We start from the raw sequence: 57,671 nt of genomic DNA, 5'->3' as shown, positions 1-57,671 counted from the left end.
GCTGCTGTCCATCGGCGTCATCCTGGCGGGCATCGCCATGGTGAACGCCCGGAGCGCCTGAACTCCAACCGGAGGCGGTGAGCGCGGCGCTGCACGCGTGGGCCAGGGCGCGGGCCTGCCGCACGCCGACCGCGACTTGGACTTCCTTTCATGACCGGCGGGGGCGTCTGCGCTGAAGTACGACGCAGCAACCGAGTTGCAGAGGCGCTAGGTGCAGGTCGGCTCAGGGCTCCTCTCGGATGCGCAGGCGCTTGATGTGGTGCAACCAGGACAGGCTGCGCTCCACCACCCAGCGGTGGCCGTCCCAGTTTCTGGCTCGACTCGACTCCTTTGCGCGCGATGCGCGGCTTGATGCGCCGCTCGCATCGCCTGCGGCGGATGACGGCGTAGTCGTAGCCCTTGTCACCATGTGCCTTCTTGGGGCACCTGCGCGGCCGGCAGCGGCGCCCGGTGTGTCCGGGAGGGATGGCATCAACGAAGGGGCGCGCGCTTCATGTCGTGCACGTTGGCGGTCGAGAAGAGCAAGACGAGTGGCAGCCCTTTTCGGTCTACGACGAGAGGGGGCTTGGAGCCCTTCTTCCCTTTGTCGGTGGGATTCTTGCCCGCTTCGGGCCCCCCTTTTTGAGCCCGGACACTGCCCGAGTCGAAAAAGGCACGGCTCCAGTCGATGCGGCCGCGCATGCCCAACTTGTTGAGCAGCTTCTGCTGCAGCTTGCGGAAGACACCCGCCTTCGCCCATCGGTTGTGCCTGAGCCAGCAGGTGACTCCACTCACGCCGAAGACTTCCGCCGGCAGGTCCTCCCTCGCAATGCCCGTCTTCAGCACGAAGAGGATGCCGCGCAGGGCCGCGCGGTCATCTACGTACCGGCGGCCTCCTTGGCGGTGGCGACAACGCGTCGACAACAGTGGCCCCATGCGCTGCCAGAGGGCCTCTGGCACGAACTCACGCTTCATGCGTCCAAGGTGCGCGTCACCAGAGCGACTGCACTCCGCGCCCCTCGCTGGTGGGGTATGGAGGCTGCGGGCGGCCAGTTCTAGCCGCTGCGTCCGCCAGGACAGTCCCGCCTGCTCGATGACGCGCATGGAGTCGTTCATCTTCTGTACGCGTGCCGCCTGTTCGAGCACTTGGAGGCGCAGTGCCCCCATGTAGCCGGTCTCGGGCTTGTAGTCCTTGCGCAACCGATGCAATTCCTCCTCATGCCACGCTCCTGGAATCGGGGCGCCGCGTCCGTGGGAACTCCAGAGCGTCGCGGCCCATGGCCTCGTAGAAGGCGGCGGTGGTGGTGGCGCGGGACCTTGCCTTCCAGGAGCCGTACATGGCCCCGGGTCGCCTCCAGCAGCTCGCGCTCCGCCCCGTCCGTTGAAGGCACTGGCAGCCGACGCGGCTCCTCTACCGCCACGAAGGCTTCCCTTGGGACGTGCGAGGCGGTGTTGGTGCGCTCACTGCTGAGCGCGTAACGACCTTCTGGACTCCGAAGACGAGGAAGAAGTCCGGCAGCCGGGGAAGAGGAGGCAGCGGATCCTCAATGCTCCAATCCGCCGGCTCCGCGAGCGTAAGCCCTCGGAGCGCGACGAGCCCCCGGGCCTTCGACGCGTCGATCCCGGCGTAGAATGGCTGCTTGAGGTCTGCCTCCTGTTTGAAGCCCCGGAAGCCCTCCGGACCCCGGTGGAAGGCCGCGCCTCCGGGGGCGTCAATCATCTGTGCCTGGATGTCGAGTCCGCACAGCCGCGCGTTGCCGACGATGGCGAGCTGCGGGACGCAGTCGTTCAGCGGCAGGGGTATGGGGAACTTCAATCCATGGAACCAAGACGGCTGCGGACCCTCCCACTTCTTCGGGACCGGCTTCGTCCGACAGCTCAGGACCAATGTAGATGAGATTGATTTGTTTATTGCGGAATCCGTGCGTGTCTGTTTTCCGTTTTTTGCGGCTCTATTGAGGCGGGTGAAGACGGGGTGGTTCTGACCTGGAGCCCCAATTCCCTCTTGGAGATGTGTGGGCTGACAGGCGCTGTGGCTTGGTGAGAGGAATGGGGGTTGACTGTTTTTGCGTCTCGCGTTGAGAATGTGAGTCGCTGAACAGTGGAGAGGGGGCAGGCATGGCTTGGCTTTGGCTGCGACAGACCCGGACGGGAGTCGCGCTGTTGAGTGGGCTGGTCGTACTGGTCAGTGGTTCTTCGGGTGCCCAGGAGGATGACTTCGAGAGGCTACTCCAGAAAGAAGCGAAGGCTGCCGCTGACGCAAGGGCGGAGGCGGACGTCGCGAAGGCGAAGCAGAAACTGGCCGAGCAGGAAACACAAGCGGCGTCGGGCGACAAGGCTGTGGCGGAAAATGCCAAGCTCCTGAAGAGCGGAATCACCGTGGGCATCAGCGCGGGACTTCAGTTCCCCATTGGTTCCACGAAGGGGACGAGCCTGCAGAACGCGGCGTTCGTAGCCATGCCGTATGTCGCATTCTTTCCTGGCTACTGGGGTGGAAGCGAGACGCTCCGGCAGTACTGCGTTTCCGAGTGGGGGGGAAGCAGCGAGACTGATGCTTCCGCCGCCGCGATGGAAATCGCTCGTCGCAAGGCTTCGAATAGATTCGACGCCTTCGTGAGCGCGATGAATGCGGGTGCCACGGATGCTCAAATCCTCGAGTGGGATTCCTCCGATGTGGATGAAGAACGGAAGCGGATTGTCGTCGCGGAGCGGAATTTTGAACTCGCCGCGAAGAACCAGGTGAGCGCCAACGACGAGGTCGCCAGGGTGTCGAAATCATCGGGCGCGGTCGAGCCTGACGGAAGAACGCGGCCATTCTCGGAGGGCCTCGTGAAGGCATTGGGGAAGGCTGATGCGGCCCAGCGGGATTTCGAGCGCTATCGCGCGGAATATGCTGAGGCCGCCGTCCGACAGGATGACGCTGACCGGGCGGATGTGAATGCGGCCATCGTGGCCCAGATCCGTATCTGGCTGAGAGACAGCACGCCTGCTTCTCAAGAAAGAGAAGCCAGTAAGAAGGACATCATTCGGTGGATCGCGGAGCAGGATTGGAAGTCGACGTTGCGAGGGAACTGCTGGAAGAAGAGGATTGGAGTGTTCCTGGGGAGGCCACTCAATCATGAGGTCCGCGTCAAGGTAGGAGGACTTGGAATTGAGAAGCGCGATTACGTCCCCCAGCTTGCGTTCGGTGGCACGTTCACTCCCAATGCCTATGTTTCGGTCCTTGTTGGCTTGACGGTGGGAAACGTGGAGGTGCAAGGCAGCGAGGGGACCCCGCGTGATCCGCGTACTGCCTGGGCGGGCAACGTGTCGGTGGGCGGCAACTTCGACCTCGCGGCGGCGCTCTTCAAGGGAGCACAATCCATCCCGTAGCGCTCTGGAAGGGTGGGTGGGCGCGCCCTCGGCCTTCGCGCCCATCTTCCCTCGCGCGGTTCAGCGCGCGGGGGGACGCAGCACCAGCACGGGACGGCGGCTCTGGGTGAGCACCTGGCGCGTCACCGAGCCGAGCAGGGCCTCCTTCAGGCCGCCGTGTCCGCGCGAGCCCATGCAGACGAGGTCCGCGTCCAGCCGCTCCGCGGCCTGGGTGAGCATGGCCGCCACCTCCCCCGCGACGAAGACCTCCGCCTTCACGCGCACCTGCCGGGGCTCCAGGCCCCGGGGCACGCGCTCCAGGAGCTGACGCTCGAAGTCGCGGTGCTCTTCCGGGGTGAGGGGCTCCTGCACCACCGTCACCAGATGCACCTCGGAGCCCGGCGGTGCCAGCGCGAAGGCCAGGGGGATGGCTTCGTCGGAGAGCGGGGACAGGTCCGTGGCCACCAGCAGCCGCCGCACCTGGGGCAGCGGGGCCTCACCTTGCGAGGCCGCGGGGCGCACCGGCACCGCGGCCACCGCCATGGGCGCGAGGCGCAGCGCGTGGTGCGCCACCGACGCGAGGTTGCCCAGGACCGTGTGGTGGTGCGTGCCCACCACGAGCACGTCCGCGTCCTGCTCCAGGGCCAGGTCCACCAGGTGGTCGGCCGCGCGGCCCACGCCCTGTCGCAGGAGCACCCGCACGGGCTGGCCCGCCCACGTGTCCACGAGCGCGGCCACCTCGCGCGACAGCGTCTCCTGGAGCAGGGGGCTCGCGTCGTCCATCGTGGCCGGCACGGGCAGCCCCAGCCGCTGGCACTGCTCGTAGACGTAGTAGACGTGGCCGGCCAGCAGCTCCAGGGGGCCGTACTCGCTCAACGCCCCCACCCACTGGCGGGCGGCCAGGGTGCCCCGCGAGCGGTCCACCCCGAGCATCACGCGCAGGGGCCGCTGGCCCGCGAGCCAGGCCTGGAACGGCGCCGCGTCCCGCACCCGGAGCAGCGGCATCGCGGTGGCCTGGGCGATGTGGTCCAGGCTGGCGCTGGCGCCGGGATGGGGCAGCTCCCCGCGCGGAGGGCCCACCACCAGCAGCTTCGCGTCGTGCTGGACGCAGTGGTCGGTCAGCGCCTGCTGGGAGGCGCCCTCCACCAGGGCCACCCGCACCCGCGCGCCCAGCGCCTCCAGGCGCAGCGCCTCTTCACGCAGCAGGGCCAGCAGGCCCTCGCGCACGGGTTCGGCCGCGACGATGAGCGGCGCCGGAGCGACCTGGTGCACGAGCCACAAGGTGCGCTCGCGGCGGGCGGCGAGCAGCGCGGCCACCGTCGCCGCCTGGCGGGCTCCCTCGGAAAAGTCGACTGCGCAGACGATGGTCATGGACGGACTCCAGACGAAGAGGAGCGCCTCACCTTGGCGCCGGGGCTGACGGGGCGGAGCGCGCCCCCGTTGCTCCCGTGACGTTTCACGATGCATGCCGGGCCCCTTCGTGGGCCGTGCCCGGGGAGGGCCGCGCAAGGACTGCGGCGGCCATGGGGCCGCCGCGCAAATCCTGCGCCGCGCGGGGCCTCCTCCAGGAGCCGCCTGGGCGGAGCAGGCCGTGGGGCCCCGTCCCCGGGCACCCTGCGATTGGCACGCCTCCTGAACCAGACGGGGAGAGGCCCCGTGCCGAATCTCCGGTGCGCGGAAGGAGGACCCGGATGGATGCCACGCACGCAGCGCAGCCGCGGGAGGTGCTCCAACGCTGGATGCGCCTGCTCGCGCTGCGGCACCAGCACCAGCACGTGTCGGTGCTCATCCATGCGGCCACCGAATCCGACCTGGTGGACCTCGACGTGGCGCGGGAGGCGGCGTGCCTGCTCGCGCGAATCGAGGCGCGCGAGCTGGAGGAGTTCCTCGCGCTGGAGCGGGCACTGGAGCGCGTCAGCCCCGCGGACGCGTCGTGCCGCGAGGCCTGTGGCGAGGGCCTGGGCCCCGCACCCCGGTGCGCCCCGGGTTGCACGGCGCGGGCACGGTGAGCCTCCCGGGAAGGCTCCAGGCGTGGGCACGCTTCGTGAAGTCACCCGGAGGACCCCATGAGCACCGACCCGATGAGCCTCCAGGCGCGGCAGATGCTGCGCTGTCGTTGCGATGCGCTGCGCGGCCAGGAGCTGTCCGCGCGGAGCGCCCCCTCCGGAAGCGGAGTGCGCTTCTCGCCGAAGGAGCGCTTGGAGCTGGCGGAGGTGGAGGCGGCGCTCGTGCGCATCGACGAGGACCGCTTCGGCGGGTGTGAGGATTGCGGAGGCGCCATCGGGCGCCAGCGCCTGCTCGCCGTCCCCGAAGCCCGCTATTGCCTGGGGTGCGCGGACCGGCGCCGAGGCCAGGAGTCCGGCCGTTGACGCCGCCCCCCCTCGAAGCGATCTTCCATGCAGGACCCATGACCAACGAACGCATCCTGGTGGTGGACGACGAGGTGAATGCACGGCGGGCCATCGCCACGCTCCTCAAGGAGGAGGGCTTCGACGTGCGGGAGGCCGCGGATGGCCAGGACGCCCTGGGGCTGCTCGCGGACTTCGCGCCCTCGGTGGTGCTCACCGACGTGCGCATGCCCCGCATGGACGGGCTCACGTTGATGCGGCGCGCGCGGGAGGGCGGCAGCGACGCGACCTTCGTGGTGATGACGGCGTTCGCTTCGGTGGAAGCGGCGGTGGAGGCGATGCGCGCGGGCGCGGAGAACTACCTCACCAAACCGCTGGACATCAACGCGGTGCTCGTCGTGCTGGGCAAGGCCCTGGAGACGCGCCGGCTCCGGCGTGAAGCCCACCAGCTGCGCGAGCGCGTGGCGGAGCGCTTCCGCGTGGGCAACATCATTGGCGACGCGCCCGAACTCCAGGGCGTCTACAGCCTCATCCACCAGGCGGCGCCCACGAAGGCCACCATCCTCATCCTGGGGGAGAGCGGCACGGGCAAGGAGCTGGTCGCCCAGGCGCTGCACAACCTGAGCCCGCGAAAGGAGCGCCCCTTCGTGAAGGTGCACTGCGCGGCGCTCAGCGAAGGGCTGCTGGAGAGCGAGCTGTTCGGCCACGAGCGGGGCGCCTTCACCGGCGCCATCGCTCGCAAGGAGGGCCGCTTCGAGCTGGCGGACGGCGGCACCCTGTTCCTGGACGAGATTGGCGAGGTCTCCCCGGCCGTGCAGGTGAAGCTGCTGCGCGTGCTGCAGAGCCGCGAGTTCGAACGCGTGGGCGGCACGCAGACGCTGAAGGTGGACGTGCGCATCGTGGCCGCCACCCACCGCGACCTCCAGGCGGAGGTGAAGGCGGGCCGCTTCCGCGAGGACCTCTACTACCGGCTCAACGTGGTGGCGGTGACGCTGCCCCCGCTGCGCCAGCGCAAGGGGGACATCCCCGCGCTGGTGAGCCACTTCCTGGAGCGCTGCAACGCGTCCTATGGCAAGGCGGTGAAGGGGCTGGCCCCCGGCACCCTCCAGGCGCTGATGAGCCACGACTGGCCGGGGAACATCCGCGAGCTGGAGAACGCGGTGGAGCGCGCGGTGGTGCTCGCCCAGGGCGAGGAGCTCACGGCGGACGACCTGCCGCCCGTGCTGCGGGGCCCCCGCCCCAGCGCCGAGTCCATGGAGCGGCTCATCCCCGGCGCCAGCCTGGCCGCCATCGAGCGCGAGGCCATCCTGCGCACCCTGGAGATGGTGCAGGGGTCCACCGCGCGCGCCGCGGAGGTCCTGGGCATCAGCGTGCGGAAGGTCCAATACAAGCTCAAGGCGTACGCCAGCGGCGGCACCGGCGAGGACCCCGCGGATGCCCCGTAGGTCGCACGCCGAGCACGCTGGAAGGGAGCCGCCATGGAGGCCGTGACGGAGAACGTCTTCGAGGAGCTTCAGCACTACGTCGACTTCCGCGACGAGGACGGGGCGGCGCTGCGCGCGCTGCACCCCATCGCGCAGGCGCACTTCGAGCGCATCTCGGACGTGTTCTACCGGCGCATCCTCGAACACCCGGAGGCGCGCAAGGCGCTGGAGGGGGGCGAGAGCCAGGTGGGCCACCTCAAGGTGACGCTCCAGGACTGGATGGGTTCGCTCCTGCTGGGGCCCTGGGACAGGGCGTACTTCGAGCGCCGCTGCCGCATCGGCCGGGTGCACGTGCGCATCAGCCTGCCGCAGCACTACATGTTCGGCGCCATGAACCTGCTGCGCCAGGCGCTGACGGACATCCTGGAGGAGTCGCTGCGCGGGCAGCCCGACGAGGCCGCCCGGCTGCGGCGCGCGCTGGGGAAGATCCTCGACCTGGAGCTGGCCATCATGCTCCACACCTACCGCGAGGACCTGCTCGCCCAGGCCGCGCGCGTCGAACGCCTCGCGACCTTCGGACAGTTGGTGGGCTCCATCGGCCATGAGCTGCGCAACCCCCTGGGCGTCATCGAAACGTCGCTCTTCATCCTCAAGGGGCGCCCCGCCGCGCAGGAGGACCCGCGCGTGGCCAAGCACCTGGAGCGCATTGGCGAACAGGTGGGCGTGGCGAACCACATCGTCACCAGCCTGCTGGACATGATCCGCGCCCGCCCGCTCACCCACGCGCCGGTGCGGCTTACGGAGGTCTGGGCCTCCGCGCTGGCGGCCGTCGCGCCCCCGGAGCACGTGCGCGTGAGCGCCCGGGGACTGGACGCGCTGCCCCCGTTGCAGGGCGACCCGGTGCAGCTGCTCCAGGTCTTCGTCAACCTGCTGGAGAACGCCGTGCAGGCCCTGGGCGGCGCCGCGGGCGAGGTGCGGCTGGAGGCGGGGCTTCAGGAATCCGGCGCGCGGGAGGCGTGGCTCGTGCTGGAGGACAGCGGCCCGGGCCTGGACCCGGCCATCCGGGCGCGCGTCTTCGAACCCCTGATGACCACCCGGGCGCGGGGCCTGGGGTTGGGGCTCGCGCTCGTGCGGCGCATCCTGGAGCGCCACGGGGGCGGCATCGAACATGCTCCGCGCGAGGAGGGGCTCGGCGGGGCGCGCTTCGTGCTGCGCCTGCCCCTGCCACCGGAGGCCCCCTGATGGGCCGCTTCCTCCTGGTGGACGACAACCGGGCCTTCGCGGAGAACCTGGCGGAGATCCTGGAGGACGCGGGCCACGTGGCCACGGTGGCGGTCTCCGGAGAGCAGGCCCTGGAGGCCGTGCGCGCGCGGCGCTACGACGTGCTGCTCACCGACATGCGCATGCCCGGGATGAGCGGCGCCGCGGTGGTGCACCACCTGCGGCGGGTGGACCCGGGGCTCGCGGCCATCGTCATCACGGCGCACCCGGGGGAGGCCGACCTGGCGTGGGCGCGCGACGAGGGCGTGCTCGCGGTGCTGCCCAAGCCCGTGCCCATGCCCGCGCTGGTGGAGCTGCTGTCGCGGGCGCGACGCGACGGGCTGGTGGTGCTGGTGGAGGACGACCCGCACCTGCTGGACAACCTCACGGAGGTGCTGCGCTCCCGGGGCTTCACGGCCGTGTCCGCGCGCTCGGTGCCGGAGGTGGCGCGGCTGGGGAACGTCAGCCCCTTCGCGGCGCTGGTGGACCTGCGCGTGCCGGGCGGCCCCGACGGTGAGGCGCTGCGCCGCGTGCGCGCGCTCTTCCCGGGGCTGACCACCTTCGTGCTCACCGCCCACCCGGACGTGCTGCCCGGGGACTTCGACGGCCGGCTGGTCCGCAAGCCCTTCGACACCGGCGCGCTGCTCGCCGCGCTGGAGCAGGTGCACGGGAGGCGCGGATGAAGCCGGCACGGACACCGGAGGCCCGGACCGCGCACCGCCCCCGCGTGCTGGTGGTGGACGACAACGCGGCCCTGCTGGACAACATGGCGGAGCTGCTCGGGGACGCAGGCTACGAGGTCGCGACCGCGACGAGCTGCGCGGGGGCCCTGGAGCGGGCCCGGGACGGCTTCGACGTGGCGCTGGTGGACGTGCGGCTGCCGGACGGGGAGGGGACTTCGCTCGCGCCCCGGCTCAAGGAGCGCGTCCCGGACGGCGAGGTGGTGCTGCTCACCGGCCTGGGCATGCTGGAGGCGGCGGTGGCCGCGGTGCACGCGGGCGCGTGCGCGTACCTGCTCAAGCCCTGCGCCACGCCGGAGCTGCTGCTCACCCTGGAGCAGGCGCTGCGGCAGGTGCGGCTGCACCGCGAGAAGCGGGAGCTGGCCCGTCGCGCGCAGGTGACGGAGAAGCTGGCGGCGGTGGGCACGCTGACGGCGGGCCTGAGCCATGAGATCCGCAACCCGCTCAACGCCGCCGCATTGCAGCTCACCGTGCTGGAGCGGCGGGTGCGCCGGCTGGAGGAGGGCGCCCAGGGGCCGCTGCTGGAGCCGCTGCTGCTCGTGCGGGATGAGATCCGCCGGTTGAACCACATCCTGGAGGACTTCCTCCAGTTCGCCCGTCCCCGGGAGTTCCAGTCGGACGCGGTGGAGGTGGCGCCCCTGCTCGAGCGGGTGCGCAGCCTGTTGTCGGGGCAGGCGGAGCAGCGGGGCGTGGCGCTGGAGGTGGAGCCCACGCGGGTGACGGCGGTGCGGGGGGATGAGGAGCGCTTGCGGCAGGTGCTGCTGAACCTGGCGCTCAACGCGCTGCAGGCGGCGCCCCCGGGAGGCCGGGTGCGCTTCAGCGCGAGCCCGCGAGGGGATGAGGTCGCGCTGTGCGTGGACGACAGCGGCCCGGGCATCCCCGCCGCCGTGCAGGCCCGCCTCTTCGAGCCCTTCTTCACCACCAAGGCGGGCGGAAGCGGGCTGGGGCTGTCCATCGTGCACGCCATCGTCACGCAGCATGGGGGCACCGTCACGGTGGAGGACGGCCCGCTGGGCGGCGCGCGCCTGACCGTCCAGCTCCCCGTGATGGTGGGCGAGGTCCCCTGGGAGGATGACGTGGCGGGCCCTCCGCGCCCAGGCGGGGCGTAGGCCCCCGGCGATGAAGTCTTATGCGTGCCACGAGGCCCGCGCATCCGCGCACGGCGCGGTGTTGGGAAATGGGGAGGCGCACGGTTAGCAACCGGGCGTGGTCATGGAGCGCCGAAGTGCGTCCCATACGCGGACGCCGAAAGGCAGCATCCCCATGTGGACCGAAACAGCAGCACCCGTAGCAGGACGCCCCCTGGTGCCCCTGTCGGTGGGGCGGGTCCGGTTCGACGTGTTCAAGAGCCTCTGGCTCTGGGCCATGCTGCTCCCCGGCCTCGTCTTCGGCCTCCCCGCCGTGACGCCCGCGCTGCTCGCGGCCTCGCTGGGGATGGCCTTCCTGACGCTGTGCCTGGGCCACTCGGTGGGGCTGCACCGGGGCGTCATCCACCGCGCCTATGAGGCAGGCCCGGTGGTGCGCGGGGCGCTGCTCTACCTCTTCGTGCTGACGGGCCTGGGCGGGCCGCTGTCGTGGGCGCGGCTGCACGCGGTGCGCGACTACTGGCAGAACCAGGAGGACTGCCCGCCGTACTTCGCCTACCGGCACCCGGTGTGGCGCGACTTCGTGTGGAACCTGCACCTGCGCTTCGAGCCGGCGGATGACCGCGCCCTCGCGCGGCTTCCTCCGGGCCTCCTGGAGGACCGGTGGCTGCGGTTCCTGGAGTGGACGTGGCCCCTGCACGTGCTCGCGCTGGCGGCGGTGACGTTCGCGGTGGGGGGGCCGGGCGCGGTGGCGGTCTTCATCTGTGCCCGGACCGCGGTGGGCATCCTGGGACACTGGTTCGTCGGCTACGCCGCGCATGTCTGGGGTGAGCAGCGGCACGTCATCCCGGGGAGCACGGAGAGCGGCACCAATGTCTGGCTTCTGGGCGTCCTGTCGTTTGGCGAAGGCTTCCACAACAACCACCACGCCTTCGCCAGCTCGGCGCGGATGGGGATGCGGGCGGAGGAGCTGGACCTGGGCTGGCTGAGCCTTCGCGGCCTGGAGGCCTGCGGGCTCGTCCACTCGCTCCAGGCCTGGGACCGCCCCCCCGTGAAGGACCGCCAGGCGCATCAGGCCACCCCGGGAGCCACCGGATAGGGCTCCCCGGGGGCCGGCCCGTGAAGCCCGCCCGCGTCAGCGCAGGACGGAGAGGCCTTCCTGGAGGTCCTTGTGCAGGGCCTCGCTCAGGATGAAGCGGCCTCCCTTGCCCACGAGGTGCGGCTTCAGGGTCTTCCCGTAGTCGCCCACCTGGGCATCCGCCTTGACCTCGCGCCAGGTCGCATCGTCCGTGATGAGGGTCTCCACCGCGAGCGTGCCGAACTCCAGCTCGTGGCCCTCCTCGATGAGGATCTTCGCGCTCAGCGTCCCGCCCACGTGCAGCGTGTCCTGGTCGAACGAGTTGGCGTACAGCACGTGCGCCACCTCCAGGTTGCCCGTGACGTGCACCTCCGAGCCGCACACCATGTCCCGGGCGCGCAGGTTTCCCAGGACGTAGAGCTTCGAGAAATCGTCCTCGTTCTCGAACGAGTCCGCCAGGCAGCCGGCGACCGCCATGTCCCCGTTCACGATGACGACCTCGTTGCTGTCGAGCTGGAAGTCGCCCGGCATCGAGAGGGGCCCCCGGTGCATCACGAACTGGAGGTGGTCGTCGTCCTCATCGAACGGGGTCGCGAGGATGTCGGCGAGCAGCTCGTTCGCGCGCTTGCAGTCGATGGGCTCAAAGTCGTTGGACATGGCGGGACTCTAGCGGAGAAGTCCCGCCTTACGGGGGCGATTCGCGGCGCGGCGCCTCAACCCGGTGGCGTTTGGAATCACCGGACTCCGCGAAGAACAAACATAGACGGTCTCAGCGCGTGAGAAGTCGCGAGCTGGACGAAAGACATCGCGTTGACGCATGCGATTGTCTATAGACGCGCGGACTCGTCGCTGAGGCTCACGAAGCCCCGACCCGGACTTATTCCCGGCCCGTCTGGAGGCTTCGTTGAAACGCTCGCACTCGCTCGTCTTCCCTACGTCCGTGCTCTACTGGTTCTTCGCGGGCCTCGCCCTGAGCTACGTGGTGCTGGCGATGCTGCTCGTCCCGGCGTCGGTGCACCTGCTGCCCCGGGACATGGTGGTCGGTCTGCTCCAGAGCCCCATGGGGTTCTTCATCCTGCTGTTTGGCCTGCCCTGCGGCATCTACTTCATTGGCTGGCGGGCCAGTGACCTTTTCGTCTGGCTGCGCGCGCCGCACTCCCTGTCGCTGGACGACGAGGGCCTGCGCGTGGGCGCCCTGCGGATTGCGTGGCGGAACGTGGAGTCGGTCCTGGAGGTCCAGAACCACGACCGGGTCGTGCTGCGCCACCGGGACGGCAGCTACAAGCTGCGGCTGAACCTGTGGAGCGACGCGGAGGCGCTGCACCAGGACGTGATGGAGCACGTGGTGCCGGAGCTGCTGGAGCGCGTGCGCGAGGAGGTCGCGGCGGGGCGGGCGGTGCGCTTCGGGCCGCTGACCCTGGAGGACGCGGGGCTTTCCCACAAGGGCCGGCTGATGCGCTGGGAGGAGATCGAGAGCCTCCGCTTCCAGGACGAGTTCGACCACGGCGTGTCCACCCGCCAGCTGGTCATCGTCGCGCACGGCAAGCCCCGGAAGATCGACGAGGCGAAGATTCCCAACGCGCCAGTGCTGCTGGCCTATCTGTCAGACCGCCTGGCCGGCTGACCTTCACCCCACACCGGGCATCACCTCATGGAAATCTACCGAAACCCCCAGTCGAAGAAGCAGGCTGAACAGCCGCACGCCGTCTACTACTCGCGCCTCAAGCTCATCGCGGGCGCGCTCCTCTGGTCGCTGGCGCTCGCCTTCTTCGGGGCCCTCACGTACCGCTCGCTGGGGGAGACGGGCGCGATGGCCTTCTTCGCTGTCATCACGGCGGGCGCGGGCTGGATGCTCATCACCTGCGTGCGGTGCCTCACCCGGCTGGACACGCCCGCGCTGTTCATCGGCCGGGATGGCATCCGCTTCGCGGACGGCGTGCTCATCGCCTGGGACGAGATGAAGGAGAACGTCTACGTCGACCAGAGCTACATGGGCATCCCCATCCTGAAGCTGGTGCAGGTGAAGACGACCCTGGCGAAGCCCAAGGTGAAGAAGCAGCGCGTCGCCGCGCTCGCCATGGACAGCGACGAATACCTGGCCCTGTGTGACAACTACAGCCAGGGCGTGATGCCGGTCACCACACGCTGAGCAGGGATTGGCGATGTCACCGGGCGGCGCGGGGCCTCACGTCGCGTCCAGCGGGAGCGCCACCGTGAAGGTGGCGCCTCCACCCTGCGTGGGGAGCAGGCGGATGCTCCCGGCGTGGGCCTCCGCGACGTGGCGGGCAATCCACAGGCCCAGCCCGAAGCCGCCGTGGTGGTTCACGGGAGCGGCGCGCTCGAAGCGCCCGAAGATGCGCTCCTGGTCCTCCGGCCCGATGCCCTCGCCGTGGTCCTGGACGGTGATGGTGGCGTGCTCCGCCGCCCGCTCCACGCTCACCACCACCGGCCTGCCCGCTCCGAACTTGAGGGCGTTGTCGAGCAGGCTGTCGATGAGCTGGTGCAGCCGCTCGCGATCGTAGTGGCCCACCACCGGCGCGGGGGCCTTCAAGGTCAGGGCGCAGCCCGCGCGGGCGGCCTTCTCCCGGGACTGCTCCACGACGGTGGCCGTCAGCTCCGCCAGGTCCACGTCCTGCTTCTCCAGCGCCAGTGGACCCGTGACGAACTCCGACACGTCCAGCAGCTGCTCCACCAGGCGCGTGAGGCGCTGGACCTGCTTCTGTGTCGTGCGGGCCTTGTCCCGCAGGACGGCCGGCGACGCCTGGTCGTGGGCTTCGCGGGTGAGGCCCTGGACGTTGAGGGACAGGGCGCTCACGGGCGTGCGCAGCTCGTGGCTGACGAGCCGGAGGAACTCGTCGCGCACGCGCACGGACTCGCGCAGCGACTCCTTCTCGAACTCGTCGCGCACCACCTTGCGGCGCACGCGGGCCATGTCCAACTGGGTGCGCACCCGCACCAGCAGCTCGCGCGAGGAGAAGGGCTTCACCAGGTAGTCATCCGCCCCGGTGCGCAGGCCCTCCACCGTGGCCTCGTCGCCCGCCCGCGCGGAGAGCAGGATGATGGGGATGGCGCGCGTGCGCTCATCGGCGCGCAGGGCGCGCACCAGGCCGAAGCCATCCATCCTCGGCATCATCACGTCGGAGAGGATGAGGTCCGGCGGCCGGACGCGGATCCGCTCCAGCGCCTCCAGCCCGTCCGTGGCGGTGTCGATGTCGGGGAAGCCCTGCCGCAGCAGCCCGGCGACGTAGGCGCGCAGGTCGGCGTTGTCGTCCACCAGCAGGATGCGGGACCGCGCCAGCTCCGGGGGCACCTCCAGCGCCGGGCCCCGTGACTCCAGGATGTCCGACGTGCCCATCCCCGCGGTCTCCGACGACCAGCGCCGGGCCTCCTCGACGAAGGGCTCGGCGCCGGTGGCGGCCACGCGGCGGGGGGCCTCCCGCTCGACGCGCTCCGCGGGCAGGTGGGCGAAGCCCTTCGGCAGCCGCACGGTGAAGGTGGTGCCCTCCCCGAGCGTGCTCGCCACCAAGACGGTGCCCCCGTGCAGCTTCACCAGCTCCTGCACCAGCGCGAGCCCGATGCCCGTCCCTTCGTGGCTGCGGCCCTGGGTGGCGCGGACGCGGTAGAAGCGCTCGAAGATGCGCGGCAGCTCCTCCCGTGGGATGCCCACCCCGGTGTCCTGGACGGTGAGGACCGCCTGCGTACCCTCCCACTGGAGCCGCACGCGGATCTCCCCCTGGTGGGTGTACTTCACCGCGTTGGACAGCAGGTTGAGGACAACCTTCTCCCACATCTCCGGATCGACGTAGAGGGGCTCGGGCAGGGGCGGGCAGTCCACCACCAGCCGGAGGCCCGCGCTCTCCACCGCGGACTGGAAGGCGCTCGCGAGGCTCGTGGTGAAGGCCGCCAGGTCCGTGGGCAGGTAGCGGGCCTGGGCGCGCCCCGCCTCCATGCGGGAGAAGTCGAGCAGGGTGTTGACCAGCTTGTAGAGCCGCAAGGCATTGCGGCGCACCAGGTCCAGCGGCTCTCCGTCCAGCGACTTCGTCGCCTTGGCCAGCGCGTCCTCGACGGGGCCGAGGATGAGCGTGAGCGGCGTCCTGAACTCGTGGCTCACGTTGCTGAAGAACGCGGTCTTCGCCTGGTCCAACTGCGCCAGCTCCTCCGCGCGCTGCTTCTCCTGCTCATAGGACCGCGCGCTGGTGATGCTGGCGGCCAGCTGCCGCGCCAGCAGCTGCAGGAAGCCGCGGTACTCGTCGTCCAGCGCCCGCAGGGGGCTCAGGCCCGCCACCAGCACGCCGGTGGTGTCGGCGTCCGCGCCCATGGGCACCGGCAGGACGAGGGCGCGCGTCGTGGGCTCCGGCCAGGGCCCGCCGGTGAGGGGCCCGAAGCGGCGGGCCAGGTCCTCCACCAGGGCCTCCTGCCGCGAACGCGCGACGCTGGCGAGCGGCCAGGCCCGCGCGTCGTCCAGGCGCGACTCCAGGGGCGCGGCGGGCACGCCCCGGGCGAGGCCCGCGCAGCTCACCAGGCGGGCCGTGTCATCCTTGACGACGTAGAGGAGCGCGAAGGGCAGGTCGTGGCCCGCGTTCGTGAGCACGTCCTCCAGCGAGCGGAAGATGGCCTCCACCTTCTTGTCGAGCGCCGTCCGGATGGACAGCTCCCGGAGGATGGCGAGCCGGCGGTCCCCCACCACCTGCCGCGTCGTCTCGCTCGCGATGGCGAAGAGGCCCGCGATCTCCCCCGACTCACCGATGGTCGGGTTGTAGGACCAGGTGAAGTAGGACTCCTCGCGCAGGCCGCCCGGCCGGCGCGCGAAGTTGACGTTCCCGTCCTGGATGAAGAGGGGCTCGCCCGTTTCGTGGACGCGCTTCATCAGGGGGCCCAGCTGGGCCCACTCCTCGGCGAGCGCTTCGTGCCCCCGGGCGCCCACCGTCCCCGGGTGCTTCGCGCCCAGGATGGGGCGGAACGGGTCGTTGTAGAGCATGCGCAGCTCCGGACCCCAGAAGAGGATGATGGGGTAGGGCGAGCGCAGCATGGTGCTGACGGAGGTGCGCAGCGACTGGGGCCAGCCTTCCAGCGGGCCCAGCGAGTTCGTGGACCAGTCGAAGGCGCGCATGAGGCCGCCCATCTCTCCGCCTCCCTGGATGAAGGACTCGTCCTGCCCCCGTCGCGACGGGGCCGGGGAGGGCTGGTGCCGCTCGGGCCACGCCGCGGGCGACACCGCCCGCCGCTCCGGTTCGGCAGGAAGGGAGAACCAGAAGGTGCTGCCCCGGCCCTCCTCGCTCTCCACCCAGATGCGCCCCCCGTGGCCCTCCACGATGCCCTTCGCGATGGAGAGGCCCAGGCCGTGGCCCTCCCGCTGCTTCTGGGCCGCGTGCCAGTAGCGGTCGAAGATATGGGATTGCACCCCTGGCGCGACGCCCGGGCCGGTGTCCGCCACGCCGAAGCGCACGTCCCGGCTCCCGGCCTGCGTCTCCACCCGCAGGCCCACGCTGCCGCCGTGCGGCGTGAACTTGATGGCGTTGGAGAGCAGGTTGCCGAGCGTCTGGAGGATGCGCTCCTTGTCGCACCGCAGGACGAGCCCCGGCGCCATGTCCACGGTGAAGCGCAGGCCCTTGTCGGCCGCCTGGGGCGCGAAGAGCTCCCGCGTCTCCCGGACGAGCTCCTCCACCGTCTGGGGGTGCACGTCGATGGAGAGCGTGCCCGCGTCGATGCTCGCCAGGTCGAGCAGGTCCGCGATGAGCAGGTTCATGCGGCCCACCGAGCGCCGGATGGCGTCGGTGTGCTTGCGCAGCCGCGTCTCCCGCTCGTCGTTGCCCAGGGCCCGCTGGAGCAGCTCCGCCGACGTGCCGATGGCGGTGAGCGGGGAGCGCAGGTCGTGGCTGACGACGGCGAGCGTCTCCTCGCGGGCGCGGGTGGCCCGCCGGGACGCCTCCAGCAGGCGGGCGGTCTCCTGCGCGTGCATGCGCTCCGCGCGCAGGGCCTCCTGCCGCAGCCGGGACACGGTGAGCTGCGCGTTGACGCGCGCGAGCAGCTCGTTGGAGGAGAAGGGCTTGACCAGGTACTCGTCCGCGCCGCTGCGCAGGCCCTCGATGGTGGCCTCCTCCCCCGCGCGGGCGGAGAGGAGCACCAGCGGGATGGTCCGGGTGCGCTCGTCCTGGCGCAGGGCCTGGATCAGCTCCATGCCGTTCATCCCGGGCATCATCACGTCGGAGAGGATGAGGTCGGGCGGGTTCGCCCGGGCCGCGGCGAGCGCCTGGAGGCCGTGGGTCGCCGTCTCCACGCTCCAGTGCGGCGCCAGCAGGCGCGTGAGGTAGTGGCGCATGTCGGCGTTGTCGTCCGCCACCAGGATGCGGGTCTTCGCCTGGACGGAGGCGGAGGGCGTCCAGGCGGGGGCCGGCGTCGCGGCGGGAGCCCCGGCCGTGTCCCACTGGGACAGCTCCGCGAGGAACGCCTCGGCCTCGCGGCTCGCGGCGACGTGCGTCCCGTCCCCGCCCGCGCGCCCTTCGGGCAGGTGCGCGCAGCCCGTGGGCAGGCTCACCGTGAAGGTGGCTCCCTCGCCGGGACGGCTTCGCACGCTCACGGTGCCGCCCTGGAGCTTCACCAGCTCCCGCACCAGGGCCAGCCCGATGCCCGTCCCTTCGTGGCTGCGGCCCCGGGCGCCCTCCACGCGGTGGAAGCGGTCGAAGATGCGGGGCAGCTCCGCCTCCGGGATGCCCACGCCGGTGTCCTGGACGCGGAGGTCCACGCGCGTGTCCTCCCACCGGAGCGCGACGCTTATCTCCCCCTCGAAGGTGAACTTGAAGGCGTTGGAGACGAGGTTGAGGACAACCTTCTCCCACATCGTCGGGTCGACGTGGACGGCCTCGGGCAGGGGCGGACAGTCCACCACCAGCCGGAGGCCCGCGGCCGTCATCGCCGAATCGAAGCTGCTGGCCAGGTCCCGGGTCAGCGCGGACAGGTCCGTGGGGGCGAAGGAGGCCTGGGTGCGGCCCGCTTCGATGCGGGCGAAGTCGAGCAGGGTGTTGACGAGCTTCTGGAGCCGCAGGCCGTTGCGGCGCACCAGCTCCTGACGCTCGCGCTGCGGCGGTGGCAGGGGCGCGGCGGCGTCCGCGAGCCCGTCCTCGATGGGCCCCAGCATGAGGGTGAGGGGCGTGCGGAACTCGTGGCTGACGTTGCTGAAGAAGGTCGTCTTCGCGCGGTCCAGCTCCGCCAGCGCCTCCGCGCGCTTTGTCTCCTCCTCGTACGCCCGGGCGCTGGCGAGCGAGGCGGCGAGGTTGCCGGTCACCAGCTCCAGGAACTCGCGGTACTTCGGATCGCGTCCGAGCAGGGGGGCGAGGCCCACCACGAAGAGCCCCGCGGGCTTCACGTCGCCCGGCCGGACCACCGGCATCACGAGCGCGGAGGTGGCAATGGGCAGGCCCTCGCGTGAGGGCAGGGCGCCGAAGCGCTCCTCCAGCCCGTCCACCTGCTCCGGACGGCCCGCGTCCACGACCGGGGTGAAGGGCCACGGGGCCGCGCCCAGCTCCACCCGGGGGGGCCAGGCCGGGCCGCTCGCGTCGGGGTGGGTGTGGGCCGCCAGGTGGGCGCCGCTCCCCTGCGCATCCAGCAGGTAGAGCGCGGCGAAGGGGATGTCCCAGGGGTCCTCCGACAGGGCCTCCAGCGCCCTGGCGCAGGCGTCCGCGACGCTCTGGGTGCCCGTCGTGCGGGCCGTCATCTTCTGCAGCAGGGTGATGCGGCGCGCGTTCAGGACCTGGGCCGTGGTCTCCAGGACGACGGTGAAGATGCCGCCCACGCCGCCGCTCTCGTCGCGGATGGGGCTGTAGGAGAAGGTGAAGTAGCTCTCCTCGGTGAAGCCGTGCCGGTCGACGAGCAGGAACTGGTCCTCCGACCAGGTCGCCTCGCCCCGGGCGAGCACCCCTTCGAGCATGGGGCCGATGATGTTCCAGATCTCCGGCCAGCACTCCTGGCCGCGCTGCCCCACCGAGCGCGGGTGCTTGTTGCCGAGGATGGACGCGTACGCGTCGTTGTAGAGCATCACCATGTCCGCGCCCCACCACACCAGGATGGGGGAGCGGCTGTTCAAGCAGGTGCTCACCGTCGTGCGCAGCGACTGGGGCCACGCGCTCACGGGCCCGAGCGCCGTCGCGGACCAGTCCTTCGCGCGCATGAGGGCGCCCATCTGCCCGCCGCCGCCGAGCACCTCCGCGGTGTCATCGCGTGACGCAGACGGGGAGGCGTCCACGCGGGAGCTTCCCTGAGGCGCGCGGGAGTCGGTGCCGTGGCTCATGTCCGGAGCGTTAACACACCTCCACCGGACGGGACCCGGGGAGGACGCGCGCAAGCCGTGCCCCCCTGCGGACCGCTGCTCCCCTGGCCCCTCTCCGTCCGCGCATGCTGACAAGTCAACGTTCGACGTGGCCGGAGGAACAATGCGGCGCGCGGTCCAAGCGAGCCTGGGCCTCCCCTGGCGAAGGACGTCCCCCGCTGAAGGGCGCGCCTCCCGGAAGGTGGCCTCTCGCACCGGAGGGAGGGGCGGCTGCCTCCGCAAAGGCCAGCGGTCCACAACCGCGGGCCGTGCCGTCCGGTCCTGGACCGCCCTGAAGGATGAACTGCCCCGGTCCCCCTGCCCGGGGCCCCTGGCCGTCACCAGTTCCCTGGGGCGTCACGGGTCCAGGGGCGGGGGGCATCACATGGCGGATGGGATGGACGATGGATTGCCGGCGGTTCCACCGGACCTGCCGTCCTCACGCCTGCCGGGCTTCCACCGCCTGGGCGTGGACGAGCGCTGGCGGGAGCTGGCCCGGCGCGGGGACGTCTCCGCCGAGGAGCTGCACGTGCTGCGGGCGCTCGGCGCGCCGTCGTTCGACGTCGTCAACCAGATGATCGAGAACGCGGTGGGGGTGTTCGCCCTGCCGCTGGGGCTGGGCCTGAACCTCACCGTCAACGGGCGCGACCACCTGGTGCCCATGGCGGTGGAGGAGCCGTCGGTGGTGGCCGCGGTGTCCTACGCGGCGAAGGTGGTGCGCCACGCGGGCGGCTTCAGCGCGGACGCGGACGCGTCGATGATGATCGCCCAGGTGCAGCTGACCCGCTACGGCTCGCCGGAGCTCGCGCGCGAACGGCTGCTGGCGAACCGGGAGCCGCTGCTGGCCCTGGCGAACAGCATCCACCCGGCGCTCCAGCGGCGGGGCGGCGGCGCGCGCGACGTGCAGGTGCGCGTCCTGCCCGCGCCGGAGGGACCGCAGGGCGAGCCGCTCTTTATTGTCCACCTGCTGGTGGACACCCAGGAGGCCATGGGCGCCAACCTGCTCAACACCATGGCGGAGGGGGTGGCGCCGTTCATCGAACAGCTCACCGGGGGCCGCGTCTTCGTGCGCATCCTGTCCAACCTGGCCGACCAGCGGCTGGCGCGCGCGTCGTGCCGCATCCCGCTGGCCGCGCTGGCGGACTTCGACCTGCCGGGCGAGGACATCGCCGAAGGCATCCTCCAGGCCAGCCGCTTCGCCGAAGCGGACCCCTACCGCGCGGCCACGCACAACAAGGGCGTGATGAATGGGATTGACGCGGTGGCCATCGCCACGGGGCAGGACTGGCGGGCCATCGAGGCGGGCGCGCACGCCTATGCGTGCCGCACGGGCCGCTACGGGCCGCTGTCGCGCTGGACGCTGGAGCAGGGGCACCTGGTGGGGCGCATCGAGCTGCCGCTGGCGCTGGGCATGGTGGGCGGGCCCATCAAGGTGCACCCCGGCGCGCAGCTGGGGCTCAAGCTGCTGCGCGTCTCCACCGTGCGCGAATTGGCCATGGTGTTCGCGTCGGTGGGGCTGGCGCAGAACTTCGCGGCGGTGCGCGCGCTGGGTTCGGTGGGCATCCAGAAGGGGCACATGGCGCTGCACGCGCGGTGCGTCGCGGTGACGGCGGGCGCGCGGGGCCTGGACGTGGAGAAGGTGGCGCGGCTCCTGGTGGAGCGCGGCAGCGTCAAGGTGGAGACCGCGCGGGAGATCCTCGCGTCCTGCCAGGAAGTCCCCGCGCCATGAGCGAACCGACCCGCGCCTCACCGTCCCTGTTCACCCGGCTGGCCCGGGGGGTGTACCGGCACTGGAGGCGGGTGCTGGTGGGCGGCGCGGTGCTCCTGGCGCTGGCCGTGTGGGGGCTGCTCCAGGGCGGCCACCTGACGACGGGCACCATCGAGGGCATCGAGTCCTCGCGGGCGGAGGCGCTGGCGCGGGGCGCCGCCGCGGGGTCGAACGACCAGACGCTGGCGGTCATCTTCCACCACGACGCCTGGACGGCGGACGACCCGCGCTTCTCCCAGGCGGTGGCGTCGGTGCTGGAGCGCGTGGCCCGGCTGCCGGAGGTCGAAGCGGTGGTGTCTCCCGTGGGAGCGCCGGAGGCCTTCCGGGCCCGCTTCGTGGCGGCGACGGGGCACGACCTGCTGGCGCTGGTGCGACTGAAGGGCGGTGAGCGTGAGGCGACGGCCGCGTTCCCCACCGTGCGCGCCGCGCTGGAGGACCCGCGCCTTGAGACGACGCTCACCGGCAAGGTGGCCTTCCTGCATGCGCTGAACACGCTGCTGGAGCACGACCTGCTCCGCGCGGAGCTGCTCTCCTTCCCGCTGGCGCTGCTGGTGTTGCTGTGGGTGTTCCGCACCGTGGTGGCGGCCATGCTGCCGCTGGTGGTGGGCGGGCTGGCGGTGCTCTGCGGCGTGGCGGGCGTGCTGCTGCTGTCGCGGTACACGAACATGGCCCAGTACACGCTCAACGTGGTGTCGCTCATCGGGCTGGGCGTGGCCATCGACTACTCGCTCTTCATCGTGAGCCGCTTCCGCTCCGAACTGGCGGACGGCCTGACGACGCAGCAGGCCCTGGAGCGCACCCTGGACACCGCGGGCCGCGCGGTGGCGTTCTCCGGGCTCGCCGTCACGGTGGGGCTGGGGGGGCTGCTCTTCTTTCGCGGCTCGTACCTGAGCGCCATGGGGCTGGGGGGCGCGCTGGTGGTGGCCTTCGCGGTGCTCTTCGCGCTCACCGTGCTGCCCGCGCTGCTCTCCTGGCTGGGGCCGAGGGTGAACAGGGGACGGCTGCCCTTCGCCCGCGTCGAGCGGCGCGGCGGCCTCTGGCACGCCCTGGCCACCTGGGTGATGCGGCATCCCTGGTGGGTGCTGCTGCCCACCCTGACGCTGCTGCTCGCCATGGGGCTGCCGTTCCGGCGGCTGGAGCTGGCGGCCACGGACATCACGGCGCTGCCGCGGGGCACCGAAGCGCGCCAGGGCGCCCAGACGCTGGCCCGGTTGTTCCCGCGCGAGGCCGCCACGCGGGTGCTGGTGGCGGTGGAGTTCCCCTCGGGCAATCCCCTCACGCCGGAGCGCGCGGGCGCCCTCTTTGATGCCAGCCGGAGGTTCGCCTCCCTGCCGGGCGTGGTGGGCGTGGAGAGCGCGGTGGACCTGGGGCCGGGCATGGACCGGGCCACCGTGCAGCGGATGGCGGGCGCGCCCCCCCAGGCCCTGCCGGCGGAGCTCCAGGCCGCGCGCGCCGCGTACCTCACCGGGAACGTGGCGGTGTTGCAGGTGCTGACGTCCTTCGCGCCCAGCAGCCGCGAGGCGCGGGAGCTGGTGCGGACGCTGCGCGAGGAGCGCTCCGTGGGGGACGGGCGCTTCGTGGTGGGCGGACAGACGGCCACGGACGTGGACGCGGCGGCCTTCGTGAAGCAGCACACGCCCGCGGCGGTGGGCTTCGTGATGGGGATGACGTGCGTGGTGCTCTTCGTGCTCCTGCGCTCCGTGCTGCTGCCGCTCAAGGCGCTCCTGATGAACCTGCTGTCGCTGGCGGGCTCGTTCGGGGCGCTGGTGTGGATCTTCCAGGAGGGGCACCTGCAAGGGCTGCTGCGCTTCGAGCCGGGGCCCATCGAACCGTCGCTGCCCATCCTGTTGTTCTGCGCCCTGTTCGGCCTGTCCATGGACTACGAGGTGCTGCTGCTCAGCCGCATCCGCGAGGAGTGGCTGCGCACGGGGGACAACACCCACGCGGTGGCCGAGGGGCTGGAGCGGACCGGCGGGCTCATCACCAGCGCGGCGGCCATCATGGTGGCGGTGTTCGCGGCCTTCTCGCTGGCGTCGGTGGTGGTGGTGAAGGCGATGGGGCTGGGCATGGCCATCGCGGTGGCGCTGGATGCCACGCTGGTCCGGGTGCTCATCGTGCCTTCGATGATGCGCCTGATGGGGGACCTGAACTGGTGGGGGCCGGGCCACTCCGGCCGCGCGCGGGCGCGGATGAAGCAGCGGGAGGTGGTGCCATGAGCTGGCGCGACGGCGCGTGGGTGGCGGCGGGGGCGGCGGGGCTGGGCCTGCTGGTCCACGGGCACCTGGCGTTGATGGCCGGCCTGCGGCGGCGCCCATCGCCGGCCCCGAAGCCGTTCGAGCCGCCGTCGGTGACGGTCATCCGCCCCATCCGGGGCCTGGACGTGGAGGCGCGGTGGAACGTGCGCGCGCTGCTCGACCTGGACTACCCCGGGGAGTGGGAGGCCCTCTTCGTCTTCGACAGCGAGGACGACCCGGCGTTCGCCCTCACGCGGGAGGAGCTGCGCACGCACCCGACGCGCGCGAAGCGGGTGGCGCTGCTCGTGGCGGGCGAGCCTCCGCCCGGCCTGACGGGCAAGATCAACGCCATGCGGCTGGGGGTGGCGCACGCCAGGTGCACGCTGCTGGCCTTCAACGATTCGGACACGCGGCCCGCGCCCGGGGGGCTCACGGCGCTGGTGGGGGCGCTGCTGGAGGATGCCCGGACGGGCGCCACGTTCGCGCCCGTCTACGCGGCGGCGGACGCGCCCCTGGCGGGGGACGTGGGCTACGGGCTGCTGGTGAACGCGTGGTACGGCGCGTCGGTGGCGCGCACGGCGCGAGCGGACGGCGCGCTGCCCTTCATCATGGGGCAGTTGATGGTCTTCCGCCGGGAGGCGCTCGCGGCCATCGGGGGCGTGGAGTCCGCCGCCGGCCAGTTCGTGGACGACATGTACCTGGGGCGCCGGCTGCACGAGGCCGGGTGGAAGAACCGCGTCATCCACGCGCCCCTGCGCATCGTCACGGGCCAACTGGGGCTGCGCGCGTTCCTGCGCATCTTCCGGCGGTGGATGCTCTTCTCGGAGTCCGGCCTGCCCTGGGACTTCAGGCGGCCCAACTGGGTGCGCGGGGTGGTGGGCTGGGTCGCGTGGGGGGGCCTGCTGGGGGCGGTGGCGCGGAGGGCCTGGGGCCGCGCGGCGGTGGCGGCGCTGCCCATTGGCTTCTCCGTGTGGAGCCAGCTCGCGCTCCAGCGGGCCTGCCACGGGCCGCGCGTCGCGCCCCGGCACCTCTGGGTTCCGGCCGTGCTGCCGCTGCTGGCGGCGGGGGTGGCGCTGTCCGCGCGGCTGTCGCGCCAGGTGGACTGGCGCGGCCGGGGCTACCGGTTGGATGCGAAGGCGCGCCTGGGGGAGGCCCAGCCGGCCCGGGCCAGCCTGTAGACGGGACGGCGGACGCGACGATGCAGCCAGCTCCCCATCTGCTCCATCGCGCTGGCCAGGGTGCCCCGCAGGGGCGGGCCCGCCGAGCGCAGCAGGGGCCCGGCGGAGCGCAGCCGGCGGCCCCGGCCCAGCGGCGAGAACATCGCGATGAAGGCGTGCCCGACGACGCGCAGGTACTCGCGCGCCATCACCCGCATGCGCGGCTCCTCGGAGGAGAGCAGGGCCATGGAGGCGCGCGCGCCGCGCGGGCTGTGCTCCCAGTAGTGCAGCAGGCCCATGCGCAGCGCCCGCATGCCTTCGTCCTGTCCGGCGAAGGCGCTGTAGAGCGCGGACGCGAGCGCGACGCGGGTGCGCTGCGCGGGCCGCCGCTCGTTCGCGTAGCGCTCGAGCGCCCGCGCGATGTGGCCCGGGTGGCGGTGCAGGGCCTCCTGGAGGGCGCGCGCGTCGTGGAAGCAGGACGCCATGCCGCTGGCGGTGAGCGGATGGCAGCACGCGGCGGCGTCGCCCACGAGCACGGCGCTCCCCGCCCAGACGGTCTCCGCCAGCCAGTCGTCATTGGAGGCCATGCGCGGCGCGGGGCGCTGCTCCAGCGCCTGTTGGACCTCCGCCCCCAGCCTCCGGGGCAGGGCGAGCAGCAGCTCCGGCCGCGCCTTCAGCGTCTGGGCGGTGCTGCCCAATGGAAGGTCCACCATCACCCGCGCCACGCCGGGCTGGATGGCATAGGCCAGCGCGTGCACGGGGCCGCCCACGAACTGGTGGCCATGTTCGGGGTGGGGCAGGCAGGCGCTGTCCACGGTGACGCCCAGCATGGTGGAGAGGCGCTGGTGGTGTTCGGCGATGCCCAGCATCCGCCGCACGGGCGACGCGCGTCCGTCCGCGGCCACGAGCAGGCGGGTGTGGACCGTGTGCTCGACGCCCTGGTAGCAGAAGCGCAGCCGGACGCCCCGCGCATCGTTGTGGTCCACGGCCGTCACGCGGGCCCGCGAGTACACGGTGACGTTGTGCCGCCGGCCCACCGACTCCAGGAGGGGGACGGTGAGGGTGGCGTGTTCGAGCGACAGCCCGGTGACACCCCGACCGTAGGGCAGGAGGAGGGTGCGGGCAGGGGCATGGAAGCGCACCGCGAAGCCGCGCACCGGCTGGGACACCCAGGCGTCCACGACGTCCCCGAAGCCCAGGGCGTGCAGGTCCCGCACCCCGGTGGGGTGGAGCAGCTCGCCCGCGAGCTGCTTGTGGCGGTCCACGCCCGCGTCCACCAGCAGCACGGCCAGCCCCAGTTCGGCGAGCGCCGCCGCCACCGCGCATCCCGCGGGCCCGCCACCGGCAATCACCACGTCGACTTCGTCCACGCTTGCCCCCCACCGGTCATGGAGCCATCCGTCTGTCATTGAGAGCTAGTCATTGAAGTGTCACGCCGCATACAGAGGAGGCGAGCATGGCTGTTTCAGGAGAGGCGTTCTGCCGTACGCAGCTGCCCCGGGTCTCCCGGACGTTCGCGTTGAACATCCCACTGCTGCCCGAGCCCCTGGACCTGGCCGTGACGGTGGCCTACCTGCTGTGCCGCATCGCGGACACGCTGGAGGACGAGGCCCCCGGGGCGCTCCAGCAGGGATTGCTGGACGAGCTGGCGGTCCTGGTGGAGCTGGGGCCGGACTGGGAGGCCCGCGCCCGCGCCTTCGCTCGCGGGGCGGAGCTTGCCCTGCGCGAGGAGGCCCCCGTCGCGGAGGCGGAGCTGCTGGCGGGGACGCCCACGGTGCTGGAGACCCTGGCCTCGCTCCCCTCCTGGGTCCATCCCCACGTCGCGCGGTGCGTGCGCACGATGACGGGCGGAATGAAATACATCCAACGGCGATACGGGGGCGGCGGCCGTGTCGAGGGCCTGCCCGACCTCCAGGCGACGTTCATGTATTGTTATTACGTCGCGGGGGTGGTGGGGGAGATGCTGACCGGCCTCTTCATCGCCTCCTCGCCGCGGGTCGCCGCGCGCCAGGACGCGCTCGCCCCACGGGCGCTTGCCTTTGGCCGCGCGTTGCAGCTCACCAACATCCTGAAGGACGTGCGCGAGGACCTGGACCGGGGCAGTTGCTGGCTGCCCAGGGACCGCATGGCGGCGCACGGGCTGGAGCCTGGGACGCTCGCGCTGCCGGGCCACCGCGCGCGGGCGGTCGCGCTGATGGGGGAGCTGGTGCGGGTGGCGCGAGGGGAGCTGGAGGTCGCGCTGGAATACGCCCTGGCGCTGCCAGCCGGAGAGCCGGGGCTGCGGCTGTTCTGTCTCTATCCGCTCTTCTTCGCGGTGGAGACGCTCAACACGCTGGAGGGCAACCCCGCGGTGTTCGACCCCGAGCCGGTGAAGATGGGCCGGGAGTCGGTGCTCCGGGTGATGCTGCTCACGCAGGAGCGCGTGGCGTCGGATGAGGCGCTGCGGGCGCTCTACGCGCAGTGTTCGCGCATGTCCTCCCCCGAGCCGGTGGAGGTGATGACGTGATGGCGCGGGCCCGCGACGTGCTCCGCCGGACGCAGGAGGTGGATGGCTCCTGGAAGGGCGACTACGGGGGGCCGCTCTTCCTGAGCCCCATGTACGTGGCCGGGCTGTATGTGATGGGGCGGGCCCCGGAGGCGCGCGTCCGGGACGGGATGCTCGCCCACCTGCGCGCCCACCAGAACGCGGACGGGGGCTGGGGGCTGGACGAGGAGTCGCCCAGCCTCGTCTTCACGACGGTGCTCAACTACGTGGCGCTGCGGCTGCTGGGCGTCGCCGCCCACGACGGGGACCTGCTCCGCGCGCGGGCGTGGTTCCTGCCCCGGGGGGGCGCCCTGGGCAGCGGCTCCTGGGGGAAGTTCATCCTCGCCCTGCTGGGGCTCTACGCCTACGACGGGCTTGCGCCCCTTCCTCCCGAAGCGTGGCTGTTGCCGCGAGCGCTGCCGTTCCATCCGTCGCGGCTGTGGTGCCATTGCCGCATGGTGTACCTGCCCATGGGCTGGCTCTACGGGCGCCGGGCCCGCGCGGCGGAGACGCCCCTGCTGGCCGAGCTGCGGCGCGAGCTGTATCCCATGCCCTACGCGGAGGTGGACTGGGAGGCCGCGCGCACCCGGGTGGCGCCCTCGGATGCCTACACGCCCCGGAGCGTGTGGCTGCGCGCCGTGAACCGCGTGCTCGGCCTCCACGAGCGGCTCCACTCGAAGCGGCTGCGCGCCCGCGCGCTGGACGAGTGCCTGGAGTTGATTCGCGGGGAGGACGAGGCCACGCATCACCTCTGCATCGGGCCCATCAACAAGGTGCTCAACGCCGTGGTGTGGCACCTGGCCCGGCCGGAGGGGCCGGAGGTGCGGGCGCACCTGGAGCGCCTGCCGGACTACCTCCAGCACTGCCCTGACGGGGTGAAGCTCAACGGCTACAACTCCTCCCAGCTCTGGGACACCGCCTTCGCGGTGCAGTCGCTGGTGGCCTCGGGGCAGGTGGACGGTGCTCGGGACACGCTGGCGCGCGCGGGCCGCTTCCTGGAGGCGGAGCAGGTGCTGGAGGACTCGCCGTGCGCCGCGCGCAACCACCGGCATCCGAGCCGGGGCGGGTGGCCCTTCAGCACGCGCGCCCATGGCTGGCCCATCAGCGACTGCACCGCGGAGGCCGTGAAGGCGTGTCTGTTGTTGGAGCCGCTCGGGCTCAACCGCGTCCCCCACGCGCGGCTGGCGCAGGCGGTGGGGTTCATCCTCTCGCTGCAGAACCGTGACGGCGGGTGGGCCACCTACGAAAGACAGCGGGGGCCGCGCTGGCTGGAGCGCTTCAATCCCTCGGACGTGTTCGCCGACATCATGGTGGACGCAAGCTTCGTGGAGTGCACGTCGGCCTGCGTGCAGGCGCTGCTGGCATGGAGCAGGGCCCATCCGGAGGCGCGGGTGGGGCGGCCCATCGCGCGGGGCCTGGACTTCCTGCGCCGCGCGCAGCGCGCGGACGGGAGCTGGGAGGGCTCCTGGGGCGTGTGCTTCAGCTATGGCACCTGGTTCGCGGTGACGGGGCTGGTGGCCGGTGGCATGAAGCCCGGAGACCCGGTGCTGCGCCGGGCCGCGGCGTTCCTCCAGGCCCACCAGCGCGAGGATGGCTCCTGGAGCGAGACCGTCCAGAGCTGTCGTGAACGCCGCTGGGTGGACGGCCCCACGGGGCACGCGGTGACGACGTCCTGGGCCTTGATGACGCTGGTCGCCACCGGAAACGGGGACTCGGTGGCGGCGCAGCGGGGCGGGGCCTGGCTCCGCGCGAGGCAGGGCGCGGATGGGCGGTGGCCCCCCGAGCCCATGGCGGGTGTGTTCAACCGCTCCTGCGCCATCCACTACGACGCCTACCTGCGAGTCTTCCCCCCGTGGGCGCTGTCCCTGGTGATGCACAGCGACTGCATCCGCGCCGCGGGGGTCGGGAGCTGAGGCTCCGTGCCCGGGGGCTGTAACCTTTCGCTGCCCTCCGTCGTGGTGCCCGTTGAGACCCTGGAGCTTCCCGGGCACGCGAATGGAGGACGGGCATGCAGGCGATGAAGGTGGCGGTGGTGGGCGGTGGACTGGGCGGCCTCACGGCCGCGGCGCTGCTGGCGCGCGGTGGCTGTGACGTGACGCTGTTCGAGCGCTCGAAGCACCTGGGCGGGCGGGCCCAGACGTCGGAGGTGGAGGGCTTCCGCTTCAACCTGGGCCCGCATGCGCTGTACCGGGCGGGCGCGGCCCTGCGCGTGCTGGGGCGGCTGGGGGTGAAGCCCCAGGGCGACATCCCGGCGCAGACCGGCGGTTATGCGCTGCGCGCGGGCCGGCTGCACACGCTGCCCCGGGGGCCGGTGTCGCTCATGACGACGGACGTGCTGTCCCTGGCGGGGAAGCTGGAGGTGGCGCGGCTGCTGGCGGGGCTTGGCCGCATCGACACGGACGTGCTGGGCTCCCTGTCCACGCGCGAGTGGCTGGACACCCGCCTCGCCCGGGAGGACAGCCGGGCGCTGCTCGCGGCCCTGGTGCGGGTGGCCACGTACTGCGCGGACCTCACGGCGCTCAGCGCGCAGGCGGCGGTGAGGCAGGTCCAGGCCGCGACCGCCGCCAACGTGCTGTACGTGGACGGCGGGTGGAGCACCCTGGTGGAGGCGGTGGCGCTCCAGGCCCGCGAGGCTGGAGCCCGGCTGGAGCTGTCCACGCGCGTGGCGGCCGTCGTCCTCCGGGAGGGAGGCGGCCGGGTGGAGGGCGTGCGGCTCGCGGACGGCACGGTGCGCGCCGTGGACGCGGTGGTGGTGGCGGGGGGCCCGGCGGAGGTGGCGGCGCTGGTGCCCGGGGACGCGGCGCTCGCGCGGGACGCACAGGAGGCGGTGCCGGTGAAGGCGGCGACGCTGGAGCTGGGGCTGTCGGGGCTGCCCAGGCCGGACGCCCTGTTCGCGCTCGGGGTGGACGGGCCATGGTACGCGTCGGTGCACTCGGCCTCCGCGAGGCTGGCGCCGGAGGGAGGCGCGATGATTCACGTGGCGAAGTACCTGGGCGGTTCGGACGCGGCGCCGAAGGAGGCGGAGCTGGAAGCGGTCATGGACGCGCTCCAGCCCGGCTGGCGCGCCCGGGTGGTGGCGCGGCGCTTCCGTCCCGCGCTCACCGTCAGCGAAGGCCTGCCCCTGGCGGCGAAGGGCGGCCTGGCGGGGCGCCCCACCGTGGAGGTGCCGCACCTGGGCGGGCTGTACCGGGTGGGGGACTGGGTGGGCGGGGAGGGGATGCTCGCGGACGCGGCCCTGGCGAGCGCCGAGGCGGTGGAGCGCGCCCTGCTGCAAGGCACGGTGGCGCCACGGCGCCGCGCGGTGGGGGCGTAGCGGGATGGACGCCCGGGCGCGAGCGGCGCTGGCGGAAGCAGCCCGCGAGCATGAGTCCTTCCTCTGGGGGCTCTGCTACCGGATGACGGGCGTGGCGGCGGACGCGGACGACCTGGTGCAGGAGGTCCATGCGCGCGCCCTCGCGAACCCGCCGGAGCGGCTGGACACGCTGCGCCCGTGGCTCACGCGGGTGGCGGTGAACCTGGCCAGGGACCTGCTGCGCCGCCGCCGCCGGGAGGGCTACGTGGGCCCCTGGTTGCCCTCGCCCTTGGAGACGGGGGACGAGGAAGCGCCGCCGTCGGTGGAGGCGAGGCTCCCGGGAGGCGGCTCGACGGAGGGACGCTACGAATTGCTGGAGAGCGTGTCCTTCGCCTTCCTGCTGGCGCTGGAGGCGCTGTCGCCCAGGCAGCGGGCGGTGCTGCTGTTGCGCGACGTCTTCGACTACTCGGTGCGCGAGGTGGCGGAGGCCCTGCGCATGAGCGAGGCGAACGTGAAGGTGGTGCACCACCGCGCGCGGGCGGCGATGGACGCGTACGACAAGGAGCGCTGCGTGCCCACGCGGGACCTGCGGGAGCGCTCACGGGCCGCGCTGGAGGGCTTCCTGGGCGCGCTGCTGACGGGGGACGTCGCGGCGGCGGAGTCGCTGCTGGCCTCGGACGTCCGGGCGCTGTCGGACGGTGGCGGCCAGATGCGGGCCGCGCTCGTGCCGGTGGTCGGCGCGCAGCGGGTGCTTCTCTTCTTCCGCCGGCTGCTGGAGCTGCGGGGCGCGCCCCTGGCGGTGGAGTCGCGGATGCTCAACGGGCTGCCCGCGGTGGTCGCGGTGTTCGACGCGGCGAAGGACCCGCTGCTCGCCGTGCGCACGGTCCTCCGCGTGGAGCTGGACGCGAGCGGGCGGATAAAAGAGCTGCACTCGGTGCTGGCGGACCGGAAGCTCGTGGGCGTGCGCATGCCCGTCCCTGGCTGAGCGCCCGAGCGTCGATTCCCTAGACCTTCTGGAATGCCCGTCCGTTGACGGGGGGCTGTGAATGCAGTCCCCCCGAAAAGGATGTCGAGCGATGCTGAAGACGCGGTTGTTCCCCGGCGTGTTGATGTGGAGTGGTCTGTCGTTGTTCGCCGCCTGCGCCCCCGAGCCCCGGCCCGTCGAGGTCATCTCCTCTCACAGGCCCGGAGACGTGGCGCTGCTCATCGAGCGGGAGGGGGGCGCGGGCCCCTACGTGGAGGGGACGCCGGAGCGCTTCCGCATCGTCGCCTCGGGAGAGGCCTTCAAGTCGGTGCGCTGGAGCACCGACGCCGGGGTCCTCGCGTCCGACGTGGATCAGGTCACCTGGACGCTGCCCCCGGCGGGAACGGCGTCCCTGTCCGTCTCCGTGGAGACGGAGTCCGGGAAGACGGCGCAGGGGGCCTTCCACTTCAGCGTGGTGGCCGCTCCGCTCGCCACCAGCGCGGTCATCGACCCGGGGCCGGACGTCACGGGCAGCGTCTGCGAGCTCGCGTTCGACGACGCGGGCAAGGGGCACGTCGTCTACACGAACGACACCCACAACACCCTCTGGTACGCGAGCTGGGACGGCACGACGTGGACGAGGGAGCAGATTGACGGTCCCGGCTTCAACACCGGGGGCATGTTCATCACGAAGCCCGTGCTGGCGCTCGACGCGGCGACGGGCACGCCGCATGTCGGCTATCTCAAGAGCACCGGTCCTCTCACGGCCGCCACGTTCCGCGTCGGCTATGCCGCGCGCGTCAATGGCGCCTGGATTCGCGAGGCGGTGGACGCCACGCCGGTGACCCGCCTGGGCCTCGCGCTCAACCCCGCGCAGGGACAGCAACCGACCCTCGTCACCGCCAACTCCGTCGGGACCCTCCGGATCGCGACCCGGACGGGAGCCAACACCTGGGGCAGCTTGTCGCTGGGTGTCCCCAATGCCTTCCTCACGGGAGACCCGGTCTTCGACGCGACCGGCGCGCTGTACGTCATGACGAACCAGGTGGGGACCACCGTCCCGTCCAACCACCTGCGGGTCATCCGCGGCTCGGCCGTGGACTCCTTCAAGGTGAGGGATACGGGCGCCGGCTTCACCAACACCTGGAACTCGCTCGTCTGGGGGCAGGGCCCGCACCTGCTCGTGATGGTCAGCGGCATCCTTGAAGGAGAGCGGGCCGCCATCGATGACGTCACGGTGGGCACGCCCCTGTCGGCCAGCACCGTGAGCTCCTCACCGGTCTCCTACAAGTACAATGCCTCCGACCTGGCCTACGGTGGGGGCAAGCCGGTCGCCGTCCTGCGCAACGGGACGGCGATGGAGCTCACCACGCCGGACGCGCAGGGGTTCTGGACGTATACCCAGCTGGGGACGGTGGATGACGCCACGCGCCCGAGCGTGGCCATCCGCCCCACGGATGGCGCGCCGCACGTCTGCTACCAGCGGGACGGCAAGGTGAGCTTCCAGTAGCCGTCCGCCGCGTTGGAGGTCTCAGGGGGCGCGCATGCTGAGCGTCCCCAGGTAGTCCGCCTTGCCCAGGCTGACGCCGTTGTGGCGCAGCAGCGCGTACACGTGGGTGGTGTGGAAGAAGAAGTTGGGGACCGCGTACTCCAGCAGGAAGTCCGCGCCGCTCATCACCTTGCCCTCCCAGCGGGGCTGGGTGATGACGCGCTCGGCGGCCCCTTCGAAGTCCCTGGCGGTGAAGCCGTCCAGGTAGGCAATCACCGACCGGACGCGGGCCACCAGCTGCTCCAGGGTCTGCTCCGTGTCGGGGTGGGTGGGGGCCTCCTTGCCGGTCAGCCGTGACGCCCCGAGCTTCGCGGAGTCACAGGCGATCTGCACCTGCCGGGAGAAGGGGAGCTGGTCGGGCGCCAGCCGCAACCCGAGGTAGACGTTCGGGTCGAAGGACTTCGCCTTGGCGTGGCTCGCGGCCGTCTCCAGCCACGCGTTGAGCTGCCCGAGCATCTTCTTCATCTGGGAAAAGGTCTGGAAGTACATGGCGCGCAACCTAACCGCCGGCCTTCCAGTCCACCACCTGAACTGCGGCATCCGGGCCCGGGAGGGTCCGGATGCCGCCCGTCACGCCCCCGTCACGCCTGACGTCAGAAGGTGATCGTCAGGTCATGCAGAACCGCCGAACACCCCGTCCGACTCCCCGCCTCGTCACCGCTCGTGTCGCCCACGCAGGTGAGGTTCTGCACGATGCGCGTGTTCGAGGTGAGCTGCGGGAAGAACCAGGCGTCCAGCGAGTGCCCCATGTCCGTGTATTCGAAGTGGAACTCCGGTCCATTCGCGGAGTACTGGCTGAACGGCCAGGGCGTCGGCGAGATGCTCACGATGGGGCTCGTGGTGGTGGCGATGTGGTAGAACTGATCACCGTGCACCTTGGTGGTCCCGCCCACCTCGTGACCCCAGATGCGCATGGCGACCCACAGCTCATTGCCGTTGCGCACCTCCATCTCGAAGTCGATGTCCATCTTCGGCCCGTTGCCGGCGAAGTCCTCGTCCCCGCCCGTCTTCGGCGGGACGTAGAAGCCCAGCGGGAAGTCGTTGATGGTGATGGTGCTCAGCCCCTGCTGGACGGTGCCTGGCGCTTCAGCGGGCGCCGTGGACGGCTCAAGGGTTTCGGGGCCGCAGCCTCCAAGCATCAGCGAGGCAGCCGGGACGGCGTAGGACACGAATCGACGCAGCATGGTGACTCCAGACAGCGAATGGGAAGCGTTGGACGGCCGGACCGCGCCTCCCGCGGTGCGTCCGCCACCCCGGTGGACCGGAGCGCCGTGAGGACTACCGGGATTGACAGACATGGACCATCGCCGTGCCGCCAGTGGCTCCATGCGTGTGACGAAGCGGCCCATTGCATCCGTGAACAGGACATTGACCGCAGGGCGGCGGCCGGGCCGTCAGGCATTGAAGAGAGGCTGGGGGACGATGGTCGTTCGAGAGGAGTTGTACGGGTCCGCGCCCATGCGCGTCATGGTGGTGGATGGTGAGCCGGAGAGCCGGCGGCTCGTGGGGGCGGTGCTGGACGCGGACGCCGAGCTGGTCGTCGCGGGCGTCCACGAAGGCGGGGGCCGGGCCGTGGAGGCCCTGCGGCGCGAGCCCGTGGACATCCTCTTCCTGGATGTGTCCCTGGAGGACCTGGATGGCTTCCAGGTGCTCCGCGAGGCAGGGAGCACGTGCGCGGGCGCCGTCGTCTTCATGACCGCCAGGCAGGAGCACGCGCTCCAGGCGTTCGAGGCGCGCGCGCTGGACTACGTCCTCAAGCCCCTGGTGCCGGAGCGCTTCGTCCAGGTGCTGGACCGGGCGAAGGAGCACGTGCGCCGGGGGCGCATCCAGCACCTGGTGCGGCAGCTCGCGGGCATGGTGGAGACGCTGCCCGGCCCCCACCGCGCCCCGCGCTACCTGGAGCGGCTGGTCATCCGGGAGGTGGGCCGGGTGACGTTGCTCTGCGTGGAGGACGTGGACTGGATGGCGGCGGAGGACAACTACGTCCAGGTGCACGCGGGCGCCCGGAGCTACCTGGTGCGCCAGCCCTTGAGGGACCTGGAGGCCCGGTTGGATCCGGAGCGGTTCGTCCGCATCCACCGCTCCACCCTCATCAACCTCCAGCGCGTGCAGGAGCTCCGCCCGCTGCTCCACGGGGAGTACCAGGTCATCCTGAGGGATCGCACCACGCTGAAGCTCAGCCGGGGCTACCGCGAGCGCCTGGACACGCTGCTGGCCCAGGGCTGACGGCTACCGCGTCCTCCCGGCGGGAGCCCGGGAGGACCAGGCCGGCGGGACGTGGGGGCCGGCGGCGGAGGCCTGGAGGCGGCAGCGCGCTTCGGCGGCCCGCGCCCGCACGGCGTCCTCCAGCTGGCCCGTGGCCACCATGAGGGCGGCGGCCCGGGCGTAGTGGTCCGCCGCCTGCTCCGGTGGCAGCACCTGTTCATCCGAGTGCGCGGACGCCAGCAGGTGCGGCAGTCCCCGCTCCACGCGCCCCGCTTCAATCCAGTGGTGGGCCAGGAGGATGGCGGGGGCCGCGTCCTCCTCCAGCGCCGTGGCGAGCCGGCCGTGCAGCGCCCGCTCCTCCCCGGGCACCATCCCGGCCCGCACGGCCTCCATCACCAGGTCGTGGCTGAAGCGCTCTCCCAACAAGATCTGCGCCGACTCCAGCTCCACGAGCGCTTCGTGCGCGGCCGCCGCCGTCACCTGGAGCACCCGGGGCACGAGCGACGTGCGGAAGAAGGCGCCCGCCAGCGCCGCCAGCCGGGCGCACTGGAGCGCCAGCGCGGACAGCCGCTCCAGCCGCAACTGGATGAGGGGCCCCACCCGGTCCGGAGGCGGCAGCCGCTGGGGCCAGTCCCGGAGCAGCGAGTCCGTCTCCAGCAGGTGCTTCAGGGTCTCCACCACGTACAGGGGATTGCCGCCCGTGTAGCGCGTCAGGTTGTCCGCGTGCGCCTCCGCGCCGGGCAGCCCCATGGCCGCCACCATGCGCTTCACCCCCTCGCCCGTCAGCGCCTCCAGCTCCACGACGCGCGCCAGCCCCGCCTCGAGCAGCCGCACCACGTGGGCCCGCGTCGGGGCGGGCAGCTCACCCCGGCGGTAGCAGTCGATGAAGCGAAGGGGCTGGGTGCCCCGGGAGGCGGCTTCGAACATCCGGGGGAGCGCGAAGAAGAAGGACTTGGTGCTGGCCGCGTCCCAGTACTGCACGTCGTCCGCGATGCTGATGTCGTCGTGCTCGTGGAGCAGGTAGAGCGCCACCGCGCCCGCGTCGTAGAAGCGCAGCATCCCGGTCTCGGAGTCCAACGGCGGCAGCAGCCGCGTCTCCCCCAGCTCCGGCAGGATGCGCGACAGCTCGGTGCGCACCCAGTCCGGCAGCTTCACGTCCGGCCAGCGCGCCAGCTGCGTGCGGAAGGCGCGCGCCTGCGAGGCGAACGGCACGTCGCTGTCTCCCTCCCGCCCCTCGACGCGGCCCCAGCGTCCCTTCGCGGTCGCGAACTCCTCCGCCAGCCGCGTCTTGCCGCTGCCGGGGGCGCCGGAGATGAACAGCATCTGGCCCGCCTCCCAGCCGTCCTCCAGCTGCCGCCACGCGGCCTCCCGGCCCACGAGCACCGGCGGGCGCAAGACGGACAGGGGCAGCGCCGTGCGCGGGCTCGCGGTGGGGCGGGGGCGCTGCGTGCCCTTCTCCACCTCCCGCACCAGCGCGAGCGTCTCCGGCAGGGGCGTGACGCCCAGCTCGCGTTCGAGCACGCCGCGCAGCTGTTCGAAGGCCGCGAGCGCCGCGCCCCGGTCTCCCTGCAGGTAGTGCAGGCGGATGAGGTGACGTCCCGCCTGCTCGGACTCGGGCTCCTGCCGCGCCCACGCCTGCGCGAGCCCCAGCGCGGCGCTCCAGTCCCCCCCGGACGTCAGGTGCTCGATTCGCGCCTCGCGCGCCTCACGCACCCAGCCCTCGACGCCCGCGCGGGCCCCGTCCAGCCAGCGCGCGAGCTCCGGGCAGTCATCGAAGTCGAAGCCGGCCAGCAGCGCGCCGCCTTCGGCCCCGACGGACTCCAGGGCCTGGGCATAGGCCCGGACCTCGGTGGTGGACTTCAGGCTGGCCACATCCACGTTCGACGGCGCCACCAATGCCAGCCGTTCGGTGTCGCCCTCCACCAGGGCCTCCCCACCGCTGGCGAGCCGCAGGCGGCGCAGCAGCTGCCGCATGTTGTTGCGCGCCGTGGTGGGAGGCGAATCCGGCCAGAGGAGGGACGCCAGGGAGTGCTTGGACGAAGGCCCCTGCAATCCCAGCCACGCCAGCAGCGCCGCGGCGCGCCGCTCCAACCTCACCCGCTGGCCTTCGGGGCCCCACAGCTGCGCCAGCCCCAGCACCTGCACCCGCCATTGCGTCCCAGCCACCCGCCACCCTCCACGATGTCGCGCCGTCATGCGGCCGTGTTGTGCCCCGGAGTCTACGAGGAGAATGTGCGGCCGATTTCCGCATACTGCGCCAGCCGTGTTTTTCCAGCGTGGGCGTCTGGCAATGGAGTGGCTGGAACTTCCGGGGCGTGGGGCTCCGCTCAGGCGGCCCCTGGCGTGGGCTCCCGGGGCTCGTGGACGCACACCCGCGTCCCGCCCGACAGCACCCGCGAGGGGGCGATCCCGAAGCTCTGCCGGAAGGCCTTGCTCAGGTGCGCGGAGTCCACGAACCCGGCCTCGTGTGCCGCCAGCGTGAGGCTCTCGCCCGCCGCGAACCGCCGGCTGACGTCGCGCAGGCGCTGCCAGGTCCGCAGCTGGCGCGGCGTGACGCCCAGCTCGGCCTGGAAGAGGTGCTGGAGCCGGGAAGGGGAGACCCCCGTGCGCGCGGCCAGCGTGTCGAGCCGCCAGGGCACCCGGGGCTGACGGGAGATCAACGCCGCGGCCTCCTCCACCCGGGCATCGCTTCCGTAGCGCCCAGGAGGCGGCCCCACCTGCCGCGCCACCCACGCCTCGAGTTCCTCCACCGGCAGCTCGCCCGCGAGGATGGCCCCCAGCGCCTCACGCCGCCGCCGGGGGGAGCCCAGCACGAGGACGTTCTCGAAGGAGGGCAGCTCCGCGTGCTCGCAGAGCTGCCGGTGGTCGGCCAGCCCTGGCGTCAGCAGGAGGACGCCCATCAGGGTCTCGCCGCAGTCCAGCTCGTGGAGGCAGCCGGGCGCGACGACGAGGTGCTCCACGGGCCGCCACGGCGCGCCAGCCCGGGCCTCCCGGAACCCGAACCGACCGTCGATTCCCACGAGCAGCGCCGAGCTCGTGTGAGCATGTGCCGCCACGCGTCCCAGCCGCGCGATGGTCAGCACCCGGTCCTCCCATAGGTCGATGCGCGCCTGGAACATCGTCCCAGCGTAGCCGGTTCGTACAAGCTCCGGGGGACGCGCGGCGGCCACACTCGCCCGCATGGACCTCGCACAGAAAATCGCCGTCTTCGCGGCCGGTGGCTTCTTCCTGGCCGGCCTGTCGTTCGGCGTCTGGAAGTACGCCCAGATTGCTCGCAGCCCCAAGGCCCAGGCATCCGCCTATGTCGACATCGCGCACCGGGCCGCGCTGATGTATGCCTTCGCCTGTCTGGTCGTCGAACGCTTCGTCCACCTCAGCGCGCTGGATGCGACCGTGGAGCTCGTCGCGGTCGTCGCGCAGGTGGGCTTCTTCGCGTTCGGGCTCTCGACCTACGTCATCCACGGCCTCCTGCGAGACACCGACAACCAGTTCGCGCGCCCCCACAAGCTCGGACGCGCCGAGCTTCCCCCGGCGTTGATGGTCGCCTCCATGGTCGCGCTCGTCGCGGGTGAGCTCGGTGGCTTCGCGGTGCTGTTCTGGGGCGCGCTCATCGCTTGAGCCAGGGCATGGGGGACGCCCGGGGCGCGCCCTGGCGCACCGGGTCATGGGGCAGGGGCCAGGGGCTTTCGTCATCGCCGGGTCATGGTTGGGTCATGTCCTGGCCGTGGTGCGCCGGCCCGAAGCAGATGGGCTAGCGTTCCCCGCATGTCATGGCACCGCACCTCCTCCCTCCTGCTGTTGTTGGGGTTCCTCGCCGCGGGCTGCAAGCGGGACTCGGACGCCCCTTCGTCCCGGCCCGCCGCGCCAACGGCGCCTCCCGCGCCCTTCGTCCAGGCGGGGCTGGTGGCGCCCGTCACCGCCGCGGGATTGCCGGACACGGGGGAGGTGGACCTCGCGGCGCTGCGCGACTCCGTGGCGGATCCACAAGTGCTCTCCGAACAGCAATTGATGGCGCTCTCGGATCCCCAGGGGCGCTCATCGGATCAACAGGAGCGGGCGGCCCTCCCCGCGTCCAGGGGAGGCACACCCGTGGCGGACGCCGATGAGGCTCCCGGCCTGGGGGAAGAGGAGGCCATGCCCCGGGACGTACCCTCGGACGTGCCGCGCCCCGAGCCGCACGAGCCCCTGGCACTTCAGGCGCCCCGGGCCGCGCGTCCCCAGGCGGCACCCGCTGAGTCCGAGGCGGACGGGTACGCGGAGGGTGCCGCCGGAGGCGTCGTCGGAGGCGTCGTCGGGGGCGTGGTGGGTGGCGTCCTCGGCGGTCAGCTCGCGGGCTCGTCCGGCGCGCCCCCGCCCCCTGCTCCTGCCGCCGGGCCCCCCGTGCTGGAGCAACGTCGGCGCGAGATCATCCAGATCATCAAGGGAGGCGGGGGCTCCGACTCCGACGACGTGGCCCCTGCGCCCGCGAAGAAGGTGGCTTCCACGCCGGACGCCCCCAAGCCGGTGCTCCCGCGCGTGGAGTCCGCCCCGCGCGCCGCCAAGGTGCTGGTGATGAGCGACGACGGTCGCTACCAGCCCCTCAAGGCCCGCGCCATCCGCGTCGTCACGTACATCCAGGGCTCCCGCGCGCGGACGGTGGTGGACCACCTCTTCGAGAACGACACGGGCCGCAACCTGGAGGGCACGTTCTACTACCCGCTGCCCGGTGGCGCGACGGTGGCGGGCTTCGCGCTGTACTCGGGGGCGGTGACGGTGGACACGCCGTCGCTCTTCCAGTCGTCGGACCTGCTGCCGCCGCTGGGCGACGACTCGACGGAGTCCGCGCAGCTCACCGCCTCCGCGCCGCCAGCGCCCCAGGGGGCGAAGCGCTCCTGGGGCGTCATCCAGGAGGCCCGCGTCGTCGAACAGAAGCGCGCCCGGGAAGTCTATGAGGACGTCGTGCGCCGCAACGTGGACCCCGCGCTGCTCGAATGGTCGGGCGCCTCCACCTTCAGCGCGCGCGTCTTCCCGCTGCCCCCGAAGTCCCTCAAGCGCGTCGTCATCGCGTATGAGCAGACGCTCCTCTTCGACGGACAGCGCCTGCGCTACACATGGCCGCTGCCCGTGGGAGCGGGCCCACAGCTGCGCGTCACCGCGCGCGTCCACGTGGACTCCCGGCAGGCGCCGGAGATCACGGTGCAGCCGGACGCTGGCGCCAGGGCCCGCAAGGTCGGCGGCTGGCAGGTCTACGACTTCCCGAAGCTCGCGGGTGACGGGGCGCTGGCGGTGGCCCTGAAGCCGCGCCACGAGGACGCGGACGTGCTGGTGGGCGGGGACGCCGCGGGGCTGCCAGGCCACGCCTTCCACGCGCGGGTGCGACTGCCGGCCCGGCTCACCTCCGGCGAGGAGGGCGCCCCCACGGGCCGCGCGGTGCTGGTGGTGGACACCTCGCTGTCCTCCGAGGACGGCAACGCCTGGGCCATCCAGGCGGCCACGCTGCGCGCGCTCCTGGAGAAGGACCCGACGTTGAAGGAGTACGCGGTGCTCCTCTTCGACGTGCGCCCCCGCTGGCTGCACGGGCCGGGCTTCCGCGCGAACGACGCGAAGCACCGGCAGGAGAGCTTCGCGGAGCTGGAGCGCGTCTTCCTGGAGGGCGCCTCGCACGTGGACGGCGCGCTGGAGGAGCTGGACCGGGCCGGGCGCGAGTGGCTCAAGCCCGCGGCGTCCGGCGAGCGGGTGACGGCCTTCCTGCTCTCCGACGGCAACATCACCTGGGGACAGAGCCGCGTGGACGCGCTCCTGTCCCGGCACCCGTGCGTGGAGTCGCTGCGCTGGGTGACGTACCGCTTCGGCGAGGCCGCGGTGAACACGGAGCTGTTCGACGCGCTGGCGCGCTCCAGCGGCGGGCGCGGGGTGAACGTCCTGTCGGCGGCGGAGGTGGAGTCCGCGGCGAAGGCGCACCGGGCGGCGTCGGTGGTGCTGTCGCGCGTGTCCGTGGTCGGCGCGGACGTGAAGGACCTGGTGGTGGCGGGTAGGCCGCGCCTCGTCTTCCCGGGGCAGGAGCTGCAGGTGGCGGGGCGGCTGCCGGGCAAGGGCGCTCCGGAGCTGGAGGTGGTGACCCAGGCCGGCAACGGGCCGGAGCGGACGCTGCGCATCCCCCTCCCGCTCGACGAGGACAGCGCCTTCGCGCCCCGGGCGTGGGCGGAGCTGTTCGTGTCGCGGCTGGTGTCGCTGGACGACGAACGGCTGGACCGGATGGTGGTGGCGCTCAGCCAGCACTACCGGCTGGCCAACGCGCGCGCGTCCATGCTCGTGCTGGAGTCCGAAGGTGACTACTCACGCTACGCCGTCCGCGACGAGCAGGTGGACCTGGGCAACCTGGAGGCGCTGCGCCGCCGGGAAGAGGACCAGCGCCGGGACAAGCTGCTGGGCATCGCGCTGGACGACGTGCCCGAAACGGGGCTCGCGGTGGTGGCGCGGCTGGCGGAGCAGAAGGCGGCGCTGAAGCCGCTGCTTCAGCGTCAGCCGCTGCGGGACGCGCCGTACGCGGGCGGTGACGCGCGGCTCCAGGCGGAGCTGGACTACCGCAAGGCGCGGCGGGAGAACCGGGACGACGTGATGATCTACGAGACGGTGGCCCGCAGGCGCGCCTTCTCGGGGGACACGTGGGGCGCGGTGCGGGCGCTGTCCTCGCCGGTGGAGCTGCGCTCGCAGGACGCGGAGGCGCTGCGCCTGGTGGGGTACGGCCTGCTGGCGCTGGGGCAGTACCCGGCGGCGGCGGAGCTCTTCGAGCACGTGCGGCTCAGCCGTCCCTTCGAGGCGCAGGCCTTCCTGGAGGAGGCGCTCGCGCTGGATGCGGCCGGACGCTATTCGGAGGCGGCCCGGAACTACGAAATCGTGCTGGCGCGCCGCTGGAAGCGGCACGGCGGCGAGGTCCGCACGGTGGCGGGCTTCCACTACGCGCGGATGCTGGCGGGCCTGGAGCGGCAGTCCCCGCTCAAGGGAGCGGCCTCCGCGCTGCGAGCGCGCCGCGCCGAGCTGCCCGGACCGGACGGGGTGGCGACGTTCGCGAACGCCCAGCCCATCGACTACCAGCTCACCACGCACTGGAACTCGGACAGCACGGACATCGACCTGTGGGTCATCGAGCCGAACGGGGAGAAGTGCTTCTACCGGCAGAAGGACACGAGGCTGGGCGGGAAGCTGTACTGGGACATCACCGACGGCCTGGGGCCGGAGCTGTACCACGCCCGCAAGGCGGCGCCGGGGCCGTACCACGTGGTGGTGCACTACTACGGCAACAACTCCGCCCGGTACACGGTGCCCACGGCGCTGCTGCTCGTGAGCGACCGGGGCGTCTTCACGGCGGACGACATGGCCCAGCGGCGCTTCCAGGTGCGCATCCTCCCCAAGAACGATGCGCGTCTGTTGCTGCGGCGCGAGGAGCTGGTGGCCATGGGCAAGGACGGCGTGTCGGCGCAGTCCGCGCACTGAGGGCGGCCTACGGCGGTGGCTGGCCGGGCCCATCCCTGCGTGGGGGCCCGGCGGCGCGTGCGTGTCATGGGCCCGCGCTGTCGGGCCTGGAGTCCGCGCCGCGAAGGTGAACCGTGGCGTCAACCGGGCCTGGCGCTCACAGCGCGTGGCGCTCAAGCCAACCACGAACGGCCTGCGCGATCTCCTCCGGCGCGTCTTCAGGCGCGTGGTGTCCCGCCCGGGCCAGTGGGATGATTTCGAGCGCCGGGAGCGTGCTGCGTGCCCACTCGATGATCCTGGGTGCGCTGAGCCCGGTGTCACCGAACGTCAGCAGGAGCGCCGGCTTCGCGGAGCGCGCGAGCCACGCGTCGTAGGCCTCGATCACCGCGGCGACGTCGGCGGGCTCGCTGTCGATGGGGATCTCCCGAGGCCACTGCAGCACCGGCCGGCGCGAGGCCGGGTCGGGGAAGGGGGCGTCATAGACGTCACGGTCGCTCGACGACAGGCCGCGCAGGACGCCGTTCGCGAGCGACCGCGCCAGGAACTCGTTCTTCTCAAGCACCAGCTCCTCGCCAGTCCCAGGCGTGCGCAGCGCGCGGAACAGCTGCTCGCCCTGTGGAGGCCAGTCGCTCCAGTGCATCGGCCGGAGGAACGTCTCGAACACGACCACGCCGCGCACGCGGTTAGGGTGTCGCCGCGCCCAGTCCAGGGCGAGGACACCTCCCCAGTCGTAGCCCACGAGCACGACGTCACGCAGGTCGAGCGCCGCGAACCACGCATCCAGGTACCGCGCGTGATCCGCGAAGCGATAGGGGATGTCGGGCTTGCCCGAGTGCCCCATGCCGATGAGGTCGGGCGCGAGGCACCGGCCGCGGTCGGCGAGCCGTGGAATCACGTTGCGCCAGACATGCGAGGACGTGGGGTTGCCGTGCAGGAACACGATGGGCGAGCCGGCTCCGGATTCACGGTACGCGATGAACGAGTCGAGGACCTGGAGGTGCTGCACCGTGGACATGGGAGTGCTCCGAGGAGGAAGGAGAGAGGGGGAGTGACACGCGATGAGCGCACCCGCGACGAGCCCGCCGAGCAACTTGTGCATGCCCGAATCATGGGTTCGACAAACCCTCCCTGGTAGTGATGATTGGTGAGGTCTAACCTCACGGGCCGTGAGCAATCCCATCACCTCCCTGGACCTCAACCTCCTCGCGATGCTCCACGCCGTGCTCACCGAGGGCAGCGTGGCGCGCGCGGCGAGCAGGCTCCACGTCACGCCGTCCGCGGTCAGCAACGGCCTGGCCCGCCTCCGCTCGGTGCTCGGGGATCCGCTCGTGACGCGCAAGGGTCGCGGCATCGTCCCCACGCCTCGCGCGCTCGCGCTCGCGCCCGCCATCGCGCGCGGCCTGCGTGAGCTGGAGCTCGCGATCCGCGAAGCCTCGTTCGAGCCGACAGGCTGCACGCGCGCCTTCACGCTCGCCGTCGCGGATGCGGGACAGCTCACCTGGGTGCCACGCATCGTCGCGCTGATGACCGAGGAGATGCCCAGGGCGCGCCTCTCGGTGGTTGGCATCGACTCGCTGGTCTCGCTCGGCGACCTGGCGTCGCCCCGGATCGACCTGCACATCGGTCTGGCCGGACGGGGTACGGGGCTGCACCTCCAGCCGTTGTTGGAGGAGCGCACCGTGCTCGTGGCCCGGGGAGGCCATCCCGCGCTGGGGGCACGCGTGTCCGCGCGGGTGCTCGGCACGCTCCGGCATGTCGGCGTGGAGATGGTGCCGGGCAAGGCCTTTCGTGATCTCGTCGGCGCTGCGTACGCGCGCGCGGGCATTCGCCGTGAGGTCGCGGTGACGGTGCCTTCGTTCACGGCCGCCGCGGCGGTCGTGGCATCAACGGATTTCGTCGCGACGCTGCCAGGGTCACTCGTCGCCGCCCAGGGCACACGCCTGGGGGTGCGCGCCGTCAACGCACCGTTCCCGGCACACAGCGTCAAGATCGCGCTGTGCTGGCATGAGCGCACCCATGCCGACCCCGCGGCCGGATACCTGCGCGGGCTTGTCCGGCGCGCGGTCCTGGGGGCGGCAGCGAGCTGATGGCCCTGGCCAGCGGGGGGCCGCAACCCCGGTCGTCACCGCGCTCCAACCCCCGCGTCAGGCCCGTCCATCCAGCCCGCGCTCGGCGAGGGCGGCGAGCTGCTCCGTGACGGTGCCCCACCCGTCGAAGAAGCCCAGCTCCTGGTGCTTGTTCCTGTCGGCGGGGTTCGTGTGCATCACGTGCGCGAGGTACTCCGTCCCCTGCGGATGCTCCCGCAGCGTGATGCTGGCGGTCATGAGGAGGAAGGGGGCCTCGGCGGGCCGCCATCCCCCCGTCAGGGCGTTGGTGAAGACGATCCGCTCCAGCGGGTCCACCGCGAGGAAGCACGCCGTCAGGTGCGGGACGAAGTCACCGCCGTCCTCGCTGAACCGGGTGGCGAAGGCGCCGCCGGGGCGGAGGTCCATCTCCACGACCTTGCAGCGGGCGGGGGCGGGCACCCACCATTGCTCGAAGCTCGCGGGGGTCGTCCAGGCCTTCCAGACCACCGCGCGGGGGGCCTTGATGATCCGTGAAATCGTCAGGTCGAGCTCTGGATTGGGCGAAACGCTCATCTGGGTTCTTCCTTGTCGTGGGCGGTGGTGACGAACTGCTCGAGCCTGTCGGTGCGGCCTTCCCAGAGCGCCCGCTGCGAGGACAGCCACCCTTCGACGGTGGCGAAGGGCTTCTTTTCAAGGGCACACGTCCGGACGCGGCCTTCCTTGTGCGTCCGGATCAATCCACTGCCTTCCAGCAGGTGGATGTGCTTCATGAAGGAGGGCAGCGCCATGTCGAAGGGCGCCGCCAGGTCGCTGATGCTCGCGGGGCCCAGGCCCAGCCGCGCCAGGACGGCGCGACGGGTGGGATCCGCGAGCGCCTGGAAGATGCCGCTCAGCTGCTCCTGATACTGTTCCTTCTGGCTAAGTATCATGACGGGATACTTAGCACAATGGCTAACCAATGGGTGGCCACCGACCTCCGGGCCACGGGGTGGGAGGCGATGCGCGCTCCGCATCGCCTCAGCACCCTCGGCTCAGGCCTTGAAGGTCATCAGGGGGCGCAGCCGCGCCACCTCCCGCACGATGTCCGCCGCCACCTGCGAGCCCACCACCGAACCGATGGGCTTGTAGGCCGCGGGTGCCTCCTCGATGCGGCGCTCGGCCCGCATCGCGATGCAGTCCACCCCGGTGAGGCCCAGCGCCTCCTCGCGGTGCTCCGCGCCGCCCCGCGACATGGAGAAGCGCGAGCGCGCCCGTCCGGCCCCGTGCGAGGCCGAGGACAGGGCCCCCGCGTTGCCCAGCCCCCGCATCAGGTAGGACTCGGCCCCCATGGAGCCGGGGATGATGACCGGCTGTTCAGCCTCCGCCGGGCACGCCCCCTTGCGCGCCAGCCATCCCCCCTCCCAGGGCAGGGTGATGTTGTGCGGCACGTCGTAGACGAGCGGCGCCTCCACGTCCCCGAACAGCTCGCGCAGCGTCTGCCGCACCAGCTCCGCGAGCAGCAGCCGGTTGAGGAAGGCGTAGTTGGCCGCCGTCGCCTCCGCCTTCAGGTACTCGCGCACCTGGTCCGGATCCACGAGCGGGAAGATTCCGCTCTTCGGGAAGGGGGCGCCCGCGGGCCACGCCGCCCGGACCCGCTCCTGCCACGTCCGTCCCACGTGCTTGCCCATGTCGCGCGAGCCGGAGTGCACCATGAACGCGAGCTGTCCCTCGCGCACGCCCCAGTCCCAGGCCCGCGCGCGGTCCACCACCGCCTCCACCCGCTGCACCTCCACGAAGTGGTTGCCCCCGCCGATGGTGGCGAGCCCCGGGTCGCGCACCACGCCCTCCCGCCGCAGCCCGGTGGGCGCCCACGACGGGTCTCCTTCGAGCGCACCCCCCAGGTAGACGCGCGCGGACTCGCGGTCCAACTGGTCCAGGTCCGCCCGGGCCGACATGCCCAGCGGCTGCTCCTGCGTCTCCAGGAGCCAGCCCGGCAGGCCGTCGCGCAGCAGGGCCTCCAGCGCGCGCGAGCCCTGGGCCACGTCCCGCGTGCCGAAGAAGCAGTGCCCCTTCATCCGCTCGACGAAGGCGTCGCGGCGGGCGAGGAAGGCGTCCACGGGGATGTCCGCGACATGCAGGCGCATGCCGCAGTTGATGTCCGTGCCCACGGCGCCGGGCACCACCATGCCCTCGGTGTGCACCACCGACCCGATGGCCACCCCGGAGTCACCGGGATGGAAGTCGGGCGTGGCGCGCACCTGCTTCACGCGCCCGCCGTTCGGATGGTGGAGCGCCGCGAGCGCGGCGAGCTGCTGGAAGGCCTTGCCCTCCACGGGCAGGTCGGGTGGGAGGAGCACCTCGGCGGCGGGGGCGTGGGGATCCGCCAGGAGTCGAACGGTGTAGACACGACCGTCGTACGTGACGTCGAGCCCCTCGCGGGCAAGCGCCCGCAGGAGCCGGTTCAATTTCGGCTGCATGACCTTCTCGGAATCTGACCCGGTACGAAAATCCGGGGGACGTGAGCGATGGGATGAGACCTCGGGTCAGCAGCCGCGGTCGGGACGCCGGAGCGTCCGCGGGCCCTGTGACGCCCTGGCCCGGGCGCACCTGACGGAGGCAGGGGACGGGGCCTGCTCGCGGGGTGCCGCGCTAATGGGCGAGTCCTGCGGCACGCATGGCGCCGCCAGCGAATCCAGGAGCATGTCGGAGGGAGACGGTAGGGTGCTCGGCCCCGGGCTGTGCTGCCCGGCAGCACCCTTCATCGAGGTCCCTGATGCGTTTTCCTGTTTCCTCGCGCACGCTGCGCACCCTGTCCCTGGTGGGCGCCTGCTCACTGTTCGCCGCCTGTGACTCCGACGACGAACCGCCCGTCCCGCCCCCGCTGGACACCTCGCCGCGCACGCTGACGCTGCTGCAGACGAGCGACCTGCACACCAACATCTTCCCGTGGGACTACTTCACCGGGAAGCCGGACGCGAAGCGCGGCCTCGCCAGGGTGGCCACGCTCATCAAGCAGGAGCGCGCGAAGAACCCGGACTGCACGCTGCTCTTCGACACCGGCGACACCATCCAGGGCTCGCCGCTCGGCACCTACTACGCCATCGTGGACAACGCGCCCAAGCACCCCATGGCCACCGCCATGAACGAGCTGGGCTATACCGCCATGGCCCTGGGCAATCACGAGTTCAACTACGGCCAGGACGTCCTCAACAAGTTCAAGAGCGAGGCGAACTTCCCCCTGCTCGGCGCGAACGTGCGCAAGAGCGCGGACGGCTCCGAGGCCTTCACCCCGTACGTGATGACCACGGTGTGCGACGTGAAGGTCGGCATCCTGGGCCTCGTGACGCCGGGCGTGGCGACGTGGGAGCGCAAGGACAACATCACCGGGCTGCGCTTCGATGACCCGGTGGAGACCGCGAAGGCCTACGTGCCGAAGATGAAGCAGGCCGGCGCGGACGTGGTGGTGGTGGCCATCCACAGCGGCCCGGACAAGCAGCCGGTGGGCAGCGCGAGCAGCCCCGAGTCGTGGCTCGCGGACTACGCGGATGCCACGAAGTGGACCGACCGGGGCAACCTCCCCGGTGAGAACGCGGCGGTGCAGATCGCCCAGCAGGTGGCGGACGTGGACGTGCTCCTCACCGGCCACACCCACCAGCCCATCCCGAAGATGCTGCTGAAGAACCAGGACGGCCGTGAGGTCCTCCTCACGCAGCCCAACCGCTGGGGCAGCCACCTGGCCCACGTGCAGCTCAACGTCACCTGGAAGGACGAGCGCTGGGGCGTGGAAGCCCACGACTCGCAGCTCCACGCGGTGGACGACACGGTGGTGGAGGATGCCACCGTCAAGCAGCTCACCCAGGCCTACCACGACACCACGGTGACCTACGTCAACCAGAAGATTGGCAGCACCACGGCGGCCTTCACGGGGGGCTTCGCCGGACGCTACGTGGACAGCGCCCTGGGGGACCTGCTCAACATCGTGCAGGAGGAGGCCGCGGAGGAGGCCGGCTTCCCCGTGGACCTGTCCGCGACCGCCCTGTTCTCCAATGACGTCGCGCTGCCGGCGGGGGACGTCACCCTGCGCGACGCCTACAGCGTCTACATCTACGACAACACGCTGTACGTGATGGAGATCAACGGCTCCATCCTCCGGCGCGCGCTGGAGATGAACACGCTGTACTTCAAGCAGCTGGACGCGGCCAACCTGCCCGCGAAGCCCGCGGACGCGAAGGCCACCACGCCCGTCGTCGCGGACTACAACTGGGACCTCTACTCGCGCATCGACTACGGCTACGACCTGACGAAGCCCGCGGGCTCCCGGCTCACGCACCTGCGCTTCCAGGGCGTGGACGTCCGGGATGACCAGGTCTTCCGCATCGCCGTCAACAACTACCGCGGCGGTGGCGGCGGCGGGTACAGCATGTTCAAGGAGGGCCGCCTGCTGTGGTCCTCCGCGGACGGGGTGCGTGACTACGTCGCGCGCTACATGCAGGCGAACCAGAACCTGTCGCCGGAGGCGGTGAACACCTGCAACTTCACGCTCCTGCCGGACCTCTACACGCCGTACTACGGGGCCACGTTGGGCCCCGCGAAGTGCGCGCCCTGAGGTAGCCGGGGAGAGGACGTGCGTCGCGCTGGAGGCTCCAGCGCGACGCGCGGACCCGCCCGCCTCAGTGGGGCGCCTCCACCGGGGTGAGGCCTTCGCGCGCGGGGGCGGTGCGCGTCCGGGAGATGAGCAGGTAGATGGCCGGCACGAAGTAGAGGGTGAAGACCGTGCCCAGCGCCATGCCCGTCACCAGCACCAGCCCGATGCTGTTGCGCGCCGCCGCTCCGGGCCCCGCGACCAGGACGAGCGGGAAGTGGCCCGCGACGGTGGCCACGGTGGTCATCAGGATGGGACGCAGCCGCTCCGCGGCGGCCTCCTGCACCGCTTCGAGCTTCGTCCTGCCCTCCTCCTGGAGCCGGTTGGCGAAGTCGACGATGAGGATGCCGTTCTTCGCGATGAGCCCCACCAGCGTGACCAACCCCACCTGCGAGTAGATGTTGAGCGTGGTGGTGAAGCTGTCGGTGAAGTAGGGCAGGTTCGGGTTCGGCATCTTCAGGAACGTGGTGATCAACGCGCCGAAGAGGGCCAGGGGCACGGAGCCCGCCAGGATGATGAACGGATCCCTGAAGCTGTTGAACTGGGCCGCGAGCACCAGGAAGATGAGCACCACCGCGAGCATGAACGCCGGGAGGAACGTGTTGCCCTCCACGCGCAGCTGCCGGGACTCGCCCGTGTAGTCGATGCGGTAGCCCGCGGGCAGGATGCGCGTGGCCTCCGTCTCCAGGTAGGTGAGGGCCTCGTCCAGCGGACGGATGGCCACGCCGCTCAGCTTGACGGCATTGAGCTGCTGGAAGCGGTTGAGCGACCGGGGCGCCACCGTGTTGCGCAGGGTGGCGATGGACGACAGGGCCACGAGCTTGCCGTCCGGGCCGGTGACGTGCACGTCCTTGAGCTGCTCGGGGTTGAGCCGGGAGACGCGCAGCACCTGCGGGATGACCTTGTAGCTGCGGCCGGCGATGTTGAAGCGGTTGACGAAGTTGCCGCCCACCGCCGCGCCCAGGTCCTGCCCCACCGTGCCCAGGTCCAGTCCCAGCTGCGCGACCTTCTCACGGTCCACCACCACCTCCGACTGGGGCTGGTCCAGCTTCATGTCGATGATGGGCGGGAAGGCGAACAGGCCGCTCTGCGTCGCCTTCTCCTGGAGCTGCTGGGCGAACCCCAGCAGCTCCTCCGCCTCCGCCGTGGACGCGATGATGAACTCCACCGGGAAGTTGCCACCGCCCGGGAGCGCGGAGGGCTGGATGACGAAGGTCTGGACGCCCGGCAGGACGTTCACCCGCTCCTGCGTCTCCGCCAGCACCTGCGCCGCGGAGCGCTGGCGCTTCTCCCACGGCTTCAGCGACAGGCCCCAGAACCCGCTGGCCGGGTTCATGATCTGGAAGATGAAGTCGGCCTCTGGCATCGCCAGGAGCGTCTTGCTCACCTCGCCCATGGACGGCGCGAGCTGATCCAACGTGGAGTTGGACGGGGTGCTGACGATGCCGAAGACGATGCCCTGGTCCTCCGTCGGCGCCAGCTCCGTGGGCGACTGGGTGAACATCAGGACGGCCAGCAGGCTCAGCACCACCCACGCGGCGTAGACGGGCCCCCGCGTCCGCAACGAGCGATCCAGGCTGCGCGCGTACGCGCCCCGCAGGCGATCAAAGGCGCGGTTGATGACCCCCGCCAGCCCCTTGTCCTCGTGGCCTGCCCGCAGCAGCGCGGCGGACATCATGGGGGAGAGCGTCAGCGCCACCACGCCCGACAGCGCCACGGCCCCGGCCAGGGTGAGCGCGAACTCCCGGAACAGCGAGCCCGTGAGCCCGCCCTGGAAGGCGATGGGCGCGTACACCGCGGCGAGCGTGAGCGTCATCGCGATGATGGGGCCCACCAGCTCCCGCGCGCTCTTGAGCGCGGCGTCCACCGGACTCAGCCCGTCGCGCAGGTGGCGCTCCACGTTCTCCACCACGACGATGGCGTCGTCCACGACCAGGCCCACCGACAGCACCACCGCGAGCAGGGTGAGCAGGTTCACCGTGAAGCCGAACATCTGCATCAGGAACACGGTGCCGATGAGCGACACCGGGATGGCCACCACCGGCACCAGGATGGAGCGCACGGAGCCCAGGAAGAGGAAGATGACCACCACGACGATGAGCAGCGTCTCACCCAGCGTGCTCACCACCTCGTCGATGGCGTTCTGGATGTACTCCGTCCCGTCGAAGGCGATGCTGGCTTCAATCTGCTCCGGCATCTCCCGCTGCAGCGCGCCCATCTCCTCGCGGATGCGCTGCATGACGTCCAGCGAGTTGGCGTTGGGCAGCGACCAGATGCCGACGAACACCGCCGTCTGCCCGTTGAGGGTGACGTCGTTGTCGTAGTCCTCCGCCCCCAGCACCACGTCCGCGATGTCCGACAGCCGCACCACCGCGCCGCCGTCCTTGCGGACGATGAGCTGCCGGAACTCCTCCACGGAGCGCAGGCTCGTGTTCGCGGTGAGGTTCACCTGGACCAGCGACCCCTTCGTCTGGCCCACGGCGGCCAGCGAATTGTTGCTGGCGAGCGCCTGACGGACCTGGCTGGGGCTGACGTTGAGCGCGGCCATCCGGTCCGGCTTCATCCACACCCGCATCGCGAACGTGCGCGCCCCCAGGATGTCCGCGCGCTGCACGCCCTCCACGGAGGACAGCCGGGGCTGCACCACCCGCACCAGGTAGTCGGACAGCTCGTTCTGCTGGAGGAAGTCGGAGGTGAAGTTGAGGTAGGCGACGGCGAACTGGCTGTCCGCGGACTCGATGCCCATCACGGGGACCTGCGCTTCGGGCGGCAGGTCTCCGCGCACCTGGTCGACCTTGGCGCTGATCTCACTCAGGGCGCGGTTGGAGTCGTAGTTGAGCTTGAGCCGGGCGCGGACGATGGAGACGCCCTGCAGGCTCTGGGACTCCACGTAGTCGATGCCGTCCGCGGCGGCGATGGCGCGCTCCAGCGGGGTGGTGATGAAGCCGCGGACCAGCTCCGCGTTGGCGCCGACGTAGGCGGTGGTGACGGTGATGTCGGCGTTCTCGCTGCGCGGGTACTGCCGCACGTTGAGCGAGCCCAGGGCCTGCAGGCCCGCGATGATGATGAGGAGGTTGACCACCAGCGCCACGACCGGGCGGCGGATGAACAGGGCGGTGAAGTTCATGGTTTCGCCTTCCTCCGCCCTACGGGTTCACGGGCTGGGGCGCGGCCTCGACGGGCGGCGCCAGCGCGTTGTTGAGGACGACGGCCGCGCCATTCTTCAGCTTGAACACGCCGCTGCTGACCACGCTCTGCCCGGCCTTCAGGCCCGACGTCACCTCGACGAAGTCCCCCCTGCGCTCCCCCAGCCGCACGAACTGCTGCCGCGCCAGGAGGGCGGGCTTGCCCGTGGCGTCCTTGCCTTCGGAGAGGGTGAACACCGAATCGCCATAGGGGGCGAAGAGCACGGCGGTGGCGGGGATGGCCACCACCGGGTGGCTGGCCTCGGCGAGCACCTCCACGTTGGCGAACATCCCCGGCAGCAGCCGGCCGTCCGCGTTGGGGACGGTGGCGCGCATGCGCACGTTGCGTGAGGACAGCTCCACCTCGGGGTTGATGGTGGTGAGCTCCCCCTCCCACGCGTCCGACGGGAAGACGTCCACGCGGACGCGCACCTTCTGCCCCTGCTTCACGGTGGCCAGCGCCTGCTGGGGGAGCTGGAACTCCACCAGGGCGGGGGTGATGGACTGCAGGGAGGCGATGGGGTTGCCCGGGGAGACGAGCTGCCCCAGCTCCACCTGCCGGATGCCGATGCGGCCCTCGAAGGGCGCGCGGATGACCTTCTTCGCGATGAGGGTGCGCAGGTGGGCCACCGTGGCCTCGGCCTGGACCGCCCGCGTCCGGACGGCGTCCAGCTCCGACTGGGTGTTGGCCCCCTGGGTGTGGAGCTTCTCCACGCGGGCCCGCGTCAGCCGCGCGAGCTCCGCGTCCGCCTCCGCCCCGGTGAGCTGGGCCGCCTCGCTGGACGTGTCGAGCTGGACGAGCACCTGCCCCTTCTTCACCGACGCGCCGTTCTCGAAGCGGATGTCGCTGACGACGCCCGGGAGTTCGGCGCTCAGCGTCACGCCCCGCACCGCCATCACCGTGCCGACCGCGCCCTGGCTCGCCTGCCAGCCGAAGGACTCCGCCTGGGCCGAGGTGACGGACTCGGGGGGCTGCACGAAGGCCTCCCCGTCCTGGATCATCGCGACGATCTGCGCTCCCTTGACGGCGACGAGCCCCGCGATGACCGCGAAGAGCAGCAGGACGCCGATGATCCACCGCTTGAGACGACCGGCGGGACGCGGGATGGAGAGGGGCACTTCAGGGGACGGGGCAGGGGGCGAGGCATGCATCGTGGGCACTCAAAAGAGCTGGATTGCGCAGCCGTGTCAGGGATTGCGCAGCCCTCTAGCCGAACCGCCCTGCGTTTGCGCTCTTGAAATTGCGTTTTTCTTGTGACCACACCGCGCGGGTAGGAAGTGCAAGGAATTGTCCAGTGAAAACAGGATGCTCCGGTTGCGGGGACCGTCCCCATGGCTCGCACCGTCGCCTACCTGGAGGGACAGGCAGCCGGGGCGCGATTCCGGGGTGCGAGCCGTCATGCTGGCGTGTATGGGTTCAAGAGGAGAGGCCCATGCTCGCGTATGTTTTCATGATTGCCGCCATCGCCAGCGAAGTCGTTGGCACGTCGCTGCTCAAGAGGACGGATGGCTTCACGCGGCTCTGGCCGTCCGTCGCGTGCCTTGGCGCCTATGCGCTGGCGTTCGTCTTCCTGTCGCGCGCCGTGAAGACGATTCCGGTGGGCATCGCCTATGCGCTGTGGTCCGGGTTGGGGACCACGGCCATCGTCATCATCGGCGCCACGTTCCTGGGAGAGCCCCTCAGCACCGTCAAGGTCCTGGGCGTAGGGCTCATCGTCGCGGGCGTCGTCGTGCTCAACCTGGGCGGCGGGCACTGAGGGGAGGACCTCCGGCCCTCACGGCTTCGACCCCGACGCGAGGCTGGCCTCGCGGGCCCGCGGCGCATGGCCTACCCTGGGCCCGGGGCGAGTCCTCTTCCGCTGGCTGGGGACGGCATCGCGTCAGGCTGGGCGGAGGGGGTGGCCCCCCGGAGGAGGACCGGATGCTCGCGTGCGTGGATGTGGACTACCGGCCCGACCTCACCGTGGCCGCGTGCATCCTCTTTCGCGGCTGGACGGACGCCAGGGAGGCTGGGCACCTGGTGGAGCGCGGCCCCGTCGCGGCCCCCTACGAGCCCGGTCAGTTCTACCGCCGCGAGCTGCCGCACCTGCTGCGCGTGCTCGCCGGGGTGCAGGAGCCGCTGGAGACCATCGTGGTGGATGGCTACGTGTGGCTCGGGCAGGACAAGCCGGGCCTGGGCGCCCACCTGTACGAGGCGCTCTGTCGCGCGGTGCCCGTCATCGGCGTGGCCAAGACCCCCTATGTCACCACCGGCCCGGCCCTGCCCATCGTGCGCGGCCAGAGCCTGCGCCCCCTGCTCATCACCGCCATCGGCATGGAGACCGCGACCGCCGCGGAGCACATCCGGAGGATGCACGGCGCCTCGCGCATGCCGACGCTGCTGACCCAGGTGGACCGGCTGAGCCGCTTGTCCTGAGGCGGGGCGCGCACTGGTGACCGGGGTCACCAGGTGATGGCTCCCGTCATCGCGCCACGCGATGCAGCGAGGGCTGAGGGATGGGGAGCGTGCGTCCCAAGCGGCTGATTTCCCAGGAAGGGGGGTACCCAGGTGGTGAGTCCTGGGAGCTGGCATGTGTCCTGCTCTGGGGTTGGACATGCCGCGCAACGGCGGCGCCGGTTTCGCTCGCAAGGCTTGTTCCCCCTCGTCGGCCTCCCAGAGTCTGAAATGTCCATCGCGCTCCCCCTCCGCTCGCCGTCCTCGCTTCCCCGTTCGAGCATCGCCGACCTCAAACCGGTCTCCTCTCCGGCCCAGGGCGTGATGGGCACCCCGGCGCAGCAGACCCGGAACGACCTGCGGCAGACGCTCATGACCGACTCCTTCGAACAGGCGGGCGGCATCGAGAAGACGCGGGCGCAATTGTCGGAGCTGCTGGGTGGGCTCGCGCAGTGGATGAAGTCGCTGGAGACGCAGACCCCCGGAGGGCAGGGTGGTGACCTGGGGCCCGGGTCGCGGGAACTCGCGCCCAGCCTGGGTGACGCAGTGGAGGGCGGTGCCCCGGCGTCCCTCCAGGGAGCCTCCTCGTACAGCGGCGCGGCCCAGGCCCAGCACGGGGTCGACCCGATGCATTCCAACCGCACCAGCGACGCGGGCCCTGGTTTCGGCGCGCCCTCCGCTGGGTCCACCGAGCAGGTGAGCGCGAGTGAGCCGTGGTTGGCGCGCAACAACGTCGGCTCGCCCTACAACAGCAACATGCTGCTCATCGACCCGAGCCAGAAGGGTGAATACAAGTACACGAACACGTTCACCAACAACACGGACAAGCCGCAGACCGTCACGCTCTGGAACAAGACGGGTGAGAAGGGCGGCCCGAACGACGGGCAGCACTTCGACAAGAGCACGCCGAAGACCTTCACGCTGGAGCCCGGCCAGTCGCGGGTGGTGGCGTTCGACGCCAACAGCAGCGTCGCGTGGTGCGTGTCCAAGGACGGCTCGGCGAAGCCGGGCGCGAACTCCGGCCAGACCTGGGGCGAGGCGACGTTCGCGAACGCTGGCACGGGCTGGAGCGGCTACGACACCAGCCAGATCAGCCCCGCGGGCCACAATGGCAAGATGTCCATCACGAACGATGCTGGCGGCCACACCGTCACGGAGGCCAATGCCTGGCAGACGCCTTCGGACGACCCCGCGGGCCTGGATGTCGGCGTCCCCGCTGGCCCGTTGAACCTGACCACCGTGTTCAGCTGAGTCCGACGTGCGGCCGGTCCACCGTGGGTTCGCCCGGATCCACGGCTCTCCTGCACCTGTGTGGAGCCCGGACTTGGAGTGGGCACGCCAGAAGTGGATCGCCTGGAACGTCGAGTGCAGGAGGATGGGCCGCTCGCCGAGCAGCAGCGGGACCGAAGCGAGGGACCGCGCTCGTCATTCACCCAGGCCTCCTGACAGTGACTCCACACAAAGTGCGGGAGGGCCGGACTCGCGGACTTCGCGCGCGACACGCTGGAGCACCCGGTGCACCTGGCCACCGGCACGTTGGACCTGTCGTTCGTGCTGCTCTACCTGTTGCCCCTGTTCGCGCTCGCGTTCTCCTTCGACCTGGTGTCGCGCGAGCGCGAGGACGGCACGCTCCGGCTGGTGCTGGTGCAGGCCACGGGGCTCCGCGGCTGGGCGCTGCGGAGGCTGGCGGTGCGCGCGGGCGTCCTGCTGGGCCTGTGCGTGCTGGCGGGCGTCGCGGGCCATGCGTTGACGGGTGGGGCAGGAGGCCTGGGGCGGCTGGTGGGCTGGCTGGCCCTGGTGGTCGGGTATGGCGCCTTCTGGTTCGCGCTGGCGCTGGCGGTGAATGCGCGGGCCCTGAGCTCCGCCACCAACGCGCTGGTGCTCGTGGGCGCGTGGCTGGTGTTGGTGGTCGTGGTGCCGGCGGCGGTGCAGCTTGGCGTGAGCGGCCTGTATCCGGTGCCGTCGCGGGTGGCGCTGGTGGGGGCCACCCGGGAGGCCTCGCTGGAGGCGCAGCGGCGCGGCAGCGAGGTGCTGTCCGCCTACTTCCAGGACCACCCGGAGCTGGCGCCCAAGGGGACCCAGGTGGAGGGCTACTGGCCCACCGCGCTGGCGGTGCAGGACGAGGCGGCGCGGGCGACCGCGCCCGTGGTGGCCGCCTTCCAGTCGCAGTTGGAGCGGCAGCAGGCCGCGCTCGGCGTGCTGCGCTTCCTCTCCCCGGCGCTGGCCTTCCAGCAGGCGCTCCAGGACGTGGCGGGTACGGGCGGGCTGCGGCACGCGCACTTCCTGCTGCAGGTCGACCGCTTCCACGCCGCGTGGCGGGACGCCCTGCTCCCGCGCGTCTTCTCGGGGGACACGCTGGGCGCCGCCGACCATGCGCGGCTGCCCCGCTTCACCTACGTCGAACAGCCCGGCGCGGACGTCGTGCACCAGGTCGCCCTGGGCTTCCTCGCGCTCGCGCTGCCCACGCTGCTGGTCCTGGGGCTGGGCCTGACGTGGCTGGGCCGCCCCCGCCTGTCCTGAAGGCCTCCAGGCAGGAGGGAGCGGCTCACGCTCGCCGTCACGGTGTCACCGTGGCGAGCTACTCCGAATAGTCAGACCGGGCGACGAGGCTCCAGTCGCGGTTGTACGTGTGGTACCGGGAGAACCAGCCGCT

At 71.6% G+C, this 57,671-nt stretch carries 44 protein-coding genes and 1 pseudogene (2 of these 45 only partly in view); 28 read left to right on the top strand and 17 right to left on the bottom strand.

All coding sequences use genetic code 11. The features are described from left to right. A protein-coding gene (locus OV207_RS18085; protein ID WP_267556405.1) for a DMT family transporter crosses the window boundary here: on the top strand, positions 1-61 show its 3' end. The gene continues 863 nt to the left of window position 1, outside the view; the window shows 61 of its 924 coding nt (coding positions 864-924); the start codon falls outside the window, past its left edge; the stop codon is at positions 59-61. A 165-nt stretch (positions 62-226) separates the two neighbouring features. On the opposite strand, the pseudogene OV207_RS18080 reads toward OV207_RS18085, so the two are convergent. Next, a pseudogene (locus OV207_RS18080) lies at positions 227-954 on the bottom strand (IS5 family transposase); the annotation flags it as partial. A gap of 436 nt (positions 955-1,390) precedes the next feature. Beyond that, entirely contained in the window at positions 1,391-1,795 is a 405-nt protein-coding gene (locus tag OV207_RS18075; RefSeq protein WP_267556404.1) for a hypothetical protein, read from the bottom strand. Between the two features lie 302 nt (positions 1,796-2,097). On the opposite strand from OV207_RS18075, the gene OV207_RS18070 reads away from it, so the two are divergent. After that, positions 2,098-3,351, top strand: coding sequence for a hypothetical protein (locus tag OV207_RS18070; protein ID WP_267556403.1), 1,254 nt, complete (start codon positions 2,098-2,100; stop codon positions 3,349-3,351). A gap of 60 nt (positions 3,352-3,411) precedes the next feature. Here OV207_RS18070 and OV207_RS18065 read toward each other — a convergent pair whose 3' ends face one another. Beyond that, a complete protein-coding gene (locus OV207_RS18065) occupies positions 3,412-4,701 on the bottom strand; it encodes a universal stress protein (protein ID WP_267556402.1) in 1,290 nt (429 codons plus the stop codon). Positions 4,702-5,021: 320 nt separating this feature from the next. Between OV207_RS18065 and OV207_RS18060 the strand changes: the two genes are divergently transcribed. The 7 genes from OV207_RS18060 to OV207_RS18030 all read left to right on the top strand — a co-directional run bounded on the left by OV207_RS18060 (position 5,022) and on the right by OV207_RS18030 (position 11,286). Then, positions 5,022-5,339: a hypothetical protein gene (locus OV207_RS18060; protein WP_267556401.1), complete on the top strand. Its 318-nt coding sequence runs from the start codon at positions 5,022-5,024 to the stop codon at positions 5,337-5,339. Between the two features lie 57 nt (positions 5,340-5,396). Next, complete coding sequence (locus tag OV207_RS18055) at positions 5,397-5,699, top strand: TraR/DksA family transcriptional regulator (RefSeq protein ID WP_267556400.1); 303 nt, start codon at positions 5,397-5,399, stop codon at positions 5,697-5,699. A 38-nt stretch (positions 5,700-5,737) separates the two neighbouring features. Continuing rightward, positions 5,738-7,123, top strand: coding sequence for a sigma-54-dependent transcriptional regulator (locus OV207_RS18050; RefSeq protein ID WP_267556399.1), 1,386 nt, complete (start codon positions 5,738-5,740; stop codon positions 7,121-7,123). Between the two features lie 33 nt (positions 7,124-7,156). Continuing rightward, a complete protein-coding gene (locus OV207_RS18045) occupies positions 7,157-8,344 on the top strand; it encodes a sensor histidine kinase (protein ID WP_227026985.1) in 1,188 nt (395 codons plus the stop codon). Next, complete coding sequence (locus OV207_RS18040) at positions 8,344-9,045, top strand: response regulator (protein ID WP_267556398.1); 702 nt, start codon at positions 8,344-8,346, stop codon at positions 9,043-9,045. Before OV207_RS18045 ends, OV207_RS18040 begins: the two co-directional genes overlap by 1 nt. Next, the gene (locus OV207_RS18035; RefSeq protein ID WP_267556397.1) at positions 9,042-10,211 is read left to right on the top strand and encodes a sensor histidine kinase; all 1,170 of its coding nucleotides are present in this window, start codon (positions 9,042-9,044) and stop codon (positions 10,209-10,211) included. Before OV207_RS18040 ends, OV207_RS18035 begins: the two co-directional genes overlap by 4 nt. 196 nt (positions 10,212-10,407) lie before the next feature. Continuing rightward, positions 10,408-11,286, top strand: a complete 879-nt coding sequence (locus OV207_RS18030; RefSeq protein ID WP_267556396.1) for an acyl-CoA desaturase — start codon at positions 10,408-10,410, stop codon at positions 11,284-11,286. Positions 11,287-11,322: 36 nt separating this feature from the next. On the opposite strand, the gene OV207_RS18025 is transcribed toward OV207_RS18030, so the two are convergent. Further along, positions 11,323-11,922, bottom strand: coding sequence for a hypothetical protein (locus OV207_RS18025; protein ID WP_267556395.1), 600 nt, complete (start codon positions 11,920-11,922; stop codon positions 11,323-11,325). A 247-nt stretch (positions 11,923-12,169) separates the two neighbouring features. On the opposite strand from OV207_RS18025, the gene OV207_RS18020 reads away from it, so the two are divergent. Together OV207_RS18020 and OV207_RS18015 are read left to right on the top strand one after the other, a co-directional pair. Then, positions 12,170-12,889, top strand: coding sequence for a DUF6585 family protein (locus OV207_RS18020; RefSeq protein ID WP_267556394.1), 720 nt, complete (start codon positions 12,170-12,172; stop codon positions 12,887-12,889). A gap of 27 nt (positions 12,890-12,916) precedes the next feature. Beyond that, positions 12,917-13,414 (top strand): hypothetical protein, encoded by a 498-nt coding sequence (locus OV207_RS18015; protein ID WP_267556393.1) that lies wholly within the window; start codon positions 12,917-12,919, stop codon positions 13,412-13,414. 36 nt (positions 13,415-13,450) lie between these two features. Here the strand turns inward: OV207_RS18015 and OV207_RS18010 are convergent, their stop codons facing one another. Next, a complete protein-coding gene (locus OV207_RS18010; RefSeq protein WP_420715233.1) occupies positions 13,451-19,504 on the bottom strand; it encodes an ATP-binding protein in 6,054 nt (2,017 codons plus the stop codon). Between the two features lie 460 nt (positions 19,505-19,964). On the opposite strand from OV207_RS18010, the gene OV207_RS18005 reads away from it, so the two are divergent. Genes OV207_RS18005 through OV207_RS17995 form a run of 3 tightly spaced genes read left to right on the top strand, consistent with a single transcriptional unit; the run spans position 19,965 to position 24,747 of the window. After that, positions 19,965-21,296 (top strand): hydroxymethylglutaryl-CoA reductase, degradative, encoded by a 1,332-nt coding sequence (locus OV207_RS18005; RefSeq protein WP_227026987.1) that lies wholly within the window; start codon positions 19,965-19,967, stop codon positions 21,294-21,296. Next, entirely contained in the window at positions 21,293-23,551 is a 2,259-nt protein-coding gene (locus OV207_RS18000; protein ID WP_267556392.1) for an MMPL family transporter, read from the top strand. The genes OV207_RS18005 and OV207_RS18000 overlap by 4 nt, the downstream gene beginning before the upstream one ends. Further along, complete coding sequence (locus OV207_RS17995) at positions 23,548-24,747, top strand: glycosyltransferase (RefSeq protein ID WP_267556391.1); 1,200 nt, start codon at positions 23,548-23,550, stop codon at positions 24,745-24,747. Before OV207_RS18000 ends, OV207_RS17995 begins: the two co-directional genes overlap by 4 nt. On the opposite strand, the gene OV207_RS17990 is transcribed toward OV207_RS17995, so the two are convergent. After that, complete coding sequence (locus OV207_RS17990; protein ID WP_193347621.1) at positions 24,687-26,096, bottom strand: FAD-dependent oxidoreductase; 1,410 nt, start codon at positions 26,094-26,096, stop codon at positions 24,687-24,689. The genes OV207_RS17995 and OV207_RS17990 overlap by 61 nt on opposite strands. Positions 26,097-26,182: 86 nt before the next feature. Here OV207_RS17990 and OV207_RS17985 point away from each other — a divergent pair, with 86 nt between their 5' ends. From OV207_RS17985 to OV207_RS17965, 5 genes are all read left to right on the top strand, one after another. Beyond that, positions 26,183-27,232: a phytoene/squalene synthase family protein gene (locus OV207_RS17985; RefSeq protein ID WP_193347622.1), complete on the top strand. Its 1,050-nt coding sequence runs from the start codon at positions 26,183-26,185 to the stop codon at positions 27,230-27,232. Further along, positions 27,232-29,163 carry a 2,3-oxidosqualene cyclase gene (locus tag OV207_RS17980; protein ID WP_267556472.1) on the top strand — a complete coding sequence of 644 codons (1,932 nt, stop codon included), beginning with the start codon at positions 27,232-27,234 and terminating at the stop codon, positions 29,161-29,163. Before OV207_RS17985 ends, OV207_RS17980 begins: the two co-directional genes overlap by 1 nt. Positions 29,164-29,258: 95 nt before the next feature. Further along, complete coding sequence (locus OV207_RS17975; RefSeq protein ID WP_267556390.1) at positions 29,259-30,563, top strand: phytoene desaturase family protein; 1,305 nt, start codon at positions 29,259-29,261, stop codon at positions 30,561-30,563. Between the two features lie 4 nt (positions 30,564-30,567). Next, positions 30,568-31,527 carry a sigma-70 family RNA polymerase sigma factor gene (locus OV207_RS17970; RefSeq protein ID WP_267556389.1) on the top strand — a complete coding sequence of 320 codons (960 nt, stop codon included), beginning with the start codon at positions 30,568-30,570 and terminating at the stop codon, positions 31,525-31,527. Positions 31,528-31,618: 91 nt separating this feature from the next. Continuing rightward, the gene (locus OV207_RS17965) at positions 31,619-33,016 is read left to right on the top strand and encodes a hypothetical protein (protein ID WP_267556388.1); all 1,398 of its coding nucleotides are present in this window, start codon (positions 31,619-31,621) and stop codon (positions 33,014-33,016) included. Between the two features lie 21 nt (positions 33,017-33,037). Here OV207_RS17965 and OV207_RS17960 read toward each other — a convergent pair whose 3' ends face one another. Both OV207_RS17960 and OV207_RS17955 read right to left on the bottom strand, forming a co-directional pair. Continuing rightward, positions 33,038-33,544, bottom strand: coding sequence for a DUF1993 domain-containing protein (locus OV207_RS17960; RefSeq protein ID WP_193347626.1), 507 nt, complete (start codon positions 33,542-33,544; stop codon positions 33,038-33,040). Positions 33,545-33,648: 104 nt separating this feature from the next. Continuing rightward, positions 33,649-34,239 (bottom strand): hypothetical protein, encoded by a 591-nt coding sequence (locus OV207_RS17955; protein ID WP_267556387.1) that lies wholly within the window; start codon positions 34,237-34,239, stop codon positions 33,649-33,651. Positions 34,240-34,477: 238 nt separating this feature from the next. Here OV207_RS17955 and OV207_RS17950 point away from each other — a divergent pair, with 238 nt between their 5' ends. After that, on the top strand, positions 34,478-35,281 hold the full coding sequence (locus tag OV207_RS17950; protein WP_193347628.1) for a LytR/AlgR family response regulator transcription factor: 804 nt from the start codon (positions 34,478-34,480) through the stop codon (positions 35,279-35,281). Between the two features lie 3 nt (positions 35,282-35,284). Here the strand turns inward: OV207_RS17950 and OV207_RS17945 are convergent, their stop codons facing one another. Continuing rightward, entirely contained in the window at positions 35,285-37,426 is a 2,142-nt protein-coding gene (locus OV207_RS17945) for a BTAD domain-containing putative transcriptional regulator (RefSeq protein WP_267556386.1), read from the bottom strand. Between the two features lie 161 nt (positions 37,427-37,587). After that, positions 37,588-38,442, bottom strand: a complete 855-nt coding sequence (locus OV207_RS17940) for a helix-turn-helix transcriptional regulator (RefSeq protein WP_267556385.1) — start codon at positions 38,440-38,442, stop codon at positions 37,588-37,590. Here OV207_RS17940 and OV207_RS17935 point away from each other — a divergent pair. Then, the gene (locus OV207_RS17935) at positions 38,441-38,878 is read left to right on the top strand and encodes a hypothetical protein (protein ID WP_267556384.1); all 438 of its coding nucleotides are present in this window, start codon (positions 38,441-38,443) and stop codon (positions 38,876-38,878) included. The two genes, OV207_RS17940 and OV207_RS17935, sit on opposite strands and share 2 nt — an antisense overlap. 147 nt (positions 38,879-39,025) lie before the next feature. Further along, positions 39,026-42,733: a VIT domain-containing protein gene (locus tag OV207_RS17930; RefSeq protein WP_267556383.1), complete on the top strand. Its 3,708-nt coding sequence runs from the start codon at positions 39,026-39,028 to the stop codon at positions 42,731-42,733. 136 nt (positions 42,734-42,869) lie between these two features. Here the strand turns inward: OV207_RS17930 and OV207_RS17925 are convergent, their stop codons facing one another. Then, positions 42,870-43,727, bottom strand: coding sequence for a haloalkane dehalogenase (locus OV207_RS17925; RefSeq protein ID WP_267556382.1), 858 nt, complete (start codon positions 43,725-43,727; stop codon positions 42,870-42,872). Positions 43,728-43,878: 151 nt separating this feature from the next. On the opposite strand from OV207_RS17925, the gene OV207_RS17920 reads away from it, so the two are divergent. Then, entirely contained in the window at positions 43,879-44,799 is a 921-nt protein-coding gene (locus OV207_RS17920) for a LysR family transcriptional regulator (RefSeq protein WP_267556381.1), read from the top strand. A gap of 57 nt (positions 44,800-44,856) precedes the next feature. Here OV207_RS17920 and OV207_RS17915 read toward each other — a convergent pair whose 3' ends face one another. The 3 genes from OV207_RS17915 to OV207_RS17905 form a co-directional block, all read right to left on the bottom strand. Continuing rightward, positions 44,857-45,351, bottom strand: a complete 495-nt coding sequence (locus OV207_RS17915; RefSeq protein ID WP_267556380.1) for an SRPBCC family protein — start codon at positions 45,349-45,351, stop codon at positions 44,857-44,859. Next, positions 45,348-45,707, bottom strand: a complete 360-nt coding sequence (locus OV207_RS17910) for an ArsR/SmtB family transcription factor (RefSeq protein ID WP_267556379.1) — start codon at positions 45,705-45,707, stop codon at positions 45,348-45,350. Before OV207_RS17910 ends, OV207_RS17915 begins: the two co-directional genes overlap by 4 nt. A 102-nt stretch (positions 45,708-45,809) precedes the next feature. Beyond that, positions 45,810-47,234: an RtcB family protein gene (locus OV207_RS17905; protein ID WP_267556378.1), complete on the bottom strand. Its 1,425-nt coding sequence runs from the start codon at positions 47,232-47,234 to the stop codon at positions 45,810-45,812. A gap of 296 nt (positions 47,235-47,530) precedes the next feature. On the opposite strand from OV207_RS17905, the gene OV207_RS17900 reads away from it, so the two are divergent. Next, positions 47,531-49,363 carry a bifunctional metallophosphatase/5'-nucleotidase gene (locus tag OV207_RS17900; RefSeq protein ID WP_267556377.1) on the top strand — a complete coding sequence of 611 codons (1,833 nt, stop codon included), beginning with the start codon at positions 47,531-47,533 and terminating at the stop codon, positions 49,361-49,363. A 64-nt stretch (positions 49,364-49,427) separates the two neighbouring features. Here OV207_RS17900 and OV207_RS17895 read toward each other — a convergent pair whose 3' ends face one another. Further along, positions 49,428-52,526, bottom strand: coding sequence for an efflux RND transporter permease subunit (locus tag OV207_RS17895; RefSeq protein ID WP_267556376.1), 3,099 nt, complete (start codon positions 52,524-52,526; stop codon positions 49,428-49,430). Between the two features lie 19 nt (positions 52,527-52,545). Beyond that, positions 52,546-53,736, bottom strand: coding sequence for an efflux RND transporter periplasmic adaptor subunit (locus tag OV207_RS17890; protein WP_267556375.1), 1,191 nt, complete (start codon positions 53,734-53,736; stop codon positions 52,546-52,548). Positions 53,737-54,017: 281 nt separating this feature from the next. Here OV207_RS17890 and OV207_RS17885 point away from each other — a divergent pair, with 281 nt between their 5' ends. The 4 genes from OV207_RS17885 to OV207_RS17870 all read left to right on the top strand — a co-directional run bounded on the left by OV207_RS17885 (position 54,018) and on the right by OV207_RS17870 (position 57,538). After that, positions 54,018-54,341, top strand: coding sequence for a DMT family transporter (locus tag OV207_RS17885; protein WP_193347642.1), 324 nt, complete (start codon positions 54,018-54,020; stop codon positions 54,339-54,341). A 164-nt stretch (positions 54,342-54,505) separates the two neighbouring features. Next, on the top strand, positions 54,506-55,000 hold the full coding sequence (locus OV207_RS17880; protein WP_267556374.1) for an endonuclease V: 495 nt from the start codon (positions 54,506-54,508) through the stop codon (positions 54,998-55,000). A gap of 249 nt (positions 55,001-55,249) precedes the next feature. After that, complete coding sequence (locus OV207_RS17875; protein WP_267556373.1) at positions 55,250-56,269, top strand: hypothetical protein; 1,020 nt, start codon at positions 55,250-55,252, stop codon at positions 56,267-56,269. A 264-nt stretch (positions 56,270-56,533) separates the two neighbouring features. Further along, positions 56,534-57,538 carry a DUF3526 domain-containing protein gene (locus OV207_RS17870; protein ID WP_267556372.1) on the top strand — a complete coding sequence of 335 codons (1,005 nt, stop codon included), beginning with the start codon at positions 56,534-56,536 and terminating at the stop codon, positions 57,536-57,538. A gap of 58 nt (positions 57,539-57,596) precedes the next feature. Here the strand turns inward: OV207_RS17870 and OV207_RS17865 are convergent, their stop codons facing one another. After that, a protein-coding gene (locus OV207_RS17865; protein WP_267556371.1) for a hypothetical protein crosses the window boundary here: on the bottom strand, positions 57,597-57,671 show its final stretch. Its footprint extends 603 nt past the window's final position; only the last 75 of its 678 coding nucleotides appear in the window; its start codon lies off the right edge, out of view; its stop codon occupies positions 57,597-57,599.

The sequence above is a fragment of the Corallococcus sp. BB11-1 genome (assembly GCF_026626625.1).
Lineage (GTDB): Bacteria > Myxococcota > Myxococcia > Myxococcales > Myxococcaceae > Corallococcus > Corallococcus soli.
The sequence above is the reverse complement of the archived record's forward strand: the minus strand, read 5'-3'. Positions and strand labels throughout refer to the sequence as shown.

What these genes read in the sequence shown, in the direction of transcription:
- OV207_RS18070 (WP_267556403.1), top strand. Translation starts at nt 2,098, where the DNA reads ATGGCTTGGCTTTGGCTGCGACAGACCCGGACGGGAGTCGCGCTGTTG.
- OV207_RS18065 (WP_267556402.1), bottom strand. Translation starts at nt 4,701, where the DNA reads ATGACCATCGTCTGCGCAGTCGACTTTTCCGAGGGAGCCCGCCAGGCG.
- OV207_RS18060 (WP_267556401.1), top strand. Translation starts at nt 5,022, where the DNA reads ATGGATGCCACGCACGCAGCGCAGCCGCGGGAGGTGCTCCAACGCTGG.
- OV207_RS18055 (WP_267556400.1), top strand. Translation starts at nt 5,397, where the DNA reads ATGAGCACCGACCCGATGAGCCTCCAGGCGCGGCAGATGCTGCGCTGT.
- OV207_RS18050 (WP_267556399.1), top strand. Translation starts at nt 5,738, where the DNA reads ATGACCAACGAACGCATCCTGGTGGTGGACGACGAGGTGAATGCACGG.
- OV207_RS18045 (WP_227026985.1), top strand. Translation starts at nt 7,157, where the DNA reads ATGGAGGCCGTGACGGAGAACGTCTTCGAGGAGCTTCAGCACTACGTC.
- OV207_RS18040 (WP_267556398.1), top strand. Translation starts at nt 8,344, where the DNA reads ATGGGCCGCTTCCTCCTGGTGGACGACAACCGGGCCTTCGCGGAGAAC.
- OV207_RS18035 (WP_267556397.1), top strand. Translation starts at nt 9,042, where the DNA reads ATGAAGCCGGCACGGACACCGGAGGCCCGGACCGCGCACCGCCCCCGC.
- OV207_RS18025 (WP_267556395.1), bottom strand. Translation starts at nt 11,922, where the DNA reads ATGTCCAACGACTTTGAGCCCATCGACTGCAAGCGCGCGAACGAGCTG.
- OV207_RS18015 (WP_267556393.1), top strand. Translation starts at nt 12,917, where the DNA reads ATGGAAATCTACCGAAACCCCCAGTCGAAGAAGCAGGCTGAACAGCCG.
- OV207_RS18005 (WP_227026987.1), top strand. Translation starts at nt 19,965, where the DNA reads ATGGACGATGGATTGCCGGCGGTTCCACCGGACCTGCCGTCCTCACGC.
- OV207_RS18000 (WP_267556392.1), top strand. Translation starts at nt 21,293, where the DNA reads ATGAGCGAACCGACCCGCGCCTCACCGTCCCTGTTCACCCGGCTGGCC.
- OV207_RS17995 (WP_267556391.1), top strand. Translation starts at nt 23,548, where the DNA reads ATGAGCTGGCGCGACGGCGCGTGGGTGGCGGCGGGGGCGGCGGGGCTG.
- OV207_RS17985 (WP_193347622.1), top strand. Translation starts at nt 26,183, where the DNA reads ATGGCTGTTTCAGGAGAGGCGTTCTGCCGTACGCAGCTGCCCCGGGTC.
- OV207_RS17980 (WP_267556472.1), top strand. Translation starts at nt 27,232, where the DNA reads ATGGCGCGGGCCCGCGACGTGCTCCGCCGGACGCAGGAGGTGGATGGC.
- OV207_RS17975 (WP_267556390.1), top strand. Translation starts at nt 29,259, where the DNA reads ATGCAGGCGATGAAGGTGGCGGTGGTGGGCGGTGGACTGGGCGGCCTC.
- OV207_RS17970 (WP_267556389.1), top strand. Translation starts at nt 30,568, where the DNA reads ATGGACGCCCGGGCGCGAGCGGCGCTGGCGGAAGCAGCCCGCGAGCAT.
- OV207_RS17965 (WP_267556388.1), top strand. Translation starts at nt 31,619, where the DNA reads ATGCTGAAGACGCGGTTGTTCCCCGGCGTGTTGATGTGGAGTGGTCTG.
- OV207_RS17960 (WP_193347626.1), bottom strand. Translation starts at nt 33,544, where the DNA reads ATGTACTTCCAGACCTTTTCCCAGATGAAGAAGATGCTCGGGCAGCTC.
- OV207_RS17955 (WP_267556387.1), bottom strand. Translation starts at nt 34,239, where the DNA reads ATGCTGCGTCGATTCGTGTCCTACGCCGTCCCGGCTGCCTCGCTGATG.
- OV207_RS17950 (WP_193347628.1), top strand. Translation starts at nt 34,478, where the DNA reads ATGGTCGTTCGAGAGGAGTTGTACGGGTCCGCGCCCATGCGCGTCATG.
- OV207_RS17935 (WP_267556384.1), top strand. Translation starts at nt 38,441, where the DNA reads ATGGACCTCGCACAGAAAATCGCCGTCTTCGCGGCCGGTGGCTTCTTC.
- OV207_RS17940 (WP_267556385.1), bottom strand. Translation starts at nt 38,442, where the DNA reads ATGCGGGCGAGTGTGGCCGCCGCGCGTCCCCCGGAGCTTGTACGAACC.
- OV207_RS17930 (WP_267556383.1), top strand. Translation starts at nt 39,026, where the DNA reads ATGTCATGGCACCGCACCTCCTCCCTCCTGCTGTTGTTGGGGTTCCTC.
- OV207_RS17925 (WP_267556382.1), bottom strand. Translation starts at nt 43,727, where the DNA reads ATGTCCACGGTGCAGCACCTCCAGGTCCTCGACTCGTTCATCGCGTAC.
- OV207_RS17915 (WP_267556380.1), bottom strand. Translation starts at nt 45,351, where the DNA reads ATGAGCGTTTCGCCCAATCCAGAGCTCGACCTGACGATTTCACGGATC.
- OV207_RS17910 (WP_267556379.1), bottom strand. Translation starts at nt 45,707, where the DNA reads ATGATACTTAGCCAGAAGGAACAGTATCAGGAGCAGCTGAGCGGCATC.
- OV207_RS17905 (WP_267556378.1), bottom strand. Translation starts at nt 47,234, where the DNA reads ATGCAGCCGAAATTGAACCGGCTCCTGCGGGCGCTTGCCCGCGAGGGG.
- OV207_RS17900 (WP_267556377.1), top strand. Translation starts at nt 47,531, where the DNA reads ATGCGTTTTCCTGTTTCCTCGCGCACGCTGCGCACCCTGTCCCTGGTG.
- OV207_RS17895 (WP_267556376.1), bottom strand. Translation starts at nt 52,526, where the DNA reads ATGAACTTCACCGCCCTGTTCATCCGCCGCCCGGTCGTGGCGCTGGTG.
- OV207_RS17890 (WP_267556375.1), bottom strand. Translation starts at nt 53,736, where the DNA reads ATGCATGCCTCGCCCCCTGCCCCGTCCCCTGAAGTGCCCCTCTCCATC.
- OV207_RS17885 (WP_193347642.1), top strand. Translation starts at nt 54,018, where the DNA reads ATGCTCGCGTATGTTTTCATGATTGCCGCCATCGCCAGCGAAGTCGTT.
- OV207_RS17880 (WP_267556374.1), top strand. Translation starts at nt 54,506, where the DNA reads ATGCTCGCGTGCGTGGATGTGGACTACCGGCCCGACCTCACCGTGGCC.
- OV207_RS17875 (WP_267556373.1), top strand. Translation starts at nt 55,250, where the DNA reads ATGTCCATCGCGCTCCCCCTCCGCTCGCCGTCCTCGCTTCCCCGTTCG.